The organism is Pseudoalteromonas sp. P1-26 (assembly GCF_001401795.1).
Taxonomy (GTDB): domain Bacteria; phylum Pseudomonadota; class Gammaproteobacteria; order Enterobacterales; family Alteromonadaceae; genus Pseudoalteromonas.
On the sequence record NZ_LKDX01000031.1, the window covers coordinates 1 to 54,749 of the forward strand.

Consider the following 54,749-nt stretch of genomic DNA (forward strand, 5'->3'; position numbering starts at 1 on the left):
AATCGCGATGGACGAAGGTTTACGCTTCGCTATCCGTGAAGGTGGCCGTACAGTTGGTGCTGGTGTTGTTGCAACTATCGTTGAGTAATCAACTATAGTGATGCATTAAGCATTAAGAAAAACCCGAGCTTAGTCTCGGGTTTTTTTATGGGTGAAAAGCTATCAGCTATCAGCTTTCAGACGTCAGATTCGATCGGTAGGGTTGTTTAGTGTGGTGTCTCGCTCAGCATTCGGCCTGTTCATTCTTCGGGTAGGTTGGTTTGAACGCAGCGAAACCGAACACAATCCATGTAAACCTGTACTTTGATAAAACCAAACTATCATAAAGCACTCCCAAGGTTATGCTTGACCTAGAACCTAGAACCTAGACCCTAGAGCCTTTACCCTCGCTAACTCGCAACTCACCCCTAGCACCTAACCCTATTATTTCCCCTAAAACTAATTACTTACCTATAGCTAAAGTTGTTTTTGTTTCATCATTTCGTCATGAAAAACCACTTTTTTAGTAACAATGCCTTCTTAGTATGGCTGCGCTAATTATCCAAGTGCAGTTTAGTTAGCACTCAAACTCTTAAAATAACGTACTAACGGAACGTAACGATGAAAATTAATAAAATTGCTACTGCAATTGGTTTAACGCTGGCATTGTCAGCGACGGCCAATGCAGGTGTGTTACCAGACAGTCAAAAACAAAATGATTGGTATAGTGCTGCTGAAACAAAATTAACAGAAAAAGAAGCGGCGGCTCAGGCTGAGCAAACGTTTAAAGCTAAAAATGTCATTTTATTTGTTGGCGATGGTATGGGTATCTCAACGCTAACTGCATCGCGTATCATGGCGGGGCAAATGGAAGGTAAGTCGGGCGAAGAAGGCTTACTTAGCTTTGAAGAATTCCCTTACTCAGCGCAAATCAAAACTTATAACGTTGATGCGCAAACCCCTGACTCTGCAGGCACAATGACAGCAATTATTTCAGGTGTTAAAACCGATGTAGGTGTAATTGGTGTTAACGAAAATATCGAGCGTGGCGAGTGTGCAACGGTTGCGGGTAATGAGTTAATTACCGCAACAGAGCTGGCTGAAATTAAAGGTCTAGCAACAGGTGTTGTCTCAACGGCGCGTATTACTCACGCAACCCCGGCTGCAACCTATGCAAAATCGGCTGACCGTAACTGGGAAGACGTGTCAGACATGCCAGCTGATGCTGTAGAAGCCGGTTGTGAAGATATCGCCTCACAACTTGTTAATTTCGAGAAGAACCTAGAAGCACGCTTCGTAGGTACTGACGTAGATGGTCTTGAAGTTGTGATGGGTGGCGGACGTCGTCACTTCTTACCGAAAGATGCAGCGTTCAATTCAGCTGATGCAGTCAGTGAAGTAGAAGGTGACCGTACTGATGAGCGAGACCTAACTGCTGAATGGCAAGAAATGTACCCTGATGGCAAGTACGTCATGGACCAAGCTGGCTTTGATACACTAAATGCTGACAGCAAACGTGTATTTGCATTATTTAACGAATCACACATGCAATACGAAGCAGATCGCGCTAACGATGTTGCGGGTGAGCCGTCATTATCTGAAATGACAGGTAAAGCGATCGACATCTTAAAGAGCAATGAAAAAGGCTTTTTCTTAACGGTTGAGTCTGGTCGTATCGACCATGGCCACCATGCGGGCAATGCTTATAACGCGTTAAACGATACAGTTGAATTTGCCAAAGCAGTGCAAACAGCAGTAGAGAACACCAACCCAGAAGAAACACTTATTCTTGTTACTGCCGACCACAGCCACGTATTTACTATCGCGGGTTATCCAAAGCGCGGCAATCCAATCTTAGGTCAAGTGGTTGCCATTGGTAGCGAAGAGCCAAGCCTTGCGGCAGATGGCATGCCGTACACCACAGTTGGTTATGCAAATGGTTTAGGTTTTCGCGATTTAGGTGATGAAACTGATGCAGATGCATCATATAGCGAAGCGGCATTTGCAGGTCGTGTTGATTTAACGGGTGTTGATACGACGATGCCTGGTTATCACCAAGAAGCTACCGTGCCATTAGGTTCTGAGACTCATGCGGGTGAAGATATTTCACTTCATGCAAAAGGTCCAGGTGCGCAACTAGCACAAGGCGTTGTGGAGCAAAACGTAATTTTCCACATCATTAACCAAGCTCTAGAACTAATTGAAGAATAATGGCGACGACGATGAAAAAACTAAATTTAATTTCTCTTGCTGTAGTAGTAGCGTTAGCGGGTTGTTCTGATGACGATGACAACTCACCAAAAACATTAACCGTTGAAAACACATTAGCTGTTGGTTCTGAGCAGTGTGTAAACGGTGGTACAGAAACACTAACAGGTGAAGATAGTAACGATAACGGTGAGCTAGACTCAGCAGAAGTAACGGACACAACCGTTGCATGTAATGCACCAGCAACGTCGTTAACGGCATCGCAATTAGAGCCGTTGACCGATAATGAATGGTTCAAGTCAGCACAAGTTAAAGTCGCTACTAGCGAAGAAAACATTGCTGCCGTTGTAAAAGAGTCTGGTAAAGCGAAAAACGTGATTCTGTTTGTTGGTGACGGCATGGGTATTTCAACCGTGACGGCAGCACGTATCATGGCCGGTCAGCTTGAAGGTAAGTTAGGTGAAGAGCACCAACTAAGCTTTGAAACACTACCTTTCTCAGGGTTTGCTAAAACCTATAACGTTGATGCGCAAACACCTGATTCTGCGGGGACGATGACAGCAATGGCATCGGGCGTAAAAACGGATGCTGGCGTTATCGGTGTTGATGAAGACATCGAGCGTGGTAACTGTGCAACGGTTGCAGGTAATGAACTAGTTACAGCCACTGAACTTGCAGAGATTGCCGGTAAGTCGACTGGTATTGTTTCGACAGCGCGTATCACTCATGCAACACCTGCAGCAACGTATGCAAAATCGGCCGACCGTAACTGGGAAGACGTATCAGATATGCCAGAGGCGGCAGTTACCGCTGGTTGTGAAGATATTGCATCGCAATTAGTTAATTTTGAAGCAAACCTAGAAGCACGCTACGAAGGCCTAGATGTTGATGGTTTAGAAGTTGTCATGGGCGGCGGTCGTCGTCATTTCTTACCGAAAGATGCAGCTTTTAACTCTGCTGATGCTGTGAGCGCTGTAGAAGGTGACCGTACAGATGGTCGCGACCTAACAGCTGAATGGAAAGCTAAATACCCAGCAGGTCAATATGTGATGGACCAAGCAGGTTTTGATGCAATCGATGCAGAGTCAACAGAGCGCGTATTTGGTTTATTTAATGAATCACATATGCAATACGAAGCCGATCGCGCAAACGATGTAGCGGGCGAGCCTTCGCTTGCTGAGATGACAGCAAAAGCAATTGATGTGTTAGACAACAACGCTAATGGTTTCATGCTAACAGTTGAAGCTGGCCGTATTGACCACGGTCACCACGCTGGTAATGCTTACAATGCACTAAGCGATACAGTTGCGCTTTCAAAAGCAGTCCAAGTTGCTCTTGATAAAACCAGCATTGAAGACACGTTAATCATAGTAACAGCTGACCACAGCCACGTATTTACTATTGCTGGCTACCCAAAACGTGGTAACCCAATCTTAGGTAAAGTGGTACCTGTGGGTAGTGATGAACCATCACTTGCAGCAGATAACATGCCATACACAACAGTTGGTTATACCAATGGTGGCGGTTTCCGCGACTTAGGTGATGAGACTGATGCTGATGCAGGTTATAACTATGCGCCGGTAACGGGTCGTGTTGATTTAACTGATGTTGACACAACAACACCTGGTTTCCACCAAGAAGCTGTCGTACCACTAGGCTCTGAAACACACGCAGCAGAAGATGTGGGTGTGTATGCAGTAGGCCCAGGTGCACATTTAGTAACAGGCACTAATGAGCAAAGCCTTATCTTCCATGTTATGGATTATGCCGCTGACCTTGTTAAACAAGCCGATGCTAAATTAGCACAGTAATGAGTTCTTGGGAGGCTCTAAGCCTCCCTTACTCAATTAGTTATAAAGTAAACCAAGACAAAAAGAGAATCCCGTGAAAGCTGCCATCTTACTTGCCTCATTACTTAGCCCACTTGCTGTTGCAGGGCAATGCGATATGAACACCGGTTTTACGCAAGCAGACTATACGGTCACAACAGATATAGTTGCTAATAAGCAGCATACTGAAAACACCTTTACCCTTTGGCGTACGCCTCACCAGGTGGCTAAGCAGAATCCACAGTTTATTGAATTATGGCAACAGTTGCGCAATCAACAAATTCGCCCAATTCGTTATTTTCAGCATGCCCAGCGTGGTATTGAGTATCAACCATCGGAAGTGCAAGGTGAACAAGATTGGAGTAGCAAATATCAGTTAGTAAGTGATAAGTTTTTAGCCTCTATGACGCACCAGAAAAGCACAGGTGAAGGCTGTGAGCTAACAGAATATTACACACAACAGCAGGGTGATAGCAAAATAGAGCTAAGCTGGCTTGCCAATCAAAAGTTACTCAAAGCAATTCGTATTTCAACACCAACATATAGCCGTGAAATTACTTTAACAGCCAGCCACCACAATCAACAGAATGTGCAGGCTGAGTTTGCGAAATGGGATAACTACCAAACAACCGATTACGCAGATATCGGTGATAATGAAAGCGATCCGTTTTTAGCTAAAATGATCAACTTAGGGTTTGTTGAGCATGGCGCGAGCGGTTTTTATGATGCGCAAGGTAATCAGCTCAAAGGTGAGCATGGCCATCATCACTAATTAATTATTACAATGCCGCTTTTTTAGCGGCATTTTTGTCTCTGTAACTCAGTGCTTTCTAGAGCAGTTTATTGTCTGTTTAGTTAAGGCAAAATTACTTATTTCTACGAAGTGTTGCAACTATTGTCTGGTTTGATTGGTAAATTGTGCCATTGTTGCTTAAGTTTAACCAAGGAGGAACAGTCATGACAAAAATAAATACAAAACACCCAGCAGGTACTTTCTGCTGGGCCGAGTTATGCGCGAAAGACTGGCAAGCTGCAAAGCAGTTTTATACGCAACTTTTTGACTGGAGTTTTGATGACCAGCCGATAGGCGAAGATATGTATTACACCATGCTGAAAAAACAAGGTGATGATATTGCCGCTATGTATCAAATGCCAGAAAGTATGAGCGAGATGCCAACCCATTGGTTATTGTATATTGCTGTTGATGATGTTGACCAAAGCACAGAGTTGGCAAAATCATTAGGTGCAACTGTATTGGTAGGGCCACATGATGTTATGACGGCAGGTCGCATGGTGATGCTTCAAGAACCAGGCGGTGCAACATTTGCCTTATGGCAAGCCGGTGAGCATATCGGGGCTAAACGAGTGCAAGAGCTTAACCTACCTTACTGGTTTGAGCTTGTATCGAAAGACATGCAAAAAAGTCGCGACTTTTATTGTCAGTTATTCGGGTGGCAGTTTGAGGTGAAACCCATGGAGGGCATGGACTACACCTTATTTACCATCGATGAGCAACCGATTGCGGGCATGCTTGAGATGACCAATGAATGGCCAGATGATATTCCACCCCACTGGATGCCGTATTTTGCGGTAGCAGATTGCGATCAGGCAGTCGCTAAAGCAACGCAGCTTAATGGCGCTATTTGTGTGCCAGCAACAGACATTCCAGATGTTGGGCGCTTTAGTGTGATTACCGATCCACAAGGGGCCGTATTTTCTATACTTAAATCAACCATTGATGAATTAACTTAAGCCCTTGGTTTTTGCCAATCTGTCCCAAGGTATATATATCTAAGCCCCCTCAAAATGCACAAACTCGCACCTTGAGGTGGTTTGGGTATAATACCAATCCGCAATAATACTTAGTCATTTTGAGGGATTAAACCTGTCGCTACCTGCGTTAAAAATTTCTGATTTAGAACAACTAAATAACGAAATTTTTGCCTTGTTATCAACGAGGTTTTCTTGCCTCAAAATAGACCATTTAATTAAGCGAATTGGTATAAAAAGCTAATTAAGGAGCAGATTGATGACTAAGCATGTGGTGGTTACGGGGGCCAATAAAGGTATTGGTCTTAATTTTTGTAAACAGTATTCAGCCCAAGGTTACCGTGTTACTGCAGTGGTTCGCACGCCAAGTGAGGAGCTTCAAGCACTCGATGTGAAAATTATTAGCGACATTGATGTATCTAACGCCGATGATGTTGCAACACTTGCCAATTACTTACACGGCGACAAAATTGATATTTTGATTAACAACGCCGGTATTTTTCATAACGAAACATTAGCTGACATGGACTTTGCAGCCATCGAAAAGCAAATTAGCGTGAACAGTATCGCGCCTATTCGTATTACTCATGCATTACAGCAAAGCTTAGGTATTGATGCTAAAGTGGCGATGATCACATCGCGCATGGGCTCAATTGCTGATAATGGCTCGGGCGGTTACATTGGTTATCGTATGTCAAAAGCGGCACTTAATGCCGCCAGTGTTAGTTTAGCCCATGAGCTAAAAGATAAAAAAATTGCTGTAGGGTTATTTCATCCGGGCTTTGTACAAACGCAAATGGTTAATTTTGCAGGCGATATTAGCCCTGAAACTGCTGCAGAGCGGCTCATCAAGCGGATTGACGAATTAAACCTTAGCAACACAGGTGGGTTTTGGCATTCAAACGGCGAAACGCTACCTTGGTAATGCATTTTTCACTGTTTTTATAATTCGGTTAGTTAGCGGCTAAAAAGCTGCTAACGGCTGATAAGTTTCGCTAATTATTGAACTTATAGTTTGCTATACTCGTACAATTAAAAGTCATTTTGATGTAGAGAGCAGCACATGGAATTAGAGCAAAATAGCGATTTAACCCTTCCTCTTTTTTATTTCGATGAAAACCTTCACAGCCGCGATATCGAATCTCCAGATTTACTATTACATGTAACGCTAAGCGAAGAGTTACTCGCGCAGCTTTGCCAAAATCCAGCTGTTGATAGCAGTGTCGCAATTGCCATTAATGAATATCGTCTTGAAGCGTTAAATGATAACTATCAAGCATTGATTGATGGTGAGCATGATGCGCAGCTGACACTCGTTCGTGGGCCACTATTAAGCGCGATGCTTAGCTGCGACAACGAGCAAACCTTTGTATCGCCGCAAGTTGATATGATGCCAACCTTTGATTTAGGTGATGACGCTGAAGATATCGAGGAGGAAGGATGAGAAAACTCCTCACTACCGTATTTGGTCTTATTTTATTAAGTGGTTGTGCTTATTTAGGCGCTGCTCACTACGACGAACTGTTTGGTAAAGAGCAACCTAGAGAGCGTGTTGTTGCTGCATCAACACTTGAAGGTGCTGAGTTTTTAAGTGATGTAAAGCCTGTACTCGACACTCGTTGTGTGGTTTGTCACGGCTGTTATGACGCACCATGTCAGCTTAAGTTATCTTCTGTGGAAGGTATCGACCGCGGTTTAAGTAAAGAGCGTGTTTATGACGGCACTCGTTTACTAGCCCAAGAGCCTAGTCGCTTACTGTTTGATGCGACATCTACCGCCCAGTGGCGTGAAAAAGGCTTTACGCCAGTACTTAACGAGCGAGTACAAAGCGAAGAAGCGAACCTTGCTGGAAGTGTGCTTTATAATGCCTTGGTTCTGAAGCAAAGCAGCCCACTTCCTAAGCAAGCTATTTTAGGCGATGAGTTTGATTTTTCACTCGATCGTGAACAAACATGTACCACAATGAATGACTTTGACTCATTCGCTAAAGATAGCCCGCACAGTGGTATGCCTTATGGTTTACCGGGGATCTCAAGCGAAGAGTTTCAGCACCTTGCTAAATGGCTTAAGAAGGGCGGTTACCTTGCTCATATTGAGCCTCCTGAAGAAGGCGTACTAAAACAAGTTGAACGTTGGGAAGCGTTCTTAAATCAAGATGGTTTAAAGCATCAACTGGCTGCTCGTTATATTTATGAGCACTGGTATTTAGCGCATATTTACTTCCCTGAGCATGGCGATAAACACAGTTACTTTAAGCTGGTGCGCTCTTCAACGCCACCGGGTGAAGAGATCAAACACATTAGCACCCGTCGCCCTTATGAAGACCCTAAGGTTGAGCGTGTTTACTATCGTTTAATGCATGATCGTTCGACTATTTTAGCGAAAACACATTTACCTTTAGCATTAAATGACGAAAAGCTTGCACGCATCCATTCGCAATTTATTGAAGCTGATTATCAAGTAAATAAACTGCCAAGCTATAAACCAGAAGTGGCATCAAACCCATTTAAAGCCTTTGCTGCAATCCCAGTAAACTCACGTTATCAATTTATGCTTGATGAAGCTGAGCTTATTATTATGGGTTTTATTAAAGGGCCTGTTTGTCGAGGTCAAATCGCGTTAAACGTGATTAACGACCAGTTCTGGGTGGGGTTTGCTAAACCTGAAATGGCGGCGACACCTAAAGTGGGTGAATTGTTGTTACAACATGAAGATGCCTTAGCATTACCAGCAGAAGAAGAAAGCAATGCCTTGCCGATTTCTAGTTGGGTGAAGTATTCAAAACGCCAAAACAAATACCTGTCAGCCAAAGTTGCACTGGCTAATAAGATGTTTGAGAACGGTCAGCACCTAACAACCGATTTACTTTGGCAGGGTGATGGCCATAACCAAAATGCAGCACTGACGGTGTTCCGCCACTTTGATAGCGCAACAGTTGTAAAGGGCTGGATAGGCCAGCAACCAAAAACCGCCTGGATACTCGACTACGCACTATTTGAACGTATTCACTACTTGCTGGTGGCGGGGTTTGATGTGTATGGCAACATTGGTCATCAGTTATTAACTCGTTTGTATATGGACTTTTTACGCTTAGAGGGTGAAGCAAACTACCTTGCATTATTGCCAGAAGCTAAGCGCAAAGAAATTAAAGCTCAGTGGTATCGTAAATCACCACCTAGCTTAACGAGTTTCTTTGAAGATGAATTGTCATTTAGCCAACCTACGGGTATTGAATACAAAACAATGGACTCGCAGTCAGAGTTGTTCAATATGCTAAAAGAGAAGCTTAAGCCAATTTTAAGCCCTCGTTACGACTATACGAAAGTGCCTGAGCCACTTGCTAAAATTAACAACCTTCCGGTTAAAGCAGTGAACTTGCTACCGCAAATTTCGTTTGTGTTAGTCAAAGATGGCGATGATAAGCACAAGGCCTATACCCTGATCCATCATAATGCTCATTACAATATTTCGAGCTTATTGAATGAAGAAGGGCAACGAGCTTATGACGAAGATACAGTAACGATTGTGCCTGGGTTCATAGGTGATTACCCAGAAGCCATTTGGTACTTACACAATGACCAGCAAATTGCAGCTTTTGTAGCTGGGCTTGCTAAAGCAACAGATGAAGCAGCTTACAGAGATCTGAAAAGTGAGTTCGCTATTCGCCGAACACATCCACAGTTTTGGCAATACAGCGATATTTTACACCGTGTAGCGAAAGAGTATCGCGGCGTTGAATTTGGGTTATTTGACTATAACCGACTCGAAAATCGATAAATTTCTGTTAACTATCATGTTTAAAGCCCACTTCAAGTGGGCTTTCTTGTATTCTATGAACTACAATTATTTTTAAAAAATAATGAGTAAAACATGTTGCAGCTAGTCACAGATATCCGAAGACGATATCGCTGGGGGTTATTGGCGATTGCCATATTGATCTCTGTATCAGCTATCTTGATACAGAGCCTTTTGTATATCCAAAAGGGTGACGCCAAAGTTATCAACATTGCCGGTAAGCAACGTATGCTGTCACAAAAAATAGCCTTGTACGGCAATGCACTCATTTACCATGAATCCGATCATTTTCAACAGCAACACCGAAGACTACTGCAACAAGCGGTTGAGCAATTTATTGCAGGGCATCAATTTTTAACTCAGCAAGATGAGCAAGGTCACTATATTCATTTAGATAAAGCACTTGAGGCCCATTACTTCTCGCCGCCTACCGCATTAGATGAACACGTGAAGCGTTATGTGAGTAAAGCGCAGCAGCTATTAAACAATACTAATGATTTTGCCTATGTGGACCGCTCAACATTTGTTAGTAATCAGCTTGAAGCACTACTCACAAAGCTAGACCAAGCGGTTAAGTTACTTGAGCAAAAATCAGTTCAAAAAGTCACATTTTTGGCGGTTTTAGAGTTATTGTTTTGGCTCATCGCCATGGTGTTATTAGCCATTGAGTTATTTTTCATTTTTAAACCCATGGAGAAACTGGTCACTAAAAATATTGCTAAATACAAAGAACAAAAAGAGTTTGCTGAGCGTGTTAATAAAAATAAAGAGCGTTTTATAGCCCGTACCAGTCATGAATTTAGAACACCATTGCAAGGTTTGACCGCATCAATCGAAGCGCTCGATATCAGCGACAGTCAGCAACTGACTAAACAGCAGGCGCTTTATTGCGTTAATAGGCTGGTGGCTATGCTAGACGAATTAATGGACTTACAGCAGCTAACCTCGGGAGAATGGCAGTTAAGTTTTACTAGCAGCAATTTGTTATCAACATTAAAGCAAGCTATCTCACCCTATGAATATGCCTGTAACGATAAAGGTATTACCTTGAGCGTGAACTTAGCTGAGTCACTCAATAAAGAAGTGAGCACTGACCATGCAAGGTTGACGCAAATCGTTGCTGAAATCATTAACAATGCCGTTAAATTTACTCCAAGCCAAGGCCGTATTGCCGTAACAGCTGCATGCCAAGGTGAGCAGCACTTTGTAATGGAAATACAAGATAACGGTAAAGGCTTTGAAAAGCCGCCGACAGATTTACTTAGCTACGAAAATGACTCAGAGCAACATTTTCAAGGCTTAAAAACGGGGCTGCTTAGGGTTATGCACATTGTTAAAGCATTAAAAGGAGAAATCCAATTTCTTAATGCTGAGCCACAAGGTGTGAAAGTGTTAATTAATTTTGAACTAGAAAGCACGCCTAAATCAGCAATGCCAGCGCCGCTGCCGCAAGCATTACATTGTTTAATTGTGGAAGATAACCCATTGAATGCGACAATTTTAGGTCGCATGGTTAGCCATTTAAATTACAGCTTTGATGTGGCTGAAAACGGCTTAATTGCCACAGATAAAGCCTCAGATAAGCATTACGATTTAATTTTTATGGATTTAAATATGCCAGTTATGGATGGCTTTAAAGCGATTGATATTATTCGTAATGAGCAGGGGCAACAAGTGCCAATTTTGGTGGTGACCGCCAATACATCGAATGAAGATTTGCAACGAGTATATGAGCTTGGAGCAAACTTGCACGTATATAAACCGATCTCGCTAGATTCAGTGCAAAAAGCTCTCAGCATTTTATTTACTGAGAGCTCACAGGGATAACCAAAGCGTTAAATTAGTTCGTTACTTTAATGTCGCCAACACCCACCTCGACTTCAATATCGTATTGGCCATTGCCACGATAGCTTGAATGCGAGCTAACCACTTTACGGCTAGTGTTACCGTCATTTTTTAAGCCGCGAATTTTAGTGTCGCCGACACCTGTATCAAGCTCGATACGTTTGTAGTCATCAAGCGCGCTATCAATTCTTACCGCGCCCACACCAAGCTCAATCTCAACTGAATTACTTGCGTCGTTAATTTCAATATCGCCAACACCAAGTTCAACATCAATTGCCATCGATTTAGGCATTTTTACATGCCAGTTTTGTTGAATGTCGTCGTTATCTAATTTTAAGCTAAGTGAGCTGGCGCTTTGCGAGTGGCTTAATTCAATATCTGATAAATCGACATCAGTGCTGAACCAGCTATTGTCATTTTTTGGTTCAATGCGAACCGTAACGACGACTTCGCTACCGTCATAGCTTTCGACCTCTAAGCTGCCCACCGGAAAATCAATGTCAAGCTGGCTTGCGCTATTCACTGCGAAGTTGTGATTTAGTTCACGTGAATCTTTTGCCATTGCGTATGTTGTTGTTAGTGCTAAGCTAATTGCTGCTACACAAAGTAATTTTTTCATTGTCTGTTTCCTGTTGATGACCTTTTATACCTTAGTCGCAGCTGTGTTCAAAAAAGGTTTAAACGATTTTTAATTTTTTATCGAATACGGTAACGTCAAGCTAACGGTAACTTAGAATGAGGATTCAAAGTGCAACAAGTGCAGTTGGTTAATGTTAAAGCTAGCCTAAAGGGGCAGGGCAATGACGTTTATTATTTAGATGATCTCAATATCAATGTATCGCCATTGCAGCAATGGGTCTTACTTGGTGCGAATGGGGCGGGTAAATCGGCCGTGGCAGCTGCCATTGCCGGTTTTGCGAAAATAGAAAAAGGCCAGTATGAGAATAGCTTTGAGCGTATAGCATTGGTTTCGCCAGACAGCCAAAAGCAGCTCCTTGCGGCTGAGCTAACAAAAGATCAAGATGATATTATTGATGGTGTTACGCCTTCGAGTACGGTTTATGAGTTAATTATTGCAGGTCGAGACGAGCAACAGCTTGATAGTGATTTGCTACAGCAGTTAATAAGCCTATTTGATTTTAGTGACAAACTTAGCAAGGCATTTCGCGATTTATCGACCGGTGAAACCCGCAAACTGATGTTGATTCAAGCCATAATAGGTCGACCAGATTTACTTGTGCTTGATGAGCCTTTTGATGGTTTAGATGTCACGGCAATGGCAGGGCTTAATCAGCTACTCGCAGAGCTTAGTAAAACAACGACCCTTATTTTTGTGCTCAATCGCTTAACTGAGATCCCTGACTTTGTTGATCATTACGCCTATGTTAAAGAGGGGCATGTCACAGAGCAATTAGCGAAGCCTACACCCGAGCAGCGCGATGATTTACTAAAGCTATTGCATCTAACTCATACTCAGTTACAAATACCTGAGGCTGATATTGACCATCAAGCGCCTCCGCTCACGGATTCAATGCTGGTAAGACTCAATAACGCAGCAGTGAGTTATGGCGGCGAGGCTGTATTTGAAAAACTAAACTGGCAAATTAACCAAGGCGAACATTGGCAGTTAACAGGTAAAAATGGCTCAGGTAAAACCTGTTTGCTGAACCTTATCACAGGTGATAACCCGCAGTGTTACAACAACGATATCAAGGTGTTTGGCTATCAGCGCGGAAGCGGTGAGAGTATTTGGCAAATTAAACAGCACATTGGTTATATTTCTAACGCGCTGCATATGGATTATCGAGTGAGTATCACCGCGCTCAATACGGTTGTTTCGGGCTTTTATGACAGCATTGGTCTTTACCAAAAAGCCACCGATAAGCAACTTGCCATTGCCAAAAAGTGGTTAGCGTTATTAGGGTTAAGTGATAAACAAAGCAGTTCATTTAGCCAGCTGTCTTTTGGTGATCAGCGTTTATTGTTGATTGCTCGGGCTATGGTTAAACACCCTAACTTATTGATCCTTGATGAGCCTTGCTTAGGCCTCGATGAAGCGAATAGGCAACGAGTGTTATTACTAATAGAAAAAATCTGCGCTGCAGGCACCAGCACCGTGGTGTATGTTAATCACCACGCGAGTGACAAAATAGCCGGTATCAACAATTATTTAGAGATGGCAGATTTCACAAAAAAAGCGCCATAAGGCGCTTTTTTAATGATTGAAATCATTTAGATACGGGTAATGGTAAAACCTTTATCTGTTAATTGCTTCAATAAACCGTGTTGCTCTGGTAAGTGCAAAGCGCCCACTGCAATGAACAGCTTTTCTTTACCGATGCGAGTCGATAGTTGATTAACCCAATCGTTGTTACGGTCTATCAACATCACTTGCTCGCTTAGTTGACCATATTCAGAGTCATCAAAGCTTTCGTTATAAAACTGCGTAAGTGTTTTCATATCACCCGATTTCCAAGCCTTGATAAGACCAAAAAAGTAGGTGTCTACGTCTGCAAGTTGCTCGAATGTTTCTTCGATCATCTTGTCATTCATAATTGCTAAGTGCTCAAACATTTCCATTTGGCGTTCTAGAGTTTCGAGCTCACCAATAGAAATTTTATGTTCTTGAGCGTAAGCAAGTACTTGCTTGTCGATGCCGTATTGATCTGAAAAACCAACGTTTTGGAACTCCATTTGCATCATGGTGACCATCACCGCCCACGGTGCTAAGTTCTTAAACATCGCAATATCAATTGATTTATTAGCAAAGTACTTTTGCAGTTTTGCATAGTTTTCTGGTGATAATTCAGATTGTAAGGTTTTGCCATTTTTCAGCATCATAAATGGTAATGAGCGACGCTGCATTTCCATCGGTGAAATGGCGCTGATATCCACCTCAACAATGACTTTATCTGAGTTATCGAGTGCTTTTGTTACCTTACTTGGCAAGCCTTTCATGCTGTTATCGCCAACATGCACGGTACCAAATAAATAAGAAGCAACGCCGTTTTTTTCTACTTTCCATAACCCCGGCTCTGCAAGTGCATATTGGCTAAAACCAAGCAGTAGCACCATAAAAAACAGGGCATTTATACGCTGGACGAATTTCATAACTTTCCTTTTCATAACGTGGTTTTTTCAATACTAAACTAATTTTTCTTTGAGGCGTTAAATTAAATCGGCTTTATGCAGAAAAATCACATCTAATTGCTAAAAATTAATCAATCATATAATTGCAAATAACGAGGTATGAAATTTCAATTTTCAATAAATAGTGAAATATAAATCTTTATATGTGAAATTGTTGAATATTTATTTCTTTAATATTGCTTTTTAGCCTGTTTTTTGAATTGATTTTTATGTTGACTTACAGGCCCCAGCGCGGTACTAATAGAAAAAGACAGCGGGATGGCTAGATTTCCGCTACAAATGAACAGAATTTGGTTACAGATAAATGCTTACAAACAAACTTTCTCTAATTCTAATTAACGTCGTGGTGATTATTATTACCGCGGGGGCTAGTTAGTGCTTAGAGAAAAGTGAAGCATTTAAAAAGCCCCCCGCACTTAACAGTCCGGGGGGCTTTTTCGTTTTAAGGTTTGAGTTGCAGCAAATACACAATGTCACTGAGGAATGAGGATTTACGATGACAGGCGCAGAGTTAACAATCGATTTATTAGCCAAACATGGCGTTAAGGATGTTTTTGGATACCCAGGTGGTGCCATCATGCCTATTTACGACGCCTTGTACGGTGCGCCAGTCAAACATTATTTGACGCGTCATGAACAAGGAGCGGGTTTTGCAGCTGTAGGGTTTGCCCGCAGCACAGGCAAGTTAGGTGTGTGCTTTGCAACTTCAGGCCCTGGTGCGACTAACTTAATAACAGCCCTTGCTGATGCGATGATGGATTCAGTGCCGTTACTTGCAATCACAGGGCAAGTACCTACCGCAGCGATAGGCTCCGACGCCTTTCAGGAAGTGGATGTGTTAGGTATGTCGTTATCATGTACTAAACATAGTTACATGGTTGAAAGAGCTGAAGACTTAGCCGAAATACTACAAGAAGCCATCCACCTAGCGCAAAGCGGCCGCCCAGGCCCTGTATTAGTTGATATCCCAAAAGATATCCAAATGGCGCAAGTACCATTCCACCCTTGGTTAGCTGCTGAAGATCATTTACCAAAATTAGACGCAAACCAAGTTGCGATAGCCAATCAAATCTTAAGTGAGGCGCAGCGCCCTGTGGCGTATATTGGTGGTGGCGTACAGGCTGCTGATGCACAAAACGAGCTTATGCAGTTTTTAGAAAAAACACATATGCCTGCGGTATCAACATTAAAAGCGCTAGGCAGCGTATTACCTGATTATGAATATGACCTTGGCATGCTAGGTATGCATGGTGGTAAAGCGGCTAACTTAGCAGTGCAAGAGTGTGATGTTTTGGTTTGTATCGGTGCTCGTTTTGACGACCGTGTTACTGGCAATTTAAGCAAGTTTGCCGCAAAAGCAAAAGTAATACACCTTGATATCGACGCCGCAGAGGTTGGTAAGCGTAAGCCTGCAAAAGCATCATTAGTCGCAGATTTAAAAACCTCATTACCGCAACTTGATTGTTTTGTAACGCCTGATGAGTGGTTAACGCACATCGAAAGCATGATGAAAGAACATGCATGGCGTTATGACTATCCAGGCGAGAAAGTATTTGCCCCTTATTTATTAAACCAGCTAAGCCAAAAAATGCCAGCAACGGGTGTTGTGTGCTGTGATGTGGGTCAGCACCAAATGTGGGTGGCACAGCACATGAAGTTTAGCCACCCAAGTAATCACTTAAGTAGTGGTGGTGCGGGTACCATGGGCTTTGGTTTACCGGCCGCTATCGGCGCTCAAGTTGCTCGTCCAAATGATTATGTGATCACAGTGTCGGGTGATGGCTCAATCATGATGAACATTCAAGAACTGGCAACAATTCGCCGTAACAATCTGCCAGTTAAAATTCTAATCCTAGATAACCAGCGCTTAGGCATGGTACGTCAATGGCAGCAGCTATTTTTTGAAGGTCGTTATTCTGAAACAAACCTTTCAGATAATCCTGATTTTGTGCAGTTAGCAGCGGTGTTTGGCATTCCAGGTCAAACCATCACTAAAGCAGATGAAGTCGATGCTGCGGTTGATGCGTTAGTAAATAGTGAAGGCCCATACATTCTGCATGCCTGTATAGATGATAAAGAAAATGTATGGCCGCTTGTACCACCCGGTGCTGCCAATGATGAAATGATGACGGAGACAGTAAAATGAAACACACCCTAACGATTGCGCTAAAAAATCAAAGTGTCGCTGTAGAGCGCTTTTTACGCGTTGCGCGTCATCGTGGCTTTGACCTAACAACCATGAATTTAGAAATGGCTGATGAAGCGTTTCACGTCACCATGACGGTAGACAGCGATAAGCCAATTTATCTACTAACATCACAATTGAATAAATTGGTTGATGTGAAACACGTCAATGTTGAAAACCAATTTCAACAACAAGCAATCTAGTAAAAATCAACAGGTAGCTAGAGCAATCAGATTGATGCTTTAGTGAGAAATAAATTAGGAATGAGGAAGTCAGTGGCATGCCACTGCAACAACTGAGGTAATTATGGCTAAATTAAGAAGTGCAACAACAACAGAAGGTCGCAAACGTGCAGGGGCGCGTGCTTTATGGCGTGCAACAGGGATGACAGATAAAGACTTCGGTAAGCCAATTATCGCTGTTGTTAACTCATATACTCAGTTTGTACCGGGTCATGTTCACCTTAACCAACTTAGTGAGCTAATGGCTGAAACCATCACTGAAGCCGGTGGTGTACCAAAAGAATTTAATACTATTGCGATCGACGATGGTATCGCAATGGGTCACGGTGGCATGCTGTATTCACTACCATCGCGTGACTTAATTGCTGACTCTGTGGAATACATGGTTAATGCGCACTGTGCTGATGCCATGATCTGTATTTCTAACTGCGACAAAATCACTCCGGGGATGATGCTCGCAGCACTGCGTTTAAATATTCCGGTTATTTTCGTATCAGGTGGTCCAATGGAAGCGGGTAAAACACGCCTTGCTGATATCGACATTAAACTTGATTTAGTTGATGCCATGGTAAAAGGCGCTGATACCACAGTAAGCGATGAAGACTCTGAAAAAGTAGAGCGCTCTGCGTGTCCTACTTGTGGTTCATGTTCGGGCATGTTTACTGCCAACTCAATGAACTGCTTATTAGAAGCGATTGGTTTAGCACTGCCGGGTAACGGTACCACACTAGCTACGCATAAAGACCGTAAACAACTTTACGTTGAAGCAGGTGCGCGCATTGTTGATTTATGCCGTGAGTATTATCAAAAAGACAATGCAGCAGTGTTACCACGTGCTATTGCTAATCGCACTGCCTTTATGAATGCAATGGTGGTTGATATTGCTATGGGTGGTTCATCAAATACGGTTTTACACTTATTAGCTGCAGCGCAAGAAGCGGGTGTTGATTTTGATATGTCGCACATCGATGAGCTTTCTCGCAAAACACCTTTCCTTTGTAAAGTGGCGCCTGCAACCAATAAATATCATATTGAAGATGTGCACCGTGCTGGTGGCATGATGGCAATTATCCGTGAATTAGGTAAGGCTGGCCTTGTCGATTTAACTGTTGATCACGTAGCAGGACACACTATGGCCGAAATGGTGACTAAATGGGATGCCACCGATCCTAATAATGAAGTAGCGCAAAAATTCTATAAAGCAGGCCCTGCGGGTATCCGCACTACAAAAGCAATGAGCCAAGAGTGCCGCTGGCCAGAACTTGATAATGACCGTGAAAACGGCTGTATTCGCAGTGTTGAAAATGCCTTTCGTCAAGATGGTGGCTTAGCTGTACTTTCAGGTAACTTAGCCCTTGATGGCTGTATTGTTAAAAGTGCCGGTGTAGTTGAAGAAATGCTGCACTTTGAAGGCCCTGCGGTTGTATACGAATCACAAGATGATTCGGTAGAAGGTATTCTTAACGGCGAAGTGAAAGCCGGTGACGTTGTTGTGATTCGTTACGAAGGACCAAAAGGCGGCCCAGGCATGCAAGAAATGCTGTATCCAACGAGTTACTTAAAATCAATGGGCTTAGGTGAAAAGTGTGCGCTTATCACCGATGGTCGTTTCTCGGGTGGTACATCGGGTTTATCAATTGGTCACGTTTCACCAGAAGCAGCAAGTGGTGGTGCAATCGCCTATGTTGAAAATGGGGATAAAATAGTAATTGATATCGCAACCCGTGAAATCACCCTAGCCCTGTCTGATGAAGAGCTTGAAGCGCGTAAACAAAAGCAACTAGCACGCGGTAAAGATGCTTATAAACCACTTGATCGTGACCGTTATGTTTCATCTGCACTTAAAGCCTATGCGTTACTTGCAACCAGTGCAGACAAAGGAGCTGTTCGCGATTTAGCAAAACTTGAGGAGCTTAGTTAATTATGGTTTCTCAAGAGCTCGATTATTTTCGCGCTATTATCCAAGCGAACATGGAGCCCCTTGCAAAAGTCACTGAGGTCAGCGAAATGGCTGATCTTAGTGCACGGCTAGGCAACCATGTGTGGTTAAAGCGTGAAGACCAACAACCGGTTTATTCATTTAAGCTTCGTGGTGCATTTCATAAACTGAGCAAGTTGCCAAAAGGTTCTGATGTGATCACAGCCTCAGCGGGTAACCATGCACAAGGCGTTGCACTCAGTGCTTCATTTTTAGGCCATAAAGCTACGATTGTGATGCCAGTCACCACACCTGAAATTAAAGTGAATGCAGTACGTTCACTCGGTGGTGAAGTGGTATTACACGGCCATCATTTTGATGCGGCAAAAGCCCATGCTTTAGAGCTGACAGAGCAGCGTAACGGGGTGTTTGTGCCACCGTTTGATGATCCTGATGTGATTGTTGGCCAAGGTACCGTTGCCCGTGAATTAATGCAGCAATTGAATGACCTTGATGCTGTTTTTATTCCTGTTGGCGGTGGTGGTTTGCTAGCAGGCATGGCGGTGTACATTAAGTCGTTACGTCCTGATATCAAAGTCATTGGTGTTGAAGCTGATGAGAGTGCTTGCCTAAAAGCAGCGCTTGAAGCAGGCAAGCCTGTTGAGCTTGACCGTGTTGGTAGCTTTGCAGATGGTGTAGCCGTAAAAGTTATTGGCACAGAAACATTTCGTTTAGCGCAAAAGTTTTGTGATGAAGTGGTCACTGTAACGGGCGACGAAATCTGCGCCGCAATGCAAGATATCTTTGTTTCGACTCGTGCTATAGCGGAGCCTTCAGGGGCGCTATCAACAGCGGGCCTTAAAAAGTGGTGCCAACAAAATGGTGTTAAAGGCTTAAACGTAGCTGCGATTTTATCGGGTGCAAACTTAAACTTTGACCGCTTACGTTATGTTGCAGAGCGAACGGCACTTGGTGAAAAGAACGAAGCACTTCTTGCTGTGACTATTAAAGAAGAGAAGGGTAGCTTTAAGCAGTTTTGTAACTCATTAGGTGGCAGAGCTATCACCGAGTTTAATTACCGTTATGCAGGCCCTGGCGAAGCGCAAATTTTTGTTGGTATTGCCTTAAGACAAGGGCAGCAAGAGCTCGATGAGTTAAAAGCAGCACTGACAGAAAATGACTACACGTTTTGCGATCTATCAGATAACGAGCTGGCTAAATTGCATATTCGTTATATGGTGGGTGGTAAAGCGCCAGCTCAACTTCATGAGCGTTTATTACGCTTTGAGTTTCCTGAATACCCAGGTGCACTGGCGCGATTCTTAGATACCCTTGGTAGTAATTGGAATATTACTTTATTCCATTACCGTAACCATGGTGGAGCTATTGGTAATGTGCTGGCGGCCTTTGCTATCGAACCGAGTGATTATGAAGTATTCAATGAGCATTTGAACCGTTTGGGATACAACGTTCAAGATGAAACAAACAACCCATGTTTCACCCAGTTCCTAACCAGCCAAGGTCAGGAGTTGAGCGCAGTGAAAGTGGCTAATTAGTTATAAAACCTGAATAAGGCTGCTAACTAGCAGCCTTGTTTTTTTCTCTATTTTTCCTATAGTTAATGCACGGTTTCAAGCAAGGATGATGCGTGCAAGGTATAAAAAGCCTATTAGGGGTAATCTGTTTAATACTAACTATGAGCGCGCAGTGCGCTGATAAAGTTAGCTTACAATTAAAATGGACTCACCAGTTTCAATTTGCAGGCTATTATATGGCTGCTGAAAAAGGCTTTTATAAGGAAGCTGGCCTTGATGTCTCTATTATTCCTGCTGATCCAAACCACCCAGATACCTTCCCTAAAGTACTAAGCGGTAAAGCCGATTTTGCCATTACTCACTCAGGCATATTACAAAAGCGTCAGCAAGGCGCTCCGGTTGTTGCCCTTGGAGCCATACTGCAGTTTTCACCTTACTGCTGGATGGTAAAAAATAACTCAGATATTTTTCAGCCAAGAGACTTTGCTGGTAAAAAGCTAAGTAAAATCGGTTCAATAGAAAATGCTGAATTGCTGGTGATGTTACAGCGCGCAGGATTGAGCCTAGAAAGCTTGATGGCAGCTAGCCATGAAGGCGGTATTAAAGAGTGGCTTGCCGGTAATTTAGATGCGGTGCAAGTTTATGTCACCAATGAGCCTTACACGATGACATTACAAGGAGTAGGTCACCGACTCATTTGCCCGCAAAAGTTTGGTTTGAATGTGTATGGCGATATTTTATATACCTCTGAGCAATTTTTAGCGAAAAAGCCTGAGGTTGTTGAGCGCTTTTATCGTGCCAGCTTAAAAGGGTGGCGGTATGCCTTATTACACTTAGAAGAAAGCATCGATGTAACCAAGCAGCACTATGCCACCCATAAAAGCGTACAAGAGCTGGCCTATGAAGCCCATGTGTTAGCAAGCTACATTCAACCACCGGGCATTAATCTTGGCAATATGTCGATGGCAAAGTGGCGTTTGATTGCAGATTTATATGGCTTAGATCAGGATGAGTTTGATCAGGCCTTTGATGGCTTTATGTATGATCAACAGCAAACAGAAGGGTTTGAGCTATCTTGGATGCTGATCCTAGCCATCATTTTAAGTATTGCATGTGTGCCATTGTACATTCGTTTGATCAGTAGTAACCGACGTTAAATAAGATAAATCTGTTATACTGCTTTTTATTTCTTGTCGCTAAGTAGTTATGACACTTGCCGAGCACTTTGCTGCCTTAGATGCACTGCTATTTTCAACCCGCCAATACTGGCAATGTACCGCATTTGATTTTGATGATCTTCCTTGGCCTGAATTAGCCAACTTATTATGGGCGCTTGATGACCAACAAGTGAGTGAACTTGATGCCGATCAGCAGGCTTTATATCGTTATTTTACTGATGAAATCGAACACATCGAAAAGCTGGCTGAATTGTGTGAGTTGCCAGCGATAAGTGCTGCCCGTAATGAATTTCCGTTTTGGATAAGTAATGGCATTAAAGGCCGTAAATTTGAGCAACTACAAGACTTTGTCGCAGCGATCAGTCAGCAGCCATTAAACCAGCCCGTTCTAGAATGGTGCGCAGGTAAAGGGCATTTAGGTCGCATGTTGGCATTTAATGGTGCACCACGTGTACATAGCATTGAGCTACAACAACACTTGTGCGACCAAGGCCAACACAGTGCTAAGCAACAGCAATTGGCGATGCAGTTTTCACAAGCTGATGTATTAACCGATGACACAGATGACTTTTTTGAAAGCCAGCAGCATGCTGTTGCTTTACATGCCTGTGGTCGCCTGCATCAAACATTTATGCAGCAAGCAAGCAAAGCGAAAACCCAGCAAATCAGTTTTTCACCGTGCTGTTATCATTTATTCACAGATAACGCCTATCAAGCAATGAGCGAGCCTGCCAAGCAAAGCCAACTTGCACTTACTCATCGCGATTTAAAACTGGCGCTGCAAGAAACGGTAACAGCACCGAGCCGAGTTGATAAGGTAAGAAAAACAGAGGTTGAATGGCGTCTTGGATTTGATGCGCTACGTAAATCGCTGACCGGTGAAATGCACTATGTGAGTGTGCCATCAGTGAACAAAGCGATCTTCTCTGATTCGTTTAGCTCATTTTGTTTGTGGGCAGCTGAGAAAAAATCATTATTTTTACCAGAAGGCATTGATTATAATAAATTTTTAGAGATAGGTAAAAAGCGCAAAAGGATTACTGAGCGAGTTGAACTCGTCCGACATGTGTTCAGAAGGGCAATTGAAGTTTGGCTCGTGCTCGATCGTGCTTTATATTTGCAACAACAAGGGTATCAAGTAACAGTTAGTACGTTTTGCGAAAAGCAGCTGACACCAAGGAATATCTTGATCCAAGCTAATTATTAAATACCGTAAAGAGGCGCAATGAGAAAGTTAAAAAATTTATTCGAGAATAATAAACGTTGGGCAGCGCGTACGAGTGAAAATGATCCTGAGTTTTTCAAAATTCTATCAATGCAGCAAAATCCAGAGTACCTGTGGATCGGTTGTTCTGACTCGCGTGTACCTGCAAACGAAATCGTAGACTTATTACCGGGTGAGCTATTTGTTCACCGTAACGTGGCAAATGTTGTTGTGCATACCGACCATAACTGTCTTTCGGTAATGCAATACGCTGTTGAAGTACTGAAAGTGAAGCACATCATGGTCGTTGGTCACTATGGCTGTGGTGGTGTTCAAGCAGTATTAAACGAAGCGCGTTTTGGCTTAATTGATAACTGGCTACGCCACGTAGGTGATGTAAAAGAAAAACACATCGAACAACTCAATGCATTACCTGAGCAAGAGCGTTTAAATAGCTTAATTGAACTAAACGTTATCGAACAAGTACGTAACGTGTGCCGTACTAACATTGTGCAAGATGCTTGGGCGAAAGGCCAAGAGTTAACAATTCATGGTTGGGTGTATGGCTTAGCAAATGGTCACCTTAATGATCTAGAGTCGGTAGTGACTTGTGCAGAAGAAGCCAGTGATACCTACGGTATTGCCGTTAAGCGCGTATTTGAACGCGTGGCAGAAAAAAGCTAAACCTAAAACTAGCTAGGTAGAAAAAAGGAGAGCTAATTCGCTCTCCTTTTTTTATTGTTCGTCTTGTTTGCTAGCAAGTTGCTGCTCGAGCAATGCAACTTTCTCTTCAAGCTCAGTGAGTTTTTCACGAGTACGAATAAGTACTTGGCTTTGAATATCAAACTCATCACGGCTTACAAAGTCCATCTCAGCAAGTTTGTTTTGAATAGCTTGCTTTGTTTTGCCTTCAACTGTTTCGGCAAGGTTTTTCACGCCTTGCGGCATGTTGTCAGTAATTTGCTTAGCGATTTCTTCAAGTTTTGCTGGGTTGATCATCTTCGTCCCTTGAGTCACGTAAAAAAACAATCTTACCTTATTGGCTAGGCGTAGTGTAGTGATTACGGTAAAATTGCCCGTCCTGTCTTTGGATAATTTCTTTAGGGGCTTATGAAACTCAACCCAAAACAAGATGAAGCGGTAAAGTATATCAGTGGACCGTGTCTGGTATTAGCTGGTGCGGGATCTGGTAAAACGCGTGTTATTACTAATAAAATCGCTTACTTGGTGCAAAAGTGTGAGTATCAAGCGCGCAATATTGCGGCGGTAACCTTTACCAATAAAGCGGCAAAAGAAATGCGCGAGCGTGTAACGCAAACACTGGGTAAACAAGAGTCGAAAGGCTTATGGGTTTCAACGTTTCACACCCTTGGGCTTGAGATCATCAAAAAAGAGTTAACGACGTTAGGTTTTAAACCTGGTTTTTCGTTGTTTGATGATCAAGATACCAACCAGTTATTAGCAGAGCTGACCGAAGAAGAACTTAAAAAAGACAAAGATCTACTCAACCTACTAAAAATGCAAATAGGTAGCTGGAAGAACGAATTGATTCTGCCAGAGCGTGCTGTTCGCGAAGCCCGTGAGCCGCAAAAAGCCTTGTTTGCTCAGCTGTATGCGCGTTATCAAAATCAATTACGTGCTTACAACGCCCTAGATTTTGATGATCTGATCATGATCCCTACTTTGTTGCTGGGCCAAAATGCCACTGCTCGTGAGCGTTGGCAACAGCGTTTTCGTTACTTGCTGGTGGATGAGTATCAAGATACTAATACCAGTCAGTATCAGCTGGTTAAGTTATTGGTGGGTGAACGAGCTCGTTTTACCGTGGTAGGCGATGACGACCAATCAATTTATTCATGGCGCGGTGCTAAGCCTCAAAACCTTGTGCTATTAAGTAAAGATTTTCCGGGCCTACGTTTAATTAAGCTTGAACAAAACTACCGTAGCGCAGGGCGAATTCTAAAAGCGGCGAATATTTTGATTGCCAATAACCCTCACGAGTTTGATAAAAAGCTATTCAGTGAGCTTGGCTATGGTGAGCCTATTAAAGTGATTGGTTGTCGTGATGAAGAGCATGAATCAGAGCGAGTGGTGGCAGAGATCATTTCTCATAAATTCATGAAACGCACTAGTTATAAAGATTACGCAATTTTATATCGTGGTAATCACCAAGCACGCGTGTTTGAAAAAGCACTTATGAGCAACCGCATTCCCTATAAAATCAGCGGCGGCATGTCATTTTTCTCGCGTTCAGAGATCAAAGATATCATGGCGTATTTACGCCTATTGGTGAACCAAGATGATGACAATGCCTTTCTACGTATAGTAAATACGCCACGTCGTGAGATTGGTACGGTCACACTTGAAAAGCTCGGCACCCTTGCTAATGAAAAGCATATCAGCTTATTTGCTGCCTGTTTTGAGCCTGAGCTTGCGCACAGATTAAAGGGCCGTGGTTTTAATGCTTTAGCTGGTTTTGCCCGCTGGGTAGTTGAGCTTTCTGATAATGCGGTACGGGGCGATACCCTTGAAGCAGTGAAAGAGTTAGTTAGGCAAATTAACTACGAAGCATACCTTTATGAGTCATCACCGAGTGCAAAAGCCGCTGAAATGCGTATGAAAAACGTTTCAGAGCTTTATCGTTGGATCACCGACATGCTAACAGGGGACGCAGACAACCCACCGCTGAACCTTGCTGAAGTGGTTAGTAAACTGACCCTGCGCGATATGCTTGAGCGTAACGAAGAAGAAGACGAATCTGACGCGGTACAATTACTGACACTGCATGCTTCAAAAGGTTTGGAGTATCCGTATGTGTTCATGGTTGGTATGGAAGAGGGTTTGTTACCGCACCAAGTAAGTATCGATGAAGATAACGTTGAAGAAGAGCGTCGTCTTGCTTATGTAGGTATCACACGTGCTCAGCAAGAACTGGTAATGACTTATGCTAAGTTACGTCGTCAATTTGGTGAAACGTCAGATACTGAGCTCAGTCGCTTTGTACAGGAGTTACCACAAGATGATTTAGCCTTCGAAGCGAAAAAGCCACCGTCTTCGCAGGCTGAGCGCATGGAAAAAGGCCAAGCTCGTGTAGCTAATCTAAGAGCAATGCTTAAGAAGTAATAAATTGTGCGCTCGGTGCTTCGTGTTCGAAGGGCGCCAGCGCATGTTGCTTACCAATAAACAATGACAATCCGTGCTTATCGAGTAAGGTGCGGTAGTTAAAAATTGACGGGCCTTTCGCGATTACTTGGATATTTTGCAGCTTAGTAATCGCCAGCACACCTTGCAGTTGTAGGTGATAGTTTTCTTGCTGTAGTACACGCTTACTGAATGTTGAACTTAATAACAAGTAATCGAATTGGAACTCTGTTAGTAAGTTTAACTCACAGCGATCTTTAGCAAATTCATTTAAACCAATCGAAAATCCTTGTGCGACCAAGTTTTTTAAATTTTCAATTTGTACTGCTGATGCATAACGAATTTCTTGTTCATTGAATAATAAACACATTCTATTTGAATCGTGGGCTTTTAATAGCTTACACAGTGCTTGAAAATTAATACGTTCAAGAACTAAACCAGAGCAAGGGAACAGTACTTTTTCTAGATTACTGTCACTTACTAAGCTGAAGGCTTGTTTTAATAAATTAAGTTCAACCTCAAAGTGCTGTACTCTATCGGTCGCAAATTTCTTAAGTACTTCAAAGCTGGTGCTACCAAGTACTGGGTGTTCACCAAATGCTTCGAGTAAAGACTCTGCGCGAGATTGTTCATCCAAGGTAATGATTTCGGCACTTCTAAAGTGCATAGGCAAATCATCTAAGTGATGCATATTGTCAGCATCATGCTGTACATTGCTGGCATTAAGCAGCGGATGGAAACATTCAAAGCGATTACGGCCTGCATTTTTCGCGTAATACATGGCTGCATCCGCATCACGTATAATTTCATCGGTGTGCTTGTAGCTTGGTTTTGAGTAGGTAATACCAATACTGGCACCACTTTGAATGCACTGACCCTTCATACAGAAAGGTTTTCTCATAATTTCGATAATACGTTTGGCAACATCTTGGGCTTGCTGTTGCTCTGTTAAGTGAGTGAGCAATATCACAAATTCATCACCACCTAAACGTGCAAGCAAATCGTGCTCACGTATACAATGCGAGAAAGACTCGGCAACACCAATTAAAAATTGATCGCCTGCTTGGTGACCAAGGTGATCGTTGATGTCTTTAAATTTATCAAGGTCAATAAATAGCACTGCAAACTGCTGCTCTGGGTAGCGCTGGTAATGCTGCAATGTTTTTTCAAGTTGAGTTAAGAATAAACTGCGATTCGGTAAGCTCGTCAGTGAGTCATGGTGTGCATCGTGATACAGCTGTTGCTCTATTTTTTTACGCTCTTCAATTTGCATTTGCAGGTGCATATTGGCTTGGCGAAGTTCTTTGGTTTTTTCAGTGACCCGGTGCTCAAGCTTTTGGTGACTAAGCTTTAACTCTTGGTTTGCTAGGTGAGTTTGAATAACATTAGCAATTTGATGCGATACAAAGGTGATTAGCTCACAATCATCCTGACTAAATTCATGTTTATTGTTATAAGCTTGGCAAACAATGAGACCTATAACGCCTTGCGAGGTTTTCAGCGGAGCACCTAACCAACTCGTCGCGGTGCGCTCTGGTGGTACATTAACCGGTCTTTCTATAACGCCCAGCTTGATAAGCTCTTTTGCTCTTTCACTATCTATGACTTGGCATTTTTCAGTGCTGAGCACCAGTTCACTGTAGCCTTTAGCAAATGGCCTTGGTTTACCATTGTCGTTAAACTCATCGACGCAGTAAGGAAAACTCAACCAATGTGATTGTTGGTCGTACAATGCGATGTATAAGTTATCTGCATAGGTAATATTTTTTATAATGTTATGTACATGCAGATATACATCGTCGAGGTTTTTACTTTGTGTTGCCAGCTCTGATATTTTAAATAAGATCTGTTGACGTTCTAGTGCACTTTTACGTTGTTGAATTTCGTCGTTAAGTGCTTGGTTACTTTGTGTCAGTGCACGGGTGCGAATTTTTACTTCAGATTCGAGCAGTTCACGTTTTTTTACTCGTTCAATTGCTGTCGCTAAATATAATGACATAGCCTCTAGCAACTCTATTTGCTGCTCCGAATAGCCTTGCTTATTGTCATAGCTTTGCGCGACCATGACGCCAATAATGACTTTATCGCGATAGACGGGCACCCCAACCCAATGCTCAGCTGGCGTACCAAAGCATTTAAGTAAGCCTTGTTCAACCGCTTGCTCTGTTTGTTGTTTGGTAAAGTAACAGGTTTTACCTTGTTTAAATACGTAACCCGTGAGGCCTTCTTTAAAGTACTGCTCATATTTTAACGGTACTGAAAGACCATCTTTTTCATCAGCGAAATAAGATAACTCAAGGTTATCGTAAACCGGGTTATGCAACACAACGAAGAAGTTTTTACTTGGGATATAGTCTTGCAGAATGTTGTGGATAGCAGGGTAGAGCAGAGTTAATTCGGCAACAGTACTTGCTTGCTCTGATAATTGTAAAAGAGCATGTTGCAAGTGATGTGATTGCTTATACTTTTGTAAAAGCGATTTTAAGCGAGCATTTTTTCGCTCTAGCTTATCAATGTGTGTTGCTGAATCTTCCAATGATTTAGAACCAGATCTTATTATTGTTTAAATTTCGTCCTTTATAGTTCCACTTTTTTATTAGATCGTCAAGTAACAGATGTTAACAAAATAGTAATTTATGATGGGGCGTATTTGGCTACAGCATTAGTCTAGCGGCTAAAAGCAGGCACAAAAAAAGGCTTAATAAAATTAAGCCCTTAGTATTAGTTTTTGAACTGTTACTTGCTAGTCATGAAATCGATAGCAGCGCTGATCTCTTCATCAGAACAGTCCATACACGTACCTTTAGGAGGCATCGCGTTGAAACCGTTGATTGCATGGTTAAGTAGAGTGTCCATGCCTTTAGCAATACGAGGAGCCCAATCATCAGCTGATTTAGGTGCACCTAGTGCGCCAGTACCATGACAAGCAAAACATGCTGCTTGGTAAACTTGTTCACCAGAACGAGGACCTGTAGGTTCAGCAGCGACCGCAGCTTTATCACCTTCTAGATATACAGAACCAATTGGCGCTAGACGCTTTTTAATTGCATCTTCAGTCAAAGAGTTGTCATACGCTTGTGCATATGCCGTTGTTGCTAGCAGTAATAATGCAGCTGATAGTTTTTTCATTTTGCCTTGCTCACTTCGATTTGAACGTGATCAATCACGATATCTGACGGAAATTAGAACGATTATAACGCTAAGCCACAATTTATAAAATGATCTAAAAGGCTTTTTCTTGAGAAAAACCGTCATTTTTTTGCGTTAGCGCAAGAAAAGCCAGCATTAAATACTGGCTCCTAGCTTGATGTTTAAGCAAGCTCTAATACTTTGTTAACCAATTTTTCGATACCCGCATCAGCATCTAAAATGCTTTGGGCCAACATATAGGCTGGGGTTGTGACCACTTTATGCTGAGGATCAACAACGATATCATCCACAGCACAGCTTTGGTGCGCTCCGCCGAGTTGCTCGATAGCGGAAGCGGTGTCTGCATCGTTACCAATGGTTGTTTTTACACCTTTACCATAAATAAGCGGCAGCATGGCAGGAGCAATACATATATAACCTGCTGCTTTGTTGGCATCGACAAAGCCCTTCGCAGTTGTCAGTACATCACCTTGAACTTGGGCATCTGCGCCTTTAACAGCAAAGTCAGATAGGTTTTTCGCGGCCCCAAAACCACCTGGTACAATCAAGGCATCGAATTCATCTACATTTAGCTCAGTCAGCGCTTTAATTTCACCACGGGCAATACGTGCGGCTTCAACTAACACATTACGGTTAGGAGTCATTTCTTCACCGGTTAGGTGATTAATGGTGTGCATTTGGTCGATATCGGGTGCGAAGCATTGATAGCTCGCGCCTGCTTTTGCGATATGTAATAAGGTTAATACGGCTTCATTGATTTCTGCGCCATCGTAAACACCGCAACCAGCTAAAATTACAGCAACTTTTTTCATTTTTGAACTCTCCTTAATGCGACTAGCTTTAGTTTAACAAGGATACGAGCATGGCGACAAAATAAAAATTTTTGTCGCTTGATAACTCTCAAAGCATGATGAATAGCCGTTTATGCCTTTTTATAAATTACTAACGAAAAAAAAAGTATAAAGGATCGCTATGATCTTTGATCCATTATGCTAGAATACTCCTCCGGTTATGAAAAGGGATGTTAATTCGGTATCGAATAAGCAAAAGATTATCGCTACTAAAACCGTTTTCCACATCGGACAAAAATAATAAAAAAAGAACGCCGTAATATCTTTTTTAAATCAAAACATGAACTTATAAAATTTTCCTAAATGTTTTTTCATTTCGGGAGAATTAGCTCTGTCTGTTATCTACAAAGTTATCCACAGCTTGCTCTGTCATAAACCTTTATTGGTTAATAATTCACAGTCGTTTTCTTCATGGCCTTATGGCATGCTTACAAACAATTTAATGTTATTCAATTAGGATCCAATTTCACCATGGCTCAGATCCCTGAAAATCCACTTATTCTTGTAGATGGTTCTTCTTATTTATTCCGTGCATACCATTCGCCACCGCACCTTACTAACTCAAAAGGTGAAGCGACAGGCGCAATCTATGGCGTAGTTAATATGCTTAAGAGTTTGATCAAGCAATATGATCCGTCGCACATGGTGGTGGTATTTGATGCCAAGGGTAAAACCTTCAGAAATGACATGTACAGTGAATACAAAGCGAATCGTCCGCCAATGCCGGATGACTTACGCACACAGATCGCACCACTGCATAACATTATTAAAGCAATGGGTTTCCCACTGATTAGTATTGAAGGTGTTGAGGCTGACGATGTTATTGGTACCTTTGCGCGTATAGCGTCAGAGCAGCAGCGTCATGTACTGATCTCGACTGGCGATAAAGATATGGCGCAGCTTGTTAATGAGCATGTAACGCTGATCAATACCATGACAGATAGCATTTCAGATCCAGAGACTGTGGTTGAAAAGTTTGGCGTTGGTCCTGAGTTGATCATTGATTACCTTGCTTTAATGGGTGATAAGGTCGATAACATCCCAGGTGTTGATGGCTGTGGTCCAAAAACCGCAGTGAAATGGCTACAAAAATATGGATCATTGCAAGGTGTTATTGATCATGCAGGTGAAATTAAAGGCAAGATTGGTGAAAAACTTGCTGCTGCACTTGATCATCTGCCACTTAGCTATGAATTAGCAACAATTAAGTGTGATGTTGAGGTTGAGTCAGATCTTGAAACCTTTAAGCTGCAAGAGCCTAATCGTGACGAGCTGATTGCACTTTATGGTGAGTGTGAGTTCCGCCGCTGGTTAGCTGAGCTACTTGATAATCCTAAAGACGCTGACACGCATTTAGATGTGCCAACTGAAGCTAACGAACTACCAAAAGTTGCTGATGCACACTACGAAACTATTTTAACTGAAGAGCAGCTAGATACCTTAGTGGCGCAGTTAAATGACGCTGAATTATTTGCTTTTGATACTGAAACAACCAGCCTTGATTATATGCAAGCGCAATTGGTTGGTATGAGCTTTGCTGTTAAGGCGGGTGAAGCGGCTTATCTTCCGGTTGCTCACGATTACCCAGATGCGCCAGAGCAATTAAGCTTAGAAACCGTAATGGCAAAAATTGGCCCAATCTTAGCTGACGAAAACAAAGCGAAAGTGGGGCAAAATCTTAAGTACGATAAAAGCGTGTTAGCGAATGCGGGCTTTGAGTTAAAGGGTATTAAATACGACACTATGTTGGAGTCGTATGTATTTAATAGTGTAGGTAGCCGCCATGATATGGACTCACTGGCACTGAAATACCTAGGGCATAAGAATATCAGCTTTGAAGATATTGCCGGTAAAGGTAAAAAGCAGTTAACGTTTAACCAAATTGAGCTAGAAAAAGCGGCGCCTTATGCTGCTGAAGATGCAGATATAACGCTACGTCTTCACCAAGTGTTATGGCCAAAAATTGATGCCGATAGCCAATTAAAATCGGTATTCGAAGATATTGAGTTACCACTTGTCACAGTGCTTTCTGATATTGAGCGTACTGGTGTTGCAATTGATAGCAACATGCTGGCAGCTCACAGCCAACGTTTAGGTGAACGCCTGTTAGAGCTTGAGCAAGAAGCTTATGATATTGCAGGTGAAAAATTTAACTTAGGCTCACCTAAGCAACTGCAAACTATTTTGTTTGAAAAACTTGAGCTGCCTGTTATCAAGAAAACACCTAAGGGTGCACCTTCGACAGCAGAAGAAGTATTGCAAGAACTTGCTCATGATTATCCATTACCAAAAGTGATTATTGAGCACCGTGGTTTATCTAAACTTAAATCAACTTACACAGATAAACTTCCGCTAATGGTTGATGAGCGCACTAAGCGAGTGCATACCTCTTATCATCAAGCTGTAACAGCAACAGGGCGTTTAAGCTCAACGGATCCTAACTTACAGAATATTCCAATTCGTTCAGAAGAAGGCCGTCGAATTCGTGAAGCCTTTATTGCTGCACCTGGCCATAAAATTGTGGCTGCCGATTACAGCCAAATTGAATTACGTATCATGGCGCATTTATCACAAGATAAAGGCCTATTAACTGCGTTTGCTAATGGTTTAGATGTGCACAGCGCAACCGCTGCAGAAGTCTTCGGGGTTAGCCTTGAAGAGGTTACCAGCGATATGCGTCGTAAAGCTAAAGCGGTTAACTTCGGTTTAATTTATGGCATGTCGGCGTTTGGTTTATCACGTCAGTTAGATGTACCACGTCATGAAGCACAGCATTATATTGATAAATACTTCGAGCGTTTCCCAGGCGTACTTGAGTACATGGAAACAACCCGTGAAAAAGCAGCTGATAAAGGGTATGTAGAAACGATTTTTGGTCGTCGCTTACATTTACCAGAAATCAATGCCCGTAACGGCGCTCGTCGCAAAGCCGCTGAACGTGCTGCGATCAACGCACCAATGCAAGGTACTGCTGCTGATATCATCAAAAAAGCGATGCTTAAAGTTCATCAGTGGGTGAACGCGCAAGCTGAAGGTTCAGTGAAGCTGCTAATGCAAGTGCACGATGAATTAGTGTTCGAAATTAAAGAAGAGTGTGTTGACGACTATAAAGCTGAAATTTGTAAGCTAATGTCTGAAGCGGCTACTCTTGATGTGCCTCTGATTGTTGAAGCCGACAGCGGTGACAACTGGCAACAGGCACACTAATAGTCGCAAAAAATGAAAGCTGTCAGCTATCAGCCGTCAGCTTTCAGACCAAAAGTTAGCGAGTTACTAGGGGAAAGAGTAAAATTAGCGAGTTGCTTGACGCGTTAGCTAAGTCATTTAGGCTTGCTAACTTGCTAACTTGCTAACTTGCTAACTTGCTAACTTTTTTATAACCCCAACTCCTGTAACCGCTTTACGTGTTGACGATAAAGCTCAATAGGGTCAACTTCCCGAAAATTGTGCAAACCAATAAACTGATTAATCTCATCTAAGTGGTTCATTTCATAATCATCTTTGATGACATGTCCTAAATGGCTGCTACAGCGCGATACTAGGCCGTCATCTTTGCCTAAAATAAGTAACGAACCAAGCAGCATGGGCAAGTCGGTTAGATCCAGTATATTGGTGAGTGCTGCTGTACCACTCCACGAAAAATAGTACACCCCATTTTCGGCAACTAGCTGACCTTGCTCGCATTCATTTAACGGTAATCCTTCCGGGTATTTTTGATTAAATGCATGAGCACCCTGTGTACTTAAGCTATTTAATGCACCCAGTGTGTTTTGTGGTAAATCACTGTTACCTGATAGTAGTGAAATAACACCACCAAATGCATCAAATACTAATTGAGCAGCATGTTCAGCTTGAGAATTTGCAGGTAGTTTTTGACTAATTAGATCAATAATGCCACTGCCATAGTTTGCACCGCCAATACTAGTCACTGAGGCAATTAAATCTGGCCTGACTGAAGCAACATAGCGCACTGTTTGCGCACCTTGGCTATGGCCAATCAAGTTTACTTTTTTGGCGCCAGTTAGTGCTAAAATTGCTTTTACGCGAGTGAGTAACTGTTCGCCCCGTACTTCAGAGCTATTAATAGCCGAGACCGCTGGCGTGAATACCAAGGTACCCTCTTGGTTGAGACTTGTAGCAACATTATAAAAGTAATCGAGGCCGAGTAGGTTATCGAATCCCATTAGCCCATGAACTAAAATTACCGGATATTGTGTCGTTGTTTTTTTTGCATGGCAGTAGGGGGACATTAAAAAAAGTAAGGTAGCAAATAAAATTAAGGGGATTTTTTTCATACCTTTTACTCTTCTACTGCAATTTTTATCACTAACAAGCCTTAAAAAAGCCTTGTTTTTGCGTGTCGATAATTCACTTTACCCTAAATTACGGCTTGCTGTAATGTTAATTTCAAGTAAACAAGAAAAGATGGTTTTAGTGTTTCGTTATTTGTTTATCAATTTGTGTTGTTTCTGCGGTTATGCAATTTATTTTTAATCTGGTATTTGCTAAAGTCCGCGCCGTCCTCATCCTGTAGGACATCCTGTTGATGATGCATCTGAAAGGATGCAACGTATTGATAGCTTCTCCCCAGTTTGCTATAACGGCTCACTCCTTGTTGAGTGAGTCGCTTTTTCTTTTCTTATCATACAATTCATTGCACAAATATACGCAAGTGATACCATCAAAGTGATTCTCATTTACTTTCGAAGGAATGCGTTATGTTTAAATCTATGGCAATTGCTGCCTTTTCATTATCGAGTATTTTAGTTGCCCCTTTAGCCAGCGCAAACTGGCAAGTTAATAATGAACAAAGCAATGTAAGCTTTGTGTCTATCAAAAAGAATTCAGTTGCAGAAGCGCATCATTTCAAAAAGGTGTCGGGTACACTTAACGAACAAGGTCAATTTAAGTTGATGATCGACCTGACATCGGTTGAAACTCTGATCCCTATCCGTAATGAGCGCATGACTAAGTTGTTATTTGAAACAGCTAAATTCCCTAATGCAGTGTTAACTGCTGATTTAAGCAAAGCGCTGTTGACGCTAAAACCAGGTCAACATGTGCTTAAAGGTTTGAAAGCTGAATTAGACTTCCATGGCAACAAGAAAGAGCTAACGATTGATGTGCTTGCCAATATGTCACCGAAAGGCGATGTTACTGTTTCATCGTTTACGCCGGTGATTATTAATGCAAGTGATTTCAAAGTAACAGAAGGTATTAGTGAGTTACAAAAACTTGCGGGTTTACCATCAATTGCGACAGCTGTACCTGTAACATTTTCTTTGACGCTAGATAAAGAAAAGTAATGCAATCACTTGCTGACTTAGAAGCCGCTCTTCAGGCACCCGATAAACCTTTTGATCAATGGCAGCCACAAAACTGTGGGCAAGTGCCTATATTGATTGATGCGCAAGGGCGGTGGTTTTATGCCGGCAGTGAAATAAAGCGCGAGGCAATGGTTAAACTCTTTGCCTCTGTGCTTTGCAAAGAAGCAGATAATTATTTTTTAAAAACACCCGTCGAGAAAATGGCCATCACAGTCGAAGATGTGCCTTTTATTATTGTTGATTGGCGTTTCGAAGAGACAGAGCAAGGCCTTGCGCTTTGTTGTGTCGATAATTTACAGCGCGCTTGGTTGGTATCAGCAAAGCAACCACTATTACTGAGAGAATTTGAAGGTGTCAGTGTGCCTTATCTTCAATTAGCACATGGCTTGGCTGCGAGGGTATCGAGAAATGTTTATTATCAGTGGGCAGAAATAGCCTGCTCAGATGAGCAGGGCTACTATATAGAATCATTAGCCAAGCGTTATTACTTGGCCTAAGCGATTAAGCTTCTGGTTGTTCGCCAGACTCAGGTGCTTGCGCTTCAATGGGTCCTAAGAACCACTCATCGAGCTTTTTAGCAACTTCAGGTAAGCCTGTGCCTTTTAGTGAAGAGAAGGCATGTACTGTAATATCACCATCTAAACTACTTAACTCACGACGAACTTGTAAAACTTGAGCTTTACGCGCGCCTTGTTTTAGCTTGTCGGCTTTAGTTAATAGTGCCAGCACTGGAATTTCGCTGCCCACCGCCCAGTCGATTAAGTCACGGTCTAAATCTTTTAACGGGTGGCGAATATCCATCAAAACAACGATACCTTTTAAGCTTTGACGTTTTTGTAAGTATTCACCTAGCGATTTTTGCCATTTCTTCTTCATTTCGATAGGAACTTTTGCAAAACCATAGCCTGGTAAGTCGATAAGGCGTTTATCAGCATCAAGTTCAAAGGTATTGATCAGCTGAGTGCGACCGGGTGTTTTAGAAGTACGCGCTAACTTTTGATCTGTTAACGTGTTTAAAGCACTTGATTTACCCGCATTAGAGCGACCAGCAAACGCGACTTCAATCCCCGTATCAGCAGGTAAGCGTGAGATATCAGGTGCGCTGGTAACAAAGGACGCAGTATTGTATTTGATACGAGATTTGAGCACAGGCTCTCCTAGTCTTTTATAAAAAATAACAAACAGTGGCTAATTTCCACTTAAGGCACGCATTTTATACTATTAAAGCAGCATTCAAAAGCGTATTTAAGCGTGCTAAATTGGCTTTAAATTAGGAAAATTACTAGGTATAAACTTAATCTAAGTCAAATCCCTATAAATTATGAGCTTAATGTGGGCAGAAAACGTGCCAGAGAATTTATTATCGTGTAGAATATAGAAATCACAACATCCATATTGTAGATGATACAGGGTCGGAAACAGAGAATTCACCATGAAAAAAATAGCACTATCTTTAACTATATTGCTTGGTACGTTGTCAGCAAGCAACGCAACAGCATTTGATGGCGATGTAAACGCAGGTAAAGAGAAATCGGCAACGTGTGCGGCTTGTCACGGCCCAGACGGTAATGCACCGGTTAATATCTACCCTAAAATTGCAGGCCAACACGCAGATTATATCTATAAACAATTACAAGAGTTTAAATTAGGTATGACATCTGGCGGCAAAGAAGGTCGTATGGATCCAGTAATGAGTGGTATGGCTATGCCGCTTAGCGATCAAGATATGAAAGACCTAGCAGCTTACTTCTCTTCTTTAAATATGTCTGAAGGTACAACACCTAAAGATGTAGTAGAAGTAGGTCAGCAGCTTTATAAAGCCGGTGATGCAGAGCGTGGTATTCCAGCATGTGCTGCGTGTCACGGTCCTCGTGGTAACGGTACATCACTAGCTAAATTCCCGAAAGTTTCGTTCCAACATCCAGAATACATCAAGTCACAACTTGAAAAATTCCGTGATGGTACGCGTAATAACGACTTAAACGGTATGATGCAAGACATCGCTAAAAAGCTAACAGACAAAGACATCGAAGTACTTTCAAAATACTTAGGTGGCTTACACTAAAGTCTGATTGCGGGTAGAAATACTCCGCAGTAAAATGTGATTAGTGTGAAAAAAGCAGCGCAAGCTGCTTTTTTTGTATTTAAAGCATGTCGAAATCTCCCACGCCTTTGTGAGACATTGTCCATATCGAGCTGTAAGCTAAATCTTATTTTTATTTCAATTTTATACATAACTCTTTGTTATTAAATAAGTTGATCTTGTTGCAATATCTTATCTGTAAGAAAAATTATATAAATCAGTTGTAACAAAATTATTAATGAGTAAATTAACCACTGTCGCTGAGACAGCAAAAACAACATGGACAATGTAATAAGGAAAGTGACTGCGGCAAGTCTTTAGGGGTTGACACTGGTTAGGTGTCCTAAAGGAAATAACAAAAAAGCGTCAGGATTGACCGAGAATAATAAAAGCTCATGGAAGTTTAATAATAAAAACAAAATGGAATGCTACACGGAAGGTTAAAACAATAACAAAATGGATAAACAATAATAATAAAAATAATAAAGACTAAAAAGTCGAAGGGAGAAGTGTCCAGATAATTGGCGCTCAGATTAGTAGGCGGTAGAGATGTTTTCTCTACCGCCTTTTTATTTGTCCTGTTACAATAGCCACCGTTTGTACTAAAAGTATGAAAAGTGCGCAGTTCGTCAAGTTGACCAACCACATCCGCACATCGAATTCTTCTGGTTATGCCAGCATTACAATGCCACAAAGGCGTTGTGCACAACCTCTTAAGTGAGATGATCAAGATATGAGTAGAAAGAAAAAGTCGCGTAAAATTCCATCGAATGGTCCTGTACGTCTGAGCAAAGAAAAGCTTAGAGAGATGCGCGCGTTAAAAGAGCAGCGAGTTAAAAAGACCAAAGGTGCTAAACCTGGGTCTCGAAATGCACCTGATGCACAAAATGCAGAAAACACTGCTGCAAACAATCAACCGAAAGATAAGCGTGTTGGTAGTAAAAAGCCGGTTTCTTTAGTTGCGCCTAAGGCTGAGCCGAAAGTTGAAATGAAACGCAACTTAAAACCTATGGTTGAGCTTAAGAAAGTGACTGAGCCTGAACTAACACCAGAGCAAGAGTTAGAAGCGCTAGAGAATGACGAGCGTCTACTTAAGCTGGTTGAGCGTCATGAGCGCGGTGAGTTATTAACAGGTAAAGACGCTAAGTACTTCAATAGCCGTATTGCTCGCCACCAAGCACTTTGCGAGTTATTAGGCATTGAAGATGAAGACGAGTACGAAGATGACTTTGAAGATGATTCATACGATGAAGGTGAATCTGACTTCGATAAGTACTTATCTGATGACTTAGCCAATGAATGGTTTGATGACGAAGGTGAGGATGAGCGATGAGCACAACCTTGATTATTGCCATCGTAATTGGTGCGGCAATTATCGCAGGGCTTGCGTTTTATGCAGGGCAACTTCTGTATAAATTAAAAGAGCAAAATAAGCTTATCGCCAAGAAGCAAGCTGAGCATGAGCAAAAGCTTGCGGCATCAAAAGCAAAGCGTAATGCAAAGCTAGCCGATAGCATTCATTTAATTGCCCGTGCAATGAATGAAGAGCAATGTGAGTTCTCAGAAGGCTGCTTACGTATTTGGGTGCTGATCTCTCAATACAGCTTTGCAGAAGAGTTTGAGCTAAGTGAGCGCTACCCAGGCATATTTAAAATGTACGAAGTCGTAAAAGATATGCCAACGCACGATGCCCGTAAGAAATACTCTAAAAAAGAGATTTTTAAAATGGACACCGCTCGCTGGCGTGCTGAAGAGCAGCATAGCGATGAAATCAAAGCAGATTGCGCACGTATAATTGAAGAGTTTAAAGCCGCTCCAGGCAGCGAAAACGTAGTATTCAATTAAGTTGACGTATCGTTGAATTAAACAAAATAAAAAGCAGAGCCTAGGCTCTGCTTTTTGTTGGGCTAGATAACTCGTGAGAAACGAGTTTGCTTTATTTGTTGTTGTAGGTGCGCATCAAAGCACATACAAATAATACGAATAAATAAATTACCGCGAGCTGTTACTGTGATCTTATCTTGGCTCACAGACACCAAGCCATCAGCTAGTAATGGGTCGAGTGCCTGTAGTGCCTCGCAGAAGTAACTGGCAAAATTGATATTAAACTGCTTTTCGATTGCTGGAATATCCAGCTCAAACTGGCAAATCAATTGTTTGATAACCGCTGCACGTAACGTATCGTCATCAGTTAAAGCAACACCTTTACAGATTGCACTGCCATAGCCTTCTTGCACAGCTTTGTAATAGTGCTTTAACTCTTTTTCGTTTTGTAAAATGGCATTGCCTATTTGCGAAATAGATGACACACCCAAACCTAATAAGTCACATTGGCCATGCGTTGTGTAACCTTGGAAATTACGGTGTAACTGACCTGCGTTTTGTGCAATTGCCAATTCATTGTCTTTGCGGGCAAAGTGGTCCATACCAATAAACTGATAACCCGCCGCTAACATCTGCTCAAGGGTATTTTTGAACATAGTGAGCTTATCGCCCGCAGATGGTAAGTCAGCGTCTTTAATTTTACGCTGAGCAGCGAATCTATCTGGTAAGTGAGCATAGTTAAATACCGACACGCGATCAGGATTTAACTCTATCAGCTGTGCAATCGTCTCTTTAAAGCTCTCTGGTGTTTGCAGTGGCAAACCGTAAATCATATCGGCATTAATAGATTTAAAGCCAAGTTCACGAGCCTCACTAATTAAACCTTTTACAGATTGCACGCTTTGCGGGCGGTTAACTGCCAGTTGCACATCATCATTGAAATCTTGAATACCAAACGAAACACGATTGAAGCCAAGCTTACGTAGGTGAACTAGCATGCCATCAGCTAAAGAACGAGGGTCAATCTCAATACCGCGCTCGGCATCATCAGCAAAATTAAAATGCTGCTCAACCAACGCCATTAAGCGGCTCATTTGCTCTGCCGATAAGAACGTTGGCGTACCACCCCCTAAATGCAGTTGCTCAACGTTATAATCGGCAAAAAGCGTTGCTTGCTCAGCAATTTCAAGCGCTAAATTATCTAGGTATAAATCGGCTTTAGATTGATGACGCGTGATGACCTTATTACAACCACAGTAATAGCAAAGCTGACTGCAAAAAGGGATATGGATATACAAGGATAAAGAACGGCTTTTCGATGCCGCAATTGCGTTAATCATATCTTGTTGGTTATAACCATCAGCTAAAGACAATGCTGTTGGGTAAGATGTATATCGAGGCCCAGAAATATTGTACTTGTTGATCAGAGATTGATCCCAGCTTGGTAAATTTATCACAGTCAGCACTCCGCAATTGATTGAGCGGCTATTTTAACGAGTTTAGTGGTTTAGCTATTTGATCTAGAACAATGTCGGAGGCTAGAAACTAATCGGCATGCTTTAAGGTCGTTGTAAAAACAAAGAGTTTACTATTTGAGCAGTTGATTTAGTGATTGTTAAAATAAAGGGTTTTGCTAGTGACAAGGTTACAAAAACTTTTTATACTGCATCCCGCTTTAGTCAGTTAAACCAGCTAAACGCATCAAAAAAATTTAGCTTTCGCTAATACAATGGCCCCTTAGCTCAGTTGGTTAATGCAAGTATAACCCCCACTCTTGTTACAACAATTGGATGGGAGTAGAGTTATAAAGGGTTATGTAAGTTGTAACTTAACAACTTTTTAGTTAGAGGTTACAACTTTTAATTGACAATATTAGTCAATTGATGAAAAATGACAACATTCAGTAAAGCACTTATGCTGAATAATAAATGGCCCTATAGCTCAGTTTGGTTAGAGCACCCGACTCATAATCGGTAGGTCCCTGGTTCAAGTCCAGGTGGGGCCACCATTTATAATAGTTCCAACAATTATTCCATATTAGAATATTAAAACTATTCTATTATCTAATCTTCTTTACCTAAGCTCCTTTACTCCAATACGAATTAAACTTAGTGTATTAGAGAGAATAATTTTACTCTTTGTATGAAAACTTCATTTTCTCCAGATTGAACAATAATGTTTCCTAAAATTTGCGCAGTGTAAGATGTATATCCATCTTCGCCATTAATTGGAAGATGATAACAAGAGCCTGACTCTTGCGGCCAAACCCAATACCTCCCGCACTCTGAAAGTGTTGGAAGGTGAAGAGAACCGGAACTAAGCCGCCACGAGTCTCCATCTAAATAGCCACCACGCCAACTGCTGAAGATTTTATAAAATGTATCAGTAGGTGCTGAAAATTTTAAAATTACCCAACCTTGTGGTTTTACGATCATGATTCAACCTTGTTTTAGTTGCTGGTTGAGTTCGGCCAGCTTAGCTTTGGAAGCTTTAGATATTAGGAAGGGTTCTATATCAGTAACTTTTAGCGTTTCTTGACGATATTTGCCGACGATGCCCATCGACCATTTAGCCTTAGGTATATTAGTACCGCTTTGGTTCGAACTTGGCTCTTTAGAATTTAGCCCTTTAGCCTGCGCTCCTTCAGACTCACCTATGTAATGATTCGACAGAATAGCTTCGACTTGACGCTTAATATCTTCAACACTATGTTTACCAACAGTCACTTCATGCTTTTCAGGTAACACTTGCGTATTGTTCCAAGCCGCTTCAACAGTTGTTAAATCCTCTGCATCTGTAATTATTTCTTCATCCGTTTTTACGATTTTTACTTTAGCGATCTCATCAGGAATGTCTTGAACCATTCTCTTTGCGTAACTGACGAGCTTTGGTTCCGCTGGCATAAACATATATGCTTCTTGATTTGGCGCACCTGTTTTTCTAAGAACACGGCCAAAGACCTGTCGAAAGTACATTTCAGTTGTGACGTTTGTTAGGTTACAGCAAACCTGTAAACGAGGAATGTTCGTACCTTCACTGACCATACCTACACTAATAAGCCATTCATCACTGCTATTTCTAAAGGCTTTTATTTTATCGGAAGGTCTTGCTTCATTCGTTGTTACAACTACCGCACCTATGCTGTAGTTTTTTATCATCAGTAGCTTAATTGCTTCGGCGTGGTCTATTGAAGATGCCACAACCAAGCCTCCTGCATTACTGTTTATTTTTCTTAGTTCATTTAACTTGATAATAGCTCTAGAAAGCACTTGCTCATTTACTGTCTCGTTTAAAACGATGTGGGAATATGATGTTGCCTTGGCCGTCAGTAACAAATTGAAGCTATTATATACTTTTTGTTTTTTAGTTCTGGTTACTACTATTTTATTGTTGTCTATGGCAATAACCTGAGGAACCCTACAAACGTCATCAGCTATTGCTTGTTTTAAACCGTAAACATAGTCGCATTGAATCCGGTTGTCTTCACAATAAGTTGAAAGAGCGATTGGCAACGAGTCCGAGCGCCACGGTGTACCTGTTAAAGCGATGCTGTAGGCTGCTTTCTCACGAATGATTTCGATGATCGGAGCGCCCCAAGCATTGGCATCATGAGTTGAAGATCCTGCACAGTGATGAATTTCATCAAAGATCACGAACACCCTAAAACGATCAAATAACTTCCAAGTGTCATTATCGAGAGTTCCAAGTTTTTGATAAGTAAATGCATCGCCTAAAGAGCCAACTTTGCCATTAAATTCATTTTTAAACTGTGCGGTGAGTTCATCACTAAAATCTGATGATACGATTGACGACGGTGAAAAACATAACACTAAGTCTATTAAACCAAGTTCATACATTTTTCTAGCTAACGTTGCCGCCATAATAGTTTTTCCAGCTCCAGGTGTTGCGAGCGCTAGGAAGTGTTTTTGAAAATCACTAGAGTCTACTGAACTGGTGAATTTTGAAATTGCTGAGTTAATACACTTAGACTGCCAACGTCTTAATTTCATTTATATTTTCTCTTTTAACTTTTTTAAAATCTCTTCAGTTGCAGCTATTTTCCCTTTTAAAATATGCTTCTGCTCTTTTGTAGAATGAATAAATTCTTTGAACTCGTCAGATAATTCTGGGTGTTGCTGCTTTAAATTTAGAAATGAATCTAGTGCACCCATACACTGTAAAAGATCAGCATTTAACGTGCTCAAATCACAGTAGAGCGACTTAATTGTTTCACTTAATTTGCTGTTAGGTTCTTCAAAAGGTTGCTCTAATTCTTCGGCTATTAATTCAGGATCAAAAGCTTCTGTTTTCGTGAAACGACTCTCTTTGCCATTACTGGCGGTTTTTTTAATTAACCAGCCCTGTTTTACTAATTTATGTAAGTCATCATAAATAAATTGTCTGACCTTCTGACTATCCAACTCTTCATCACTCATTAAAGCAAGGTAGGCTGTTCGAATTTCAGTGACTGAAAAACGGTCAATGTTTTTCATGCTTATGATTGTTTTAATTACTGGATCTAGTTTCATTTTTATATTATCTACGTTAATACATAAAATATGACTAATAAGTCATAATTTATGTATTATATGGCATAGGTGAAAGATCCGCAATGTGGGAAGATATTCCATTTAACTGCGGAGCTTTTGGATGCAGCCAGCGCTAAAAATTATTGGACTTAACATCAAGTTAGCAAGAACAAAAAGTGGTTTTAGCCAAGCAGAGTTGGCTGACAAATTGAGCGTTGAGCAAAGTTATATTAGCCGTGTGGAGTCTGGTTCGGTAGCTGCATCGTGTGAACGCATATATGAAATTATTCACCTATTAGGTTGCAAAGCTTCTGACATATTCCCTGAATCAAAAGAAGTTGAAACACAATTTAATCGTACAGAACAATAATCTTCTCCAAACAACAGGGAATGACGTAATAAGGATCTTCAAATGACAAATACCCAGATTAACCAAGACGAAATTAACAAAGCGGTATGGGCTGCTTGCGACACCTTTAGAGGCACGGTTGACCCTTCAACCTACAAAGATTTCATCTTGACCATGCTGTTCTTAAAGTACATCTCTGACGTTTACCAAGATGAGTACGACAAGTTACTAGAGCAGTACGGTGATCAGCCAGACCTTATTCATGCAATGATGGCAAAGCAACGTTTTGTATTACCTAAAGGTGCAAGTTTTTGGGATTTATACGAAGAACGCCATAAAGCTGGCAACGGCCAACGTATTGATCAAGCACTACACGCTATTGAAGAAGCAAATGGCGGCAAGTTAAAAAATGTTTTCCAAGACATCAGCTTTAATACGGACAAGCTAGGCCAGGAAAAACAAAAGAACGATATTCTTCGTCACATATTAGAAGATTTTGGCAAAGAAGTATTAAACCTGCGCCCAAGCCGTGTAGGTTCACTGGATATTATTGGTAATGCTTATGAATACCTAATCAAGCATTTCGCTGCGAGTAGCGGTAAATCGGCTGGTGAATTCTATACTCCGCCGGAAGTTTCGGATCTTTTAGCGGCAATACTTGATCCGCAAGAAGGTGATCAAATTTGTGATCCAGCATGTGGATCAGGATCGCTTTTGATGAAGTGTGGACGAATGATCAGAAACAACTTCAATGGATCTAAAAAGTATGCACTATTTGGACAAGAGGCTATTGGTTCTACTTGGGCACTTGCCAAGATGAATATGTTCCTTCATGGTGAAGATAATCACCGTATTGAATGGGGCGATACCATTCGTCATCCAATGCTGCTGGATAAAGAAGGTACTGGGCTATTACACTTTGATATTGTTACTGCAAACCCTCCATTTTCACTTGATAAATGGGGCTTTGAAGGTGCTAGCAATGATGAGTTTGGTCGCTTCCGCCGTGGTGTGCCGCCTAAGACTAAAGGTGACTATGCGTTTATTAGCCATATGATTGAAACGTTAAAACCAGAGTCAGGCCGTATGGGAGTTGTTGTTCCTCATGGGGTATTGTTTAGAGGAGCAGCCGAAGGTAAAATCCGCACGCAGTTAATTGAAGAAAACCTATTAGATGCAGTAATTAACTTACCAGAAAAGCTATTCTTTGGCACAGGTATTCCTGCTGCAATCCTTATCTTTAAAAAGCATAAAACAGACAATAAAATTTTGTTTATTGATGGCAGCCGTGAGTTTAAGTCTGGTAAAAATCAAAACCAGTTAACGGCCAATAATATTCAAAAAATCATCGATAGCTATAAAGCCCGTATGACGGTTGATAAGTATGCCTATTTAGCGACGTTAGAAGAGATTAAAGAAAACGATTTTAATCTCAATATTCCACGTTATGTAGATACGTTTGAAGAAGAAGCTGAGATTGATTTAGTCGCAGTTCGGACTGAGCGTTTGCAGTTGCAGAATGAGTTGAAAGCGCTTGAAATTAAAATGGAAGGCTACCTAAAGGAGTTAGATTATGGCTCGTAATCTAATTGAAGAGCAAATTCCTGATAGTTGGACGTACGACTTACTTGATAATCTAACTGAACGTGTCAGTGGTCATACTCCTAGCAAATCGTATCCTGAATATTGGAACGGCGGTATTAAGTGGATATCTCTCGCTGATACTTTTCGATTAGATAATGGTTATGTCTATGAAACTGACAAAGAGATATCACAAGAAGGAATAAATAATAGCTCTGCTCAACTACATCCAGCGGAAACAGTCGTACTGTCAAGAGATGCTGGCATTGGTAAGAGTGGAGTTATGGCAGAGCCAATGGCTGTCAGCCAGCATTTTATCGCTTGGAAGTGTGACAACGAAAACAAGATGAACAGTTGGTTCTTATACAACTGGCTCCAGCTTCATAAATCCGAATTCGAAAGGCAGGCTGTAGGTTCAACTATCAAGACAATTGGTCTCCCATTTTTCAAGAAGTTGAAAATTGCGGCTCCACCATATAAAGAACAGCGAAAAATCGCCCAAATACTATCAACGTGGGATAAAGCGATTAGCACCACTGAGCGCCTAATCATAAATAGCAAACAGCAGAAAAACGCTCTTCTGCAACAACTACTCACAGGTAAAAAACGACTAGTGAAGTCAGACGCTGATTTTAGTACACGCGAAGGATACGCCTTATCTAAATTAGGTGAATTTCCAAATGATTGGAAAGTTGAAATTTTGTCAATTTTTTACTGGTATCAAGAAGGGCCAGGTGTCCGCAAGCATCAATTTACAGAAGCAGGAATTAAGCTTTTTAACGGAACCAATATCCAAAAATCAAGAATTAATCTTTCTAATACCAAGACATTTATTTCAGAAGAAGAAGCAAATGGAGCTTATAAACACTTCTTGGCCGACCCAGGTGATTTAGTTATAGCTTGCTCAGGTATTTCAGTAGACCGATTTGATGAAAAAATATCTTTCCTTACAAAAGAGCATCTACCTTTATGCATGAACACGAGCACTATGCGGTTTAAAGTCAAGGAAGGAGAAGATGCTTGTTTAACTTATCTTCGCTACTTTATGATGTCTTCAATCTTTAAAAATCAAATTAGACGACAAATAACAGGCTCTGCTCAACTAAATTTTGGCCCTTCTCATGTTGGAAAGTGTTTTATTGCTTTGCCGCACATAAAGGAGCAAAAGAAAATCTCATCTGTTCTGTCAAATGCTGATGCTGAATTGGACTTATTAGCGAAGCAATTAGCAAATTTAAAGCAAGAGAAAAAAGCATTAATGCAGCAATTATTGACAGGCAAACGAAGAGTAAAAGTTTAATATCAAGGAGTATTTATGGAACAGAATAACAATAACAGGGAAGTTACTCCTTGGGAAATCACGCTAAAAGTCTTTGAAGATAAAGAACCTCGACATTTTGTTCAGGAAGGCACAAAACTTTTCCTTGAAGGTTCAGGTGAAGATGAAGGTGTTTGTAGCACTCAATTTAGGCATGATGTAGAACCGTGGTTAACGGCATTATTTCAAAACGAGCACCTTAATCTACTCGCTGGGAGCGGTTTAACTTGCGCAACAGCGTATCTTGCTTCAAAACAAACTGGGGCCAATATGGAGGAAGCAGACTTTCCTACATACCCGCACAAAGACACTTTATCAAAAGCTGTTGACACCTCAGCCAAAAGTGCTGGCCGTGATAAAGCCAATATAGAAGATCAGATTCGTACAGCAAACAAGCTATTAGAAGGTTTAGAAATTCTAGAGCACGATGGAAATGACTACGGCTACAATGGCTTGAAATCTGATATAACCAGCATACTATCCAATCTCATCAATAATGTTCTAGCAACTGAGACGTTAATTGATTCTGCACCAACCCCCTTAAAATCACCTGAAGATGCAGCAAGATACCTAATGTCATTTCTGCTTAGTTTCGCAAGCAGAACAGCAAGTAGAGATAGGCTACATATTTTTACAACAAACTATGATCGAGTGATCGAATGGGCGGCTGATATGGCTGGTATTCGATTAATGGATCGCTTTGTCGGCACGCTTAGTCCTATATTTAGGTCTTCTAGATTAGAGCTGGATATGCATTATAACCCTCCAGGAATACGTGGAGAGCCTAGATATTTAGAAGGATTGGCAAGATACTCGAAGCTGCATGGCTCACTAGATTGGCATTATCAAAATAGACATGTAAGAAAGGTCGCAATTCCATTTGGTGCTCAGTCATTTGAGCCATATATCAGTGACGCGGCTGGCTGCTTAATCTTCCCAAATTCAGCCAAAGATCGTGAGACATCAGAGTTCCCTTATGTAGAACTATTTAGGGACTTTGCTGCGGCGACGTGTAGACCAAATACTGTGCTAGTTTGTTACGGTTATGGCTTTGGAGATGAACATATTAATCGAGTAATCGAAGATATGCTTACCATACCTTCAACACATTTGGTCATTATATCAATGGATAATGCAGGAAGTCGCATATCAAACTTTTATGAAAGAGTTGGCCGAGCAGATCAAATATCACTAATAATAGGTGCTCCATTTGCAAGTATTGTAAATTTAGTTGACAACTTCTTGCCAAAGCCTGCGATTGATTTAACAACTCAAAAAGTACAAGAAATTATAACTTCCAGAGGCTGGGAAAAGCCTGTGCCTGACAATGATGTTCAAGGAGAGTAACTATGATCTCTCCTATGGAAAACTTGGCAAGGTTACAAGTAGGCACAGTTGACTTTGTAGCGCCTGATGAAATTAAAGTATTACTAGACCTTGATGCTCCTCAGTCTGTAGCAATGAATGCTGGACGACCAAGGCCATTTCCACGTATAAACGGTTTCGTTTTGCTACCAACTGAAAATGGATTTATTGTTGGTCAGGTAACTTGGTTAGCGATTGAACACTCCTCTTTTCCTAAACGAAAAGGGATGCAAGATTTCGGGCTTATAGATTTACCCTTCCCGCTAAGGAAAATGAGTATTAGCTTGCTTGGAACACTCGTTAATGAAAGCACACGAGAGGAGGCTAAGTACAAGTTTAAAAGAGGTGTTCATACATTCCCTGGTCTGGGTGATCCTGTTGTTATTCCAGATGCAAAACAATTGCGAGCGATTGTCGAGTCTGGTACTGACGGTAGGGTTTTAATCGGCCACTGCCCATTAGCGGATAATGCAGAAGTTAGAGTAAATCCAGATAGAATATTTGGCCGTCATTTAGCTGTACTTGGGAATACAGGTAGCGGGAAGTCATGCTCAGTAGCAGGCTTAATCCATTGGTCTTTAGATGAAGCAAAAAAACTTACAGGAGATAAGAACCCTAACGCAAGGTTTATTGTATTAGATCCAAACGGCGAGTATTCAGAAGCCTTTAACAACCACAAAGCTCGCGTATTTAAAGTTGAACCTAATCAAGAAGCTGAAGAGTTACTTCTAAATGTGCCAGCGTGGTTGTGGAACAGCTCAGAATGGTCAGCGTTCACACAAGCCAGTGGACGTGCTCAAAAACCGCTTTTAAGAAGAGCTTTAAGAGAAGTACGAAGTGGGCAAAGGTTTGACGATGAGTCACAGATAAAATTAAAAGTTAGAAGATATTTATCTTCTATGATTATCGGTTTAAAGACTGACTTAAGGGAACAAGCTGAAAAAAACGATGCGACTAAATTTGGTTATAAATTAGCTTCTTTTACAGAAGACCTGAACGCCCTAGCAGACCAATGCTTGGAATACTCTGAAACGATTAGAGGCTTAGCGGCTACTTCATTAGAGATCACAAATTCCAGTTATGCTTCATTCAATAAAGGCGGTGAAACAATTGTTTATTACAAACCGTTTTCTCAAGAACCTGTTCAAGCCTTAGTTAAAAATATTGAAATTACTTTAAACGAAATTGGTGGTCTAGTTATTGATAGTGGCTTTGGTGAAGATACACCTGCTGTATTTGATCCCTTAATTCTTGCGGATCATTTAGAGCACCTTGCTCAGGCAGAAAACAGCCCACAGTTTTTCGATTTTCTAATTATGCGAATTCGGACTATGTTATCTGACCCTCGAATGATAGCTGTGGCAGGTTCTCACAAAGAAATGTCATTAGTTGATTGGTTAGAAAGCTATATTGGGGGAGACGATGCAAATAATGGTAATGTTTCTGTAATAGACCTATCTCTTGTTCCTCAGGAAATAGTACATATTGTCACTGCGGTAATATCTAGGCTTATATTTGAAGCGTTGCAACGATATAGACGAAATCATCCTGACTCTAAAGTCTTACCGACATCGCTTGTTATGGAAGAAGCCCATAATTTCATTAAGCGCTATCGCGATGATTCTGAAGAGGCAACAGCATCTTCTATGTGTTGCCAAGTATTTGAAAAGATCGCACGAGAAGGTCGTAAATTTGGTCTAGGGTTAGTGCTTTCTTCTCAAAGGCCATCAGAGCTATCTCCAACTGTTTTATCTCAATGCAACACATTTTTACTACATAGAATAACCAACGATAAAGATCAGGAAATGGTTGCTAGATTATTACCTGATGGATTACGTGGTTTAATTCGAGAAATCCCTGCGTTACCGTCTCAACATGCATTTTTAGTTGGTTGGGCTGCCGAATTACCTATTCTCACTAAAATGAAGTCGTTACCAAATAATCTCCGCCCAAACTCTGACGATCCTGATTACTGGAACGTATGGACAAGAACTAATGATAAAGGTGAACATGAAGATCGTTTTGTCGATTGGAAAGAGGTTTCTGATGAGTGGCAAGAAATTGATTTAGGTGAAGATGGCCTCCAAGGAACTGAAATAGATGCAGAATAAAACGGCCAACTTTAAAGAAGAGTTCAGCTCAAAAATACCTGCTATGACATTGCTGGCAAAACTAGGCTACGAATTTATCTCGCCATGTGAGTGTGAAAAGCTCCGCGGGAATAAGGTTGCATCTGAAGGGAAAACTACATCACAGGTTATGTTAATAACTGTTATGAGAGAGTTTTTATCAAAGCAAAGTTATATGTTCGCAGGAAAGCCTCAAAAGCTGTCTGAGGCGGCAATTGATAAGATCATTCACCAACTTAACCCCGCAATGAATGAGGGGCTAAAAAGTGCCAATGAGAAGCTGTATGAAGCAATGCTATATGGCGTTGGCGTGACGGAGTTTGTTGATGGCAAGAAAACCTCTCTTACTATTCAACTAATTGATTGGCAAAACCTAGATAGCAACTACTTCCATTTCACTGAAGAGATGACAGTTCAAAATGCGGAAGGTACGGGTAACCGCAGGCCAGATATTGTTTGCTTTGTTAACGGCTTACCACTGGTTGTTATTGAAGCAAAGCGGCCTGATTCAAAGCATGAAGGCAAATCTACTTGCTTTGAAGCGATATCCCAGCATATTCGAAATCAAGGTCAGCAAGAAATCCCGCACCTTTATGCCTATAGCCAGCTACTTCTTTCCATCAATGGGCATGAGGGGTTATATGGCACATGCGGAACAATTGATAAGTTCTGGGCTAAATGGAAAGAAGAAGAAATTATAGAAGCTGAGTTTGTTCGGCTAAAAAACAACGAACTCGAAAAAAGTAAATTCGACAAACTGTTTACTCACCGTAACCCTGCTGAGAAAGATGAATACCTAACGTTATTAGCTTCTGGAGAGCTAACCGTTACCAACCAAGATAGGCTTGTCATTAGTTTATTAAGACCTGACAGACTTTTAGAAATGGTTCGTCTATTTACTTTGTTCGATAAGAAAGCTGGCAAAATTGTCGCTCGTTATCAACAAGTGTTCGGCATCAAAGCTCTGATAGAAAGGATCAGTAATTATGGCGATACTGGTGCTCGCGAAGGTGGCGTAATTTGGCATACCACAGGCAGTGGCAAGTCATTCACTATGGTGTTTTTGTCAAAAGCACTAATTTGGTTACAAGATTTAGCTAAATGCCGAGTGATTATTGTTACTGACCGTGTTGATCTGGAAGATCAGTTAAGTCGAACTTTTGCTTCTGGTGGAGCGCTTACGGATCGAGATCAAAAAGACGCAATGGCAACGTCAGGCGAGCGGTTGGCACAGCAGATAGGTAAAGGAAATGAGCGCGTTATTTTCTCAATCATCAATAAGTTTGGCTCAGCCATAAAGCATAAAGACTGCTATAACGACAGTCCCAATATTATTGTTCTGGTTGATGAAGGACACCGTAGTCAGAACGGTGAAAACAACGTGCGTATGCGACAGGCACTACCAAAAGCTGCATTAGTCGCTTTTACTGGTACGCCTTTATTAAAAGACGACAAAACCGAAAATAAGTTTGGCAAGATTATTCACTCTTACACTATGCAGCAGGCAGTTGAAGACAAAACTGTTACGCCGTTGTTGTATGAAGAAAGAATTCCAGAACTGAACATCAATGACAAAGCTATTGATGCTTGGTTCGAGCGTATGACCAGTGCCCTTACAGATAAACAACGAACCGACCTTAAAAAGAAATTTGCTCAAAAGGGGCAGGTTTATCAAACCGAAGGCCGAATCGAATTGATCGCGCATGATATATCGGATCATTTTCAGAACTTTAAACAACAAGGGTTAAAAGGGCAATTGGCCTGTGACTCTAAAGCGTCTGCGATTCGATATAAGAAGGTTTTAGATGATATTGGTAAAGTGAGTTCGGTTGTTGCAATGTCGCCACCAGATACCCGTGAAGGCCATGAGGCAGTCGATAAAGAAAGCAAAGATGTTGTCCAGAATTGGTGGAAAGCTAATGTTGGCAAAGAGGATGAGAAGTCTTATACCAAAGCCATTATTGAAGACTATGGTAGGGAAGACGGCTCCGACTTAATGATTGTGGTTGATAAGCTTCTTACAGGCTTCGATGAGCCTAAGAATACCGTGTTATATATCGATAAACCGCTTAAAGAACATAACTTGATTCAAGCGATTGCGCGTGTGAACCGTTTGCACAGTAAAAAGCAGTTTGGCTACTTAATTGATTATCGCGGTATTTTAAAAGAGCTAGATACAACGATAGAGAAGTACCAAGACTTAGCTGAAAGAACCCAGGCTGGTTTTGATATTGAAGACCTCAAAGGTTTATATAATCGCATGGACACTGAGTACAAGAAGTTACCAGGTTTACATGCTGATTTATGGGCGATATTTTCAGAAGTAAAAAACAAGCAAGATGGCCCAGCATTAAGACAAGCATTAGCACCTAAAGTACAAGATGTTAGTGGCGAACTTGTTGATACCAACTTAAAACAACGTGATGACTTTTATGCCACACTGGCTTCATTCTCAAGCTGTATGAAGGTAGCGTTGCAGTCAGCAAGTTACTTTGATGATAAGTCATTTGATAGCAAACGCGATCTGTATAAACAAGATCTAAAAATGTTTGTAGGCTTACGTAAACAAGTACGTGAAGATGCTAATGAAACAATCGATTATGACCAGTACGCTGAAGACATAAAAAGCCTGCTAGACAAGCATATTGCAGGTGTTGAAGTAAAAGAACCCGATGGTGCTTATCTTGTTGGCAACCTTGGCAAAAATGTTAAACCCGAAGATATGTCAGATGACGAGGCCAGAAACCAAACGGATAAGATCACTGGTCGAATAACAAAGATGATCGAGCAAGATCTCGCTGACGACCCATATGCGCAAGAATACTTTTCTAAACTTCTTAAAAAAGCGATAGAAGATGCCAAGGCTATGTTCGATGCGCCCGTTAAACAGTACATTTTGTTTGCTGATTTTGAGCAAGAAGTCAAAGAGCGCAAAGTTGCGGATACCCCATCTGTATTTCATGATGACGAAGGCAAGCTTAATAAACATGCACAAGCATACTATGGCTTGTTTAAATTTTTATTCGAAGATACATACCTTGTAGAGCAAGGCTTGGATAATGAAAAACTCGTTGAACTGTCATTCAGTATTGATCAAGTTGTTACAACGGCAGTCGCTGAATTCTCCATTAACCCTGCTGAAATTGAAAACGCAATCAGTATGAAGTTACTGCCAATGCTATTTGCTGACTTAGGTATTGATAAAGCACAGCAACTTATCGAAGAGGTGTTGAAAATAACACGCCTCGGCTTGGCAAGAGGTTAGTCAAACAGTGCGAAGTAAATCAATCGCCGCAGAAATCCAAACGACAACAGCCGAAAGAGGCTGTTTTAGCTATGGGGCGGAAACAATTTATTATGACATCATTCGCAAGGCCGAAAGTGCTAAACCACAGAGTAGTAGAAAACAGGCTCGCAAAGTCGTTATCAAAGTTCATCCTGATCAGAGAGTCGTAGCAACAGTTCCATTTGATGCATCCGATGAATCCATTAAGGATGCAATGATCAAACGTGCTCGATGGATCTGGGAAAGTATCACTGAATTTGCTTCCCAGAATGAATATGTAATGCCGAAACAATACATAAGTGGCGAAACTCAGTTCTATTTGGGCAGGCGTTACGTTTTAAAAGTAGTTTTCGATGTTGAGCAAGTGCCAAATGTTAAGCTTCATCGAGGTAAAATAACCGTTACTTTGAAAAAAGATTGTGATGATCGGGTGGTTAAAATTAAGGCACTTTTAGACCGTTGGTATGCACGAAAAGCTGAACCTATTTTTCATGAAAGACTACAAGCTATGCTGCCTAAAGCATCATGGGTAACGGGCTTACCGCGATTTCGAATAATGGCGATGACTAAACAGTGGGGGAGCTGCTCAACTAAGGGAAACTTGATGCTCAACCCTCACCTTGTTAAAGCCCCAAAAGAGTGTATAGATTACGTGATTCTGCACGAGCTTTGTCATATTGCTGAGCACAACCATAGCGACAAATTTTGGCGCTTATTAACGCAAGTAATGCCTCACTGGAAAGAAGTGAAAGAAAAGCTAGATGACATGGCGGAGTTATATTTGAATGAGTAAAATTAATTAGTTCTGACATTTCGAATTGTACTAGATCTGACAGTTACCCGTTTTTTCAAGTGCCACTGTCAGATTAGATTTGAGCTAGAATTTTACAGGAGGGCGTTCAGAATTCTGTGTCAGCCTAAATTGCTAAATATCTAGCACGCCATCTAACCTACCTTCGAAGTGAATGGCTAATTGCG

Annotated in this window: 42 protein-coding genes, 1 tRNA gene and 1 pseudogene; 32 read left to right on the forward strand and 12 right to left on the reverse strand. The window is 41.5% G+C overall.

Translation table 11 applies throughout. The features are described from left to right. The 9 genes and pseudogenes from AN394_RS21720 to AN394_RS14630 all read left to right on the forward strand — a co-directional run. Nucleotides 1–88, forward strand: a pseudogene (locus AN394_RS21720) (elongation factor Tu); the annotation flags it as partial. 512 nt (nucleotides 89–600) lie between these two features. Beyond that, a complete protein-coding gene (locus AN394_RS14595) occupies nucleotides 601–2,190 on the forward strand; it encodes an alkaline phosphatase (protein WP_054561179.1) in 1,590 nt (529 codons plus the stop codon). A gap of 11 nt (nucleotides 2,191–2,201) precedes the next feature. After that, nucleotides 2,202–3,998 (forward strand): alkaline phosphatase, encoded by a 1,797-nt coding sequence (locus tag AN394_RS14600; RefSeq protein WP_055021866.1) that lies wholly within the window; start codon nucleotides 2,202–2,204, stop codon nucleotides 3,996–3,998. A gap of 73 nt (nucleotides 3,999–4,071) precedes the next feature. Then, complete coding sequence (locus tag AN394_RS14605) at nucleotides 4,072–4,788, forward strand: hypothetical protein (protein ID WP_054561177.1); 717 nt, start codon at nucleotides 4,072–4,074, stop codon at nucleotides 4,786–4,788. 185 nt (nucleotides 4,789–4,973) lie between these two features. Further along, on the forward strand, nucleotides 4,974–5,768 hold the full coding sequence (locus tag AN394_RS14610; protein WP_055021867.1) for a VOC family protein: 795 nt from the start codon (nucleotides 4,974–4,976) through the stop codon (nucleotides 5,766–5,768). 277 nt (nucleotides 5,769–6,045) lie between these two features. Next, nucleotides 6,046–6,711, forward strand: a complete 666-nt coding sequence (locus tag AN394_RS14615) for an SDR family oxidoreductase (RefSeq protein ID WP_055021868.1) — start codon at nucleotides 6,046–6,048, stop codon at nucleotides 6,709–6,711. Nucleotides 6,712–6,849: 138 nt separating this feature from the next. Further along, nucleotides 6,850–7,230, forward strand: coding sequence for a hypothetical protein (locus AN394_RS14620; protein ID WP_055021869.1), 381 nt, complete (start codon nucleotides 6,850–6,852; stop codon nucleotides 7,228–7,230). Beyond that, nucleotides 7,227–9,563 carry a fatty acid cis/trans isomerase gene (locus AN394_RS14625; RefSeq protein ID WP_055021870.1) on the forward strand — a complete coding sequence of 779 codons (2,337 nt, stop codon included), beginning with the start codon at nucleotides 7,227–7,229 and terminating at the stop codon, nucleotides 9,561–9,563. Before AN394_RS14620 ends, AN394_RS14625 begins: the two co-directional genes overlap by 4 nt. A 93-nt stretch (nucleotides 9,564–9,656) precedes the next feature. Continuing rightward, the gene (locus tag AN394_RS14630) at nucleotides 9,657–11,408 is read left to right on the forward strand and encodes a response regulator (protein WP_082423001.1); all 1,752 of its coding nucleotides are present in this window, start codon (nucleotides 9,657–9,659) and stop codon (nucleotides 11,406–11,408) included. A gap of 13 nt (nucleotides 11,409–11,421) precedes the next feature. Here the strand turns inward: AN394_RS14630 and AN394_RS14635 are convergent, their stop codons facing one another. Beyond that, a complete protein-coding gene (locus AN394_RS14635) occupies nucleotides 11,422–12,045 on the reverse strand; it encodes a hypothetical protein (protein WP_055021872.1) in 624 nt (207 codons plus the stop codon). Nucleotides 12,046–12,174: 129 nt separating this feature from the next. Between AN394_RS14635 and modF the strand changes: the two genes are divergently transcribed. Beyond that, nucleotides 12,175–13,632: a molybdate ABC transporter ATP-binding protein ModF gene (modF, locus tag AN394_RS14640; protein ID WP_055021873.1), complete on the forward strand. Its 1,458-nt coding sequence runs from the start codon at nucleotides 12,175–12,177 to the stop codon at nucleotides 13,630–13,632. Between the two features lie 26 nt (nucleotides 13,633–13,658). Here the strand turns inward: modF and AN394_RS14645 are convergent, their stop codons facing one another. Next, nucleotides 13,659–14,537, reverse strand: coding sequence for a TraB/GumN family protein (locus AN394_RS14645; RefSeq protein WP_055021874.1), 879 nt, complete (start codon nucleotides 14,535–14,537; stop codon nucleotides 13,659–13,661). Nucleotides 14,538–15,072: 535 nt separating this feature from the next. On the opposite strand from AN394_RS14645, the gene ilvG reads away from it, so the two are divergent. The 7 genes from ilvG (at nucleotide 15,073) to can (ending at nucleotide 23,522) form a co-directional block, all read left to right on the forward strand. Beyond that, the gene (gene ilvG, locus AN394_RS14650; protein WP_054561168.1) at nucleotides 15,073–16,722 is read left to right on the forward strand and encodes an acetolactate synthase 2 catalytic subunit; all 1,650 of its coding nucleotides are present in this window, start codon (nucleotides 15,073–15,075) and stop codon (nucleotides 16,720–16,722) included. After that, complete coding sequence (gene ilvM, locus AN394_RS14655; RefSeq protein ID WP_054554110.1) at nucleotides 16,719–16,964, forward strand: acetolactate synthase 2 small subunit; 246 nt, start codon at nucleotides 16,719–16,721, stop codon at nucleotides 16,962–16,964. The genes ilvG and ilvM overlap by 4 nt, the downstream gene beginning before the upstream one ends. A gap of 103 nt (nucleotides 16,965–17,067) precedes the next feature. Continuing rightward, on the forward strand, nucleotides 17,068–18,924 hold the full coding sequence (gene ilvD / locus AN394_RS14660; protein ID WP_054561167.1) for a dihydroxy-acid dehydratase: 1,857 nt from the start codon (nucleotides 17,068–17,070) through the stop codon (nucleotides 18,922–18,924). Nucleotides 18,925–18,926: 2 nt separating this feature from the next. After that, nucleotides 18,927–20,477: a threonine ammonia-lyase, biosynthetic gene (gene ilvA, locus AN394_RS14665; RefSeq protein ID WP_054561166.1), complete on the forward strand. Its 1,551-nt coding sequence runs from the start codon at nucleotides 18,927–18,929 to the stop codon at nucleotides 20,475–20,477. 140 nt (nucleotides 20,478–20,617) lie between these two features. Then, a complete protein-coding gene (locus AN394_RS14670) occupies nucleotides 20,618–21,613 on the forward strand; it encodes an ABC transporter substrate-binding protein (RefSeq protein ID WP_054561205.1) in 996 nt (331 codons plus the stop codon). Between the two features lie 49 nt (nucleotides 21,614–21,662). Next, nucleotides 21,663–22,841 carry a methyltransferase gene (locus AN394_RS14675; RefSeq protein ID WP_054561165.1) on the forward strand — a complete coding sequence of 393 codons (1,179 nt, stop codon included), beginning with the start codon at nucleotides 21,663–21,665 and terminating at the stop codon, nucleotides 22,839–22,841. 18 nt (nucleotides 22,842–22,859) lie between these two features. Then, entirely contained in the window at nucleotides 22,860–23,522 is a 663-nt protein-coding gene (gene can, locus AN394_RS14680; protein WP_054561164.1) for a carbonate dehydratase, read from the forward strand. Between the two features lie 51 nt (nucleotides 23,523–23,573). Here the strand turns inward: can and ubiK are convergent, their stop codons facing one another. Beyond that, nucleotides 23,574–23,837, reverse strand: a complete 264-nt coding sequence (gene ubiK / locus AN394_RS14685) for a ubiquinone biosynthesis accessory factor UbiK (RefSeq protein WP_054561163.1) — start codon at nucleotides 23,835–23,837, stop codon at nucleotides 23,574–23,576. Between the two features lie 111 nt (nucleotides 23,838–23,948). Here ubiK and rep point away from each other — a divergent pair, with 111 nt between their 5' ends. Beyond that, a complete protein-coding gene (gene rep / locus AN394_RS14690; protein ID WP_054561162.1) occupies nucleotides 23,949–25,961 on the forward strand; it encodes a DNA helicase Rep in 2,013 nt (670 codons plus the stop codon). Here the strand turns inward: rep and AN394_RS14695 are convergent. The 3 genes from AN394_RS14695 to elbB all read right to left on the reverse strand — a co-directional run bounded on the left by AN394_RS14695 (nucleotide 25,951) and on the right by elbB (nucleotide 29,941). Continuing rightward, nucleotides 25,951–28,515: a diguanylate cyclase domain-containing protein gene (locus tag AN394_RS14695; protein ID WP_055021875.1), complete on the reverse strand. Its 2,565-nt coding sequence runs from the start codon at nucleotides 28,513–28,515 to the stop codon at nucleotides 25,951–25,953. The two genes, rep and AN394_RS14695, sit on opposite strands and share 11 nt — an antisense overlap. A 200-nt stretch (nucleotides 28,516–28,715) precedes the next feature. After that, complete coding sequence (locus tag AN394_RS14700; protein WP_054561160.1) at nucleotides 28,716–29,108, reverse strand: cytochrome c5 family protein; 393 nt, start codon at nucleotides 29,106–29,108, stop codon at nucleotides 28,716–28,718. Between the two features lie 182 nt (nucleotides 29,109–29,290). After that, a complete protein-coding gene (gene elbB / locus AN394_RS14705) occupies nucleotides 29,291–29,941 on the reverse strand; it encodes an isoprenoid biosynthesis glyoxalase ElbB (protein ID WP_055021876.1) in 651 nt (216 codons plus the stop codon). A 510-nt stretch (nucleotides 29,942–30,451) separates the two neighbouring features. On the opposite strand from elbB, the gene polA reads away from it, so the two are divergent. Continuing rightward, on the forward strand, nucleotides 30,452–33,187 hold the full coding sequence (gene polA, locus AN394_RS14710) for a DNA polymerase I (protein WP_055021877.1): 2,736 nt from the start codon (nucleotides 30,452–30,454) through the stop codon (nucleotides 33,185–33,187). 167 nt (nucleotides 33,188–33,354) lie between these two features. Here polA and AN394_RS14715 read toward each other — a convergent pair whose 3' ends face one another. Continuing rightward, entirely contained in the window at nucleotides 33,355–34,275 is a 921-nt protein-coding gene (locus AN394_RS14715; protein ID WP_055021878.1) for a triacylglycerol lipase, read from the reverse strand. 423 nt (nucleotides 34,276–34,698) lie between these two features. Here AN394_RS14715 and AN394_RS14720 point away from each other — a divergent pair, with 423 nt between their 5' ends. Together AN394_RS14720 and AN394_RS14725 are read left to right on the forward strand one after the other, a co-directional pair. Next, the gene (locus AN394_RS14720; protein ID WP_054561156.1) at nucleotides 34,699–35,286 is read left to right on the forward strand and encodes a YceI family protein; all 588 of its coding nucleotides are present in this window, start codon (nucleotides 34,699–34,701) and stop codon (nucleotides 35,284–35,286) included. Then, nucleotides 35,286–35,804 (forward strand): DUF1285 domain-containing protein, encoded by a 519-nt coding sequence (locus AN394_RS14725; RefSeq protein WP_054561155.1) that lies wholly within the window; start codon nucleotides 35,286–35,288, stop codon nucleotides 35,802–35,804. Before AN394_RS14720 ends, AN394_RS14725 begins: the two co-directional genes overlap by 1 nt. A 4-nt stretch (nucleotides 35,805–35,808) precedes the next feature. Here AN394_RS14725 and yihA read toward each other — a convergent pair whose 3' ends face one another. Next, nucleotides 35,809–36,456 (reverse strand): ribosome biogenesis GTP-binding protein YihA/YsxC, encoded by a 648-nt coding sequence (gene yihA / locus AN394_RS14730; RefSeq protein ID WP_055021879.1) that lies wholly within the window; start codon nucleotides 36,454–36,456, stop codon nucleotides 35,809–35,811. Between the two features lie 283 nt (nucleotides 36,457–36,739). Between yihA and AN394_RS14735 the strand changes: the two genes are divergently transcribed. From AN394_RS14735 to AN394_RS14745, 3 genes are all read left to right on the forward strand, one after another. Continuing rightward, on the forward strand, nucleotides 36,740–37,372 hold the full coding sequence (locus AN394_RS14735; protein ID WP_054561153.1) for a cytochrome c: 633 nt from the start codon (nucleotides 36,740–36,742) through the stop codon (nucleotides 37,370–37,372). Between the two features lie 751 nt (nucleotides 37,373–38,123). Next, on the forward strand, nucleotides 38,124–38,723 hold the full coding sequence (yihI, locus tag AN394_RS14740; protein ID WP_055021880.1) for a Der GTPase-activating protein YihI: 600 nt from the start codon (nucleotides 38,124–38,126) through the stop codon (nucleotides 38,721–38,723). Next, nucleotides 38,720–39,235 (forward strand): DUF2489 domain-containing protein, encoded by a 516-nt coding sequence (locus AN394_RS14745; protein ID WP_054561152.1) that lies wholly within the window; start codon nucleotides 38,720–38,722, stop codon nucleotides 39,233–39,235. The genes yihI and AN394_RS14745 overlap by 4 nt, the downstream gene beginning before the upstream one ends. A 62-nt stretch (nucleotides 39,236–39,297) precedes the next feature. Here the strand turns inward: AN394_RS14745 and hemN are convergent, their stop codons facing one another. Next, nucleotides 39,298–40,671: an oxygen-independent coproporphyrinogen III oxidase gene (gene hemN / locus AN394_RS14750; protein WP_054561151.1), complete on the reverse strand. Its 1,374-nt coding sequence runs from the start codon at nucleotides 40,669–40,671 to the stop codon at nucleotides 39,298–39,300. Between the two features lie 473 nt (nucleotides 40,672–41,144). On the opposite strand from hemN, the gene AN394_RS14755 reads away from it, so the two are divergent. After that, nucleotides 41,145–41,222 (forward strand) — tRNA-Ile (locus AN394_RS14755). A 100-nt stretch (nucleotides 41,223–41,322) separates the two neighbouring features. Here the strand turns inward: AN394_RS14755 and AN394_RS14760 are convergent. From AN394_RS14760 to AN394_RS14770, 3 genes are read right to left on the reverse strand one after another with little or no spacing between them, the layout of a single operon-like run. Continuing rightward, nucleotides 41,323–41,649: a hypothetical protein gene (locus AN394_RS14760; protein WP_055021881.1), complete on the reverse strand. Its 327-nt coding sequence runs from the start codon at nucleotides 41,647–41,649 to the stop codon at nucleotides 41,323–41,325. A gap of 3 nt (nucleotides 41,650–41,652) precedes the next feature. Further along, nucleotides 41,653–43,224 (reverse strand): DEAD/DEAH box helicase, encoded by a 1,572-nt coding sequence (locus AN394_RS14765; RefSeq protein WP_055021882.1) that lies wholly within the window; start codon nucleotides 43,222–43,224, stop codon nucleotides 41,653–41,655. Continuing rightward, a complete protein-coding gene (locus tag AN394_RS14770; RefSeq protein WP_152968939.1) occupies nucleotides 43,225–43,743 on the reverse strand; it encodes a hypothetical protein in 519 nt (172 codons plus the stop codon). It lies immediately after the preceding gene. A 121-nt stretch (nucleotides 43,744–43,864) separates the two neighbouring features. Between AN394_RS14770 and AN394_RS14775 the strand changes: the two genes are divergently transcribed. The 7 genes from AN394_RS14775 to AN394_RS14805 are packed head-to-tail and all read left to right on the forward strand — an operon-like array spanning nucleotide 43,865 to nucleotide 54,564. Continuing rightward, a complete protein-coding gene (locus AN394_RS14775) occupies nucleotides 43,865–44,113 on the forward strand; it encodes a helix-turn-helix domain-containing protein (protein ID WP_055021884.1) in 249 nt (82 codons plus the stop codon). A 42-nt stretch (nucleotides 44,114–44,155) separates the two neighbouring features. Then, complete coding sequence (locus tag AN394_RS14780) at nucleotides 44,156–45,676, forward strand: type I restriction-modification system subunit M (protein ID WP_055021885.1); 1,521 nt, start codon at nucleotides 44,156–44,158, stop codon at nucleotides 45,674–45,676. Continuing rightward, nucleotides 45,666–46,973, forward strand: coding sequence for a restriction endonuclease subunit S (locus AN394_RS14785; protein WP_055021886.1), 1,308 nt, complete (start codon nucleotides 45,666–45,668; stop codon nucleotides 46,971–46,973). The genes AN394_RS14780 and AN394_RS14785 overlap by 11 nt, the downstream gene beginning before the upstream one ends. A 15-nt stretch (nucleotides 46,974–46,988) precedes the next feature. Then, complete coding sequence (locus AN394_RS14790) at nucleotides 46,989–48,338, forward strand: SIR2 family protein (RefSeq protein ID WP_055021887.1); 1,350 nt, start codon at nucleotides 46,989–46,991, stop codon at nucleotides 48,336–48,338. Nucleotides 48,339–48,340: 2 nt separating this feature from the next. After that, nucleotides 48,341–50,467 (forward strand): ATP-binding protein, encoded by a 2,127-nt coding sequence (locus tag AN394_RS14795; protein ID WP_055021888.1) that lies wholly within the window; start codon nucleotides 48,341–48,343, stop codon nucleotides 50,465–50,467. Next, nucleotides 50,457–53,750, forward strand: coding sequence for a type I restriction endonuclease subunit R (locus AN394_RS14800; RefSeq protein WP_055021889.1), 3,294 nt, complete (start codon nucleotides 50,457–50,459; stop codon nucleotides 53,748–53,750). The genes AN394_RS14795 and AN394_RS14800 overlap by 11 nt, the downstream gene beginning before the upstream one ends. Nucleotides 53,751–53,757: 7 nt before the next feature. Continuing rightward, nucleotides 53,758–54,564 carry a M48 family metallopeptidase gene (locus AN394_RS14805; protein WP_082423002.1) on the forward strand — a complete coding sequence of 269 codons (807 nt, stop codon included), beginning with the start codon at nucleotides 53,758–53,760 and terminating at the stop codon, nucleotides 54,562–54,564. The last annotated feature ends 185 nt before the right edge of the window (nucleotides 54,565–54,749 follow it).

Excerpts from the sequence above, each read along its gene's own strand:
- AN394_RS14595 (WP_054561179.1), top strand. The coding sequence starts at position 601 with ATGAAAATTAATAAAATTGCTACTGCAATTGGTTTAACGCTGGCATTG.
- AN394_RS14600 (WP_055021866.1), top strand. The coding sequence starts at position 2,202 with ATGAAAAAACTAAATTTAATTTCTCTTGCTGTAGTAGTAGCGTTAGCG.
- AN394_RS14610 (WP_055021867.1), top strand. The coding sequence starts at position 4,974 with ATGACAAAAATAAATACAAAACACCCAGCAGGTACTTTCTGCTGGGCC.
- AN394_RS14615 (WP_055021868.1), top strand. The coding sequence starts at position 6,046 with ATGACTAAGCATGTGGTGGTTACGGGGGCCAATAAAGGTATTGGTCTT.
- AN394_RS14620 (WP_055021869.1), top strand. The coding sequence starts at position 6,850 with ATGGAATTAGAGCAAAATAGCGATTTAACCCTTCCTCTTTTTTATTTC.
- AN394_RS14625 (WP_055021870.1), top strand. The coding sequence starts at position 7,227 with ATGAGAAAACTCCTCACTACCGTATTTGGTCTTATTTTATTAAGTGGT.
- AN394_RS14630 (WP_082423001.1), top strand. The coding sequence starts at position 9,657 with ATGTTGCAGCTAGTCACAGATATCCGAAGACGATATCGCTGGGGGTTA.
- AN394_RS14635 (WP_055021872.1), bottom strand. The coding sequence starts at position 12,045 with ATGAAAAAATTACTTTGTGTAGCAGCAATTAGCTTAGCACTAACAACA.
- AN394_RS14645 (WP_055021874.1), bottom strand. The coding sequence starts at position 14,537 with ATGAAATTCGTCCAGCGTATAAATGCCCTGTTTTTTATGGTGCTACTG.
- ilvG (WP_054561168.1), top strand. The coding sequence starts at position 15,073 with ATGACAGGCGCAGAGTTAACAATCGATTTATTAGCCAAACATGGCGTT.
- ilvM (WP_054554110.1), top strand. The coding sequence starts at position 16,719 with ATGAAACACACCCTAACGATTGCGCTAAAAAATCAAAGTGTCGCTGTA.
- ilvD (WP_054561167.1), top strand. The coding sequence starts at position 17,068 with ATGGCTAAATTAAGAAGTGCAACAACAACAGAAGGTCGCAAACGTGCA.
- ilvA (WP_054561166.1), top strand. The coding sequence starts at position 18,927 with ATGGTTTCTCAAGAGCTCGATTATTTTCGCGCTATTATCCAAGCGAAC.
- AN394_RS14670 (WP_054561205.1), top strand. The coding sequence starts at position 20,618 with ATGAGCGCGCAGTGCGCTGATAAAGTTAGCTTACAATTAAAATGGACT.
- AN394_RS14675 (WP_054561165.1), top strand. The coding sequence starts at position 21,663 with ATGACACTTGCCGAGCACTTTGCTGCCTTAGATGCACTGCTATTTTCA.
- can (WP_054561164.1), top strand. The coding sequence starts at position 22,860 with ATGAGAAAGTTAAAAAATTTATTCGAGAATAATAAACGTTGGGCAGCG.
- ubiK (WP_054561163.1), bottom strand. The coding sequence starts at position 23,837 with ATGATCAACCCAGCAAAACTTGAAGAAATCGCTAAGCAAATTACTGAC.
- rep (WP_054561162.1), top strand. The coding sequence starts at position 23,949 with ATGAAACTCAACCCAAAACAAGATGAAGCGGTAAAGTATATCAGTGGA.
- AN394_RS14700 (WP_054561160.1), bottom strand. The coding sequence starts at position 29,108 with ATGAAAAAACTATCAGCTGCATTATTACTGCTAGCAACAACGGCATAT.
- elbB (WP_055021876.1), bottom strand. The coding sequence starts at position 29,941 with ATGAAAAAAGTTGCTGTAATTTTAGCTGGTTGCGGTGTTTACGATGGC.
- polA (WP_055021877.1), top strand. The coding sequence starts at position 30,452 with ATGGCTCAGATCCCTGAAAATCCACTTATTCTTGTAGATGGTTCTTCT.
- AN394_RS14715 (WP_055021878.1), bottom strand. The coding sequence starts at position 34,275 with ATGAAAAAAATCCCCTTAATTTTATTTGCTACCTTACTTTTTTTAATG.
- AN394_RS14720 (WP_054561156.1), top strand. The coding sequence starts at position 34,699 with ATGTTTAAATCTATGGCAATTGCTGCCTTTTCATTATCGAGTATTTTA.
- AN394_RS14725 (WP_054561155.1), top strand. The coding sequence starts at position 35,286 with ATGCAATCACTTGCTGACTTAGAAGCCGCTCTTCAGGCACCCGATAAA.
- AN394_RS14735 (WP_054561153.1), top strand. The coding sequence starts at position 36,740 with ATGAAAAAAATAGCACTATCTTTAACTATATTGCTTGGTACGTTGTCA.
- yihI (WP_055021880.1), top strand. The coding sequence starts at position 38,124 with ATGAGTAGAAAGAAAAAGTCGCGTAAAATTCCATCGAATGGTCCTGTA.
- AN394_RS14745 (WP_054561152.1), top strand. The coding sequence starts at position 38,720 with ATGAGCACAACCTTGATTATTGCCATCGTAATTGGTGCGGCAATTATC.
- AN394_RS14760 (WP_055021881.1), bottom strand. The coding sequence starts at position 41,649 with ATGATCGTAAAACCACAAGGTTGGGTAATTTTAAAATTTTCAGCACCT.
- AN394_RS14765 (WP_055021882.1), bottom strand. The coding sequence starts at position 43,224 with ATGAAATTAAGACGTTGGCAGTCTAAGTGTATTAACTCAGCAATTTCA.
- AN394_RS14770 (WP_152968939.1), bottom strand. The coding sequence starts at position 43,743 with ATGAAACTAGATCCAGTAATTAAAACAATCATAAGCATGAAAAACATT.
- AN394_RS14775 (WP_055021884.1), top strand. The coding sequence starts at position 43,865 with ATGCAGCCAGCGCTAAAAATTATTGGACTTAACATCAAGTTAGCAAGA.
- AN394_RS14780 (WP_055021885.1), top strand. The coding sequence starts at position 44,156 with ATGACAAATACCCAGATTAACCAAGACGAAATTAACAAAGCGGTATGG.
- AN394_RS14785 (WP_055021886.1), top strand. The coding sequence starts at position 45,666 with ATGGCTCGTAATCTAATTGAAGAGCAAATTCCTGATAGTTGGACGTAC.
- AN394_RS14790 (WP_055021887.1), top strand. The coding sequence starts at position 46,989 with ATGGAACAGAATAACAATAACAGGGAAGTTACTCCTTGGGAAATCACG.
- AN394_RS14795 (WP_055021888.1), top strand. The coding sequence starts at position 48,341 with ATGATCTCTCCTATGGAAAACTTGGCAAGGTTACAAGTAGGCACAGTT.
- AN394_RS14800 (WP_055021889.1), top strand. The coding sequence starts at position 50,457 with ATGCAGAATAAAACGGCCAACTTTAAAGAAGAGTTCAGCTCAAAAATA.